Source organism: Paenibacillus sp. FSL R5-0701 (assembly GCF_037973995.1).
GTDB lineage: Bacteria > Bacillota > Bacilli > Paenibacillales > Paenibacillaceae > Paenibacillus.
In genome coordinates, this window is sequence record NZ_CP150230.1 from 5649578 (window position 1) to 5707248 (window position 57671).

42 protein-coding genes (2 of these 42 running past the window's edge) are annotated in these 57671 nt (G+C 48.2%); 12 read left to right on the plus strand and 30 right to left on the minus strand.

What is annotated here, in order from left to right; all coding sequences use genetic code 11:
• The 5 genes in view from MKZ13_RS24985 to MKZ13_RS25005 are tightly spaced (at most 41 nt apart) and all read right to left on the minus strand, a layout consistent with a single transcriptional unit that may run on beyond the window.
• Positions 1-254, minus strand: partial view of a GT-D fold domain-containing glycosyltransferase gene (locus MKZ13_RS24985; RefSeq protein WP_339179063.1) — the 5' end (the start) only. Its footprint begins 1288 nt before the window's first position; the window shows 254 of its 1542 coding nt (coding positions 1-254); it begins with the start codon at positions 252-254; its stop codon lies beyond the left edge, outside the window.
• Between the two features lie 5 nt (positions 255-259).
• A complete protein-coding gene (locus tag MKZ13_RS24990) occupies positions 260-991 on the minus strand; it encodes a sugar phosphate nucleotidyltransferase (protein WP_133387054.1) in 732 nt (243 codons plus the stop codon).
• Positions 988-1761 (minus strand): glycosyltransferase family 2 protein, encoded by a 774-nt coding sequence (locus tag MKZ13_RS24995; protein WP_221820979.1) that lies wholly within the window; start codon positions 1759-1761, stop codon positions 988-990. The genes MKZ13_RS24990 and MKZ13_RS24995 overlap by 4 nt, the downstream gene beginning before the upstream one ends.
• Complete coding sequence (locus tag MKZ13_RS25000) at positions 1761-2873, minus strand: glycosyltransferase family A protein (RefSeq protein WP_221820982.1); 1113 nt, start codon at positions 2871-2873, stop codon at positions 1761-1763. Before MKZ13_RS25000 ends, MKZ13_RS24995 begins: the two co-directional genes overlap by 1 nt.
• A gap of 41 nt (positions 2874-2914) precedes the next feature.
• Positions 2915-3871 (minus strand): glycosyltransferase, encoded by a 957-nt coding sequence (locus tag MKZ13_RS25005; protein ID WP_221820984.1) that lies wholly within the window; start codon positions 3869-3871, stop codon positions 2915-2917.
• Positions 3872-4341: 470 nt separating this feature from the next.
• Here MKZ13_RS25005 and MKZ13_RS25010 point away from each other — a divergent pair, with 470 nt between their 5' ends.
• Positions 4342-4596 (plus strand): hypothetical protein, encoded by a 255-nt coding sequence (locus tag MKZ13_RS25010; RefSeq protein WP_221820985.1) that lies wholly within the window; start codon positions 4342-4344, stop codon positions 4594-4596.
• A 45-nt stretch (positions 4597-4641) separates the two neighbouring features.
• Positions 4642-6207, plus strand: a complete 1566-nt coding sequence (locus MKZ13_RS25015; protein WP_221820987.1) for a M4 family metallopeptidase — start codon at positions 4642-4644, stop codon at positions 6205-6207.
• A 170-nt stretch (positions 6208-6377) separates the two neighbouring features.
• On the opposite strand, the gene MKZ13_RS25020 is transcribed toward MKZ13_RS25015, so the two are convergent.
• Complete coding sequence (locus MKZ13_RS25020; RefSeq protein WP_221820990.1) at positions 6378-11570, minus strand: WIAG-tail domain; 5193 nt, start codon at positions 11568-11570, stop codon at positions 6378-6380.
• A gap of 295 nt (positions 11571-11865) precedes the next feature.
• On the opposite strand from MKZ13_RS25020, the gene MKZ13_RS25025 reads away from it, so the two are divergent.
• Positions 11866-13077, plus strand: a complete 1212-nt coding sequence (locus tag MKZ13_RS25025) for a YheC/YheD family protein (RefSeq protein WP_339179072.1) — start codon at positions 11866-11868, stop codon at positions 13075-13077.
• An 85-nt stretch (positions 13078-13162) separates the two neighbouring features.
• Positions 13163-13954, plus strand: a complete 792-nt coding sequence (gene asd, locus MKZ13_RS25030; RefSeq protein WP_047841263.1) for an archaetidylserine decarboxylase — start codon at positions 13163-13165, stop codon at positions 13952-13954.
• Positions 13955-14301: 347 nt separating this feature from the next.
• Here asd and MKZ13_RS25035 read toward each other — a convergent pair whose 3' ends face one another.
• Positions 14302-15087, minus strand: coding sequence for an AraC family transcriptional regulator (locus MKZ13_RS25035; RefSeq protein WP_036605807.1), 786 nt, complete (start codon positions 15085-15087; stop codon positions 14302-14304).
• A gap of 369 nt (positions 15088-15456) precedes the next feature.
• Positions 15457-16917, minus strand: a complete 1461-nt coding sequence (locus MKZ13_RS25040; protein WP_313771448.1) for a PLP-dependent aminotransferase family protein — start codon at positions 16915-16917, stop codon at positions 15457-15459.
• A gap of 154 nt (positions 16918-17071) precedes the next feature.
• Here MKZ13_RS25040 and MKZ13_RS25045 point away from each other — a divergent pair, with 154 nt between their 5' ends.
• From MKZ13_RS25045 to MKZ13_RS25055, 3 genes are all read left to right on the plus strand, one after another.
• Complete coding sequence (locus tag MKZ13_RS25045) at positions 17072-17689, plus strand: pyridoxamine 5'-phosphate oxidase family protein (protein ID WP_221820993.1); 618 nt, start codon at positions 17072-17074, stop codon at positions 17687-17689.
• Between the two features lie 178 nt (positions 17690-17867).
• Positions 17868-19166 carry an aminotransferase class I/II-fold pyridoxal phosphate-dependent enzyme gene (locus tag MKZ13_RS25050; RefSeq protein ID WP_221820994.1) on the plus strand — a complete coding sequence of 433 codons (1299 nt, stop codon included), beginning with the start codon at positions 17868-17870 and terminating at the stop codon, positions 19164-19166.
• Positions 19167-19383: 217 nt separating this feature from the next.
• The gene (locus MKZ13_RS25055; RefSeq protein ID WP_206759599.1) at positions 19384-19509 is read left to right on the plus strand and encodes a YjcZ family sporulation protein; all 126 of its coding nucleotides are present in this window, start codon (positions 19384-19386) and stop codon (positions 19507-19509) included.
• Between the two features lie 169 nt (positions 19510-19678).
• Here MKZ13_RS25055 and MKZ13_RS25060 read toward each other — a convergent pair whose 3' ends face one another.
• The 5 genes from MKZ13_RS25060 to MKZ13_RS25080 all read right to left on the minus strand — a co-directional run bounded on the left by MKZ13_RS25060 (position 19679) and on the right by MKZ13_RS25080 (position 24737).
• On the minus strand, positions 19679-20896 hold the full coding sequence (locus MKZ13_RS25060; RefSeq protein WP_221820995.1) for an ABC transporter permease: 1218 nt from the start codon (positions 20894-20896) through the stop codon (positions 19679-19681).
• A 2-nt stretch (positions 20897-20898) separates the two neighbouring features.
• Positions 20899-21651 carry an ABC transporter ATP-binding protein gene (locus tag MKZ13_RS25065; RefSeq protein ID WP_036605802.1) on the minus strand — a complete coding sequence of 251 codons (753 nt, stop codon included), beginning with the start codon at positions 21649-21651 and terminating at the stop codon, positions 20899-20901.
• Positions 21652-21678: 27 nt separating this feature from the next.
• Positions 21679-23052, minus strand: a complete 1374-nt coding sequence (locus MKZ13_RS25070) for a DEAD/DEAH box helicase (protein WP_221820996.1) — start codon at positions 23050-23052, stop codon at positions 21679-21681.
• 396 nt (positions 23053-23448) lie between these two features.
• Positions 23449-24222, minus strand: coding sequence for an SDR family oxidoreductase (locus tag MKZ13_RS25075; protein WP_221820997.1), 774 nt, complete (start codon positions 24220-24222; stop codon positions 23449-23451).
• Positions 24223-24278: 56 nt separating this feature from the next.
• Positions 24279-24737, minus strand: coding sequence for a chemotaxis protein CheX (locus MKZ13_RS25080; protein WP_211082998.1), 459 nt, complete (start codon positions 24735-24737; stop codon positions 24279-24281).
• A 457-nt stretch (positions 24738-25194) separates the two neighbouring features.
• Between MKZ13_RS25080 and MKZ13_RS25085 the strand changes: the two genes are divergently transcribed.
• Together MKZ13_RS25085 and MKZ13_RS25090 are read left to right on the plus strand one after the other, a co-directional pair.
• The gene (locus MKZ13_RS25085; protein WP_036605798.1) at positions 25195-26097 is read left to right on the plus strand and encodes a LysR family transcriptional regulator; all 903 of its coding nucleotides are present in this window, start codon (positions 25195-25197) and stop codon (positions 26095-26097) included.
• Between the two features lie 30 nt (positions 26098-26127).
• On the plus strand, positions 26128-26937 hold the full coding sequence (locus MKZ13_RS25090) for a histidinol-phosphatase (RefSeq protein ID WP_221820998.1): 810 nt from the start codon (positions 26128-26130) through the stop codon (positions 26935-26937).
• Positions 26938-27420: 483 nt separating this feature from the next.
• Here MKZ13_RS25090 and MKZ13_RS25095 read toward each other — a convergent pair whose 3' ends face one another.
• The 6 genes from MKZ13_RS25095 to MKZ13_RS25120 all read right to left on the minus strand — a co-directional run bounded on the left by MKZ13_RS25095 (position 27421) and on the right by MKZ13_RS25120 (position 33838).
• On the minus strand, positions 27421-28053 hold the full coding sequence (locus MKZ13_RS25095; protein ID WP_221820999.1) for a GNAT family N-acetyltransferase: 633 nt from the start codon (positions 28051-28053) through the stop codon (positions 27421-27423).
• Between the two features lie 168 nt (positions 28054-28221).
• Positions 28222-28953: a metallophosphoesterase family protein gene (locus MKZ13_RS25100; RefSeq protein ID WP_221821000.1), complete on the minus strand. Its 732-nt coding sequence runs from the start codon at positions 28951-28953 to the stop codon at positions 28222-28224.
• Between the two features lie 57 nt (positions 28954-29010).
• Positions 29011-29985: a metallophosphoesterase gene (locus tag MKZ13_RS25105; protein WP_221821001.1), complete on the minus strand. Its 975-nt coding sequence runs from the start codon at positions 29983-29985 to the stop codon at positions 29011-29013.
• A gap of 175 nt (positions 29986-30160) precedes the next feature.
• Positions 30161-30925 carry a succinate dehydrogenase iron-sulfur subunit gene (gene sdhB, locus MKZ13_RS25110; protein WP_036605794.1) on the minus strand — a complete coding sequence of 255 codons (765 nt, stop codon included), beginning with the start codon at positions 30923-30925 and terminating at the stop codon, positions 30161-30163.
• 458 nt (positions 30926-31383) lie between these two features.
• Entirely contained in the window at positions 31384-33126 is a 1743-nt protein-coding gene (sdhA, locus tag MKZ13_RS25115; protein ID WP_221821002.1) for a succinate dehydrogenase flavoprotein subunit, read from the minus strand.
• A 43-nt stretch (positions 33127-33169) separates the two neighbouring features.
• Entirely contained in the window at positions 33170-33838 is a 669-nt protein-coding gene (locus tag MKZ13_RS25120; RefSeq protein WP_036605792.1) for a succinate dehydrogenase cytochrome b558 subunit, read from the minus strand.
• A gap of 295 nt (positions 33839-34133) precedes the next feature.
• Here MKZ13_RS25120 and MKZ13_RS25125 point away from each other — a divergent pair, with 295 nt between their 5' ends.
• A complete protein-coding gene (locus tag MKZ13_RS25125; RefSeq protein ID WP_221821003.1) occupies positions 34134-35057 on the plus strand; it encodes a LysR family transcriptional regulator in 924 nt (307 codons plus the stop codon).
• Positions 35058-35118: 61 nt separating this feature from the next.
• Here the strand turns inward: MKZ13_RS25125 and MKZ13_RS25130 are convergent, their stop codons facing one another.
• Both MKZ13_RS25130 and MKZ13_RS25135 read right to left on the minus strand, forming a co-directional pair.
• Positions 35119-35790, minus strand: coding sequence for a TrkA family potassium uptake protein (locus MKZ13_RS25130; protein ID WP_017692455.1), 672 nt, complete (start codon positions 35788-35790; stop codon positions 35119-35121).
• Between the two features lie 54 nt (positions 35791-35844).
• Positions 35845-37185 (minus strand): TrkH family potassium uptake protein, encoded by a 1341-nt coding sequence (locus MKZ13_RS25135; protein WP_339179093.1) that lies wholly within the window; start codon positions 37183-37185, stop codon positions 35845-35847.
• 424 nt (positions 37186-37609) lie between these two features.
• Here MKZ13_RS25135 and MKZ13_RS25140 point away from each other — a divergent pair, with 424 nt between their 5' ends.
• Positions 37610-39307, plus strand: coding sequence for a type II CAAX endopeptidase family protein (locus MKZ13_RS25140; RefSeq protein WP_221821004.1), 1698 nt, complete (start codon positions 37610-37612; stop codon positions 39305-39307).
• Here the strand turns inward: MKZ13_RS25140 and uvrC are convergent.
• Both uvrC and trxA read right to left on the minus strand, forming a co-directional pair.
• Positions 39276-41363 (minus strand): excinuclease ABC subunit UvrC, encoded by a 2088-nt coding sequence (gene uvrC, locus MKZ13_RS25145; RefSeq protein ID WP_221821005.1) that lies wholly within the window; start codon positions 41361-41363, stop codon positions 39276-39278. The genes MKZ13_RS25140 and uvrC overlap by 32 nt on opposite strands.
• Positions 41364-41835: 472 nt before the next feature.
• Positions 41836-42153, minus strand: a complete 318-nt coding sequence (trxA, locus tag MKZ13_RS25150; protein WP_017692451.1) for a thioredoxin — start codon at positions 42151-42153, stop codon at positions 41836-41838.
• A gap of 262 nt (positions 42154-42415) precedes the next feature.
• Between trxA and MKZ13_RS25155 the strand changes: the two genes are divergently transcribed.
• Positions 42416-42571, plus strand: a complete 156-nt coding sequence (locus MKZ13_RS25155; RefSeq protein WP_017692450.1) for a hypothetical protein — start codon at positions 42416-42418, stop codon at positions 42569-42571.
• Positions 42572-42699: 128 nt separating this feature from the next.
• Here the strand turns inward: MKZ13_RS25155 and dnaI are convergent, their stop codons facing one another.
• The 7 genes from dnaI to MKZ13_RS25190 form a co-directional block, all read right to left on the minus strand.
• Positions 42700-43650 (minus strand): primosomal protein DnaI, encoded by a 951-nt coding sequence (gene dnaI, locus MKZ13_RS25160; RefSeq protein WP_076319793.1) that lies wholly within the window; start codon positions 43648-43650, stop codon positions 42700-42702.
• A 264-nt stretch (positions 43651-43914) separates the two neighbouring features.
• Positions 43915-46710, minus strand: coding sequence for an alpha-mannosidase (locus tag MKZ13_RS25165; RefSeq protein WP_339179098.1), 2796 nt, complete (start codon positions 46708-46710; stop codon positions 43915-43917).
• Positions 46707-49886, minus strand: a complete 3180-nt coding sequence (locus MKZ13_RS25170; RefSeq protein ID WP_339179101.1) for a beta-galactosidase — start codon at positions 49884-49886, stop codon at positions 46707-46709. Before MKZ13_RS25170 ends, MKZ13_RS25165 begins: the two co-directional genes overlap by 4 nt.
• Entirely contained in the window at positions 49883-51202 is a 1320-nt protein-coding gene (locus MKZ13_RS25175; protein WP_339179104.1) for a glycoside hydrolase family 125 protein, read from the minus strand. Before MKZ13_RS25175 ends, MKZ13_RS25170 begins: the two co-directional genes overlap by 4 nt.
• Positions 51203-51457: 255 nt before the next feature.
• The gene (locus tag MKZ13_RS25180) at positions 51458-54673 is read right to left on the minus strand and encodes an alpha-mannosidase (protein ID WP_221821008.1); all 3216 of its coding nucleotides are present in this window, start codon (positions 54671-54673) and stop codon (positions 51458-51460) included.
• A gap of 4 nt (positions 54674-54677) precedes the next feature.
• Entirely contained in the window at positions 54678-57032 is a 2355-nt protein-coding gene (locus MKZ13_RS25185; protein ID WP_221821043.1) for a glycoside hydrolase family 3 N-terminal domain-containing protein, read from the minus strand.
• A 36-nt stretch (positions 57033-57068) separates the two neighbouring features.
• On the minus strand, positions 57069-57671 hold the 3' portion of the coding sequence (locus MKZ13_RS25190) for a carbohydrate ABC transporter permease (protein ID WP_221821009.1). Its footprint extends 318 nt past the window's final position; only the last 603 of its 921 coding nucleotides appear in the window; the start codon falls outside the window, past its right edge; its stop codon occupies positions 57069-57071.

Sequence of the window (57671 nt, forward strand, 5' to 3'; positions counted from 1 at the left end):
CCTTTGACTCCAGCAGAACCTGTACCTGCTGCTGCCGGAGTGCCACTGCCCATAAATACGGCCGGGTGGATGCCCCGGGGTTTACCCGACACGGAGACCCTAGCGGCCCCGGTGCGTGTCACTACTCTCACGCCATTCCCTCCTTTGGCATGCACGAGGATTGTCGCTGCGCAAAGCGCCGGAGCATCCTTCCAGCTCCGGCGCAGAATGTTCTGCTCCCATGGGGCACCGCACAGCGGCAGCATTAGTCGCATATATTTTAGGGCAATTGTCCTTTCATACGGACAGCTGCTTCCTGGAGCGAATCAAATGTACCTGCATCACTCCAGTATTTCTGCAAAATGTCGTATTCCAGTCCGCCAGCAGATGCGTAGTGATTATTCACATCCGTAATTTCAAGTTCTCCGCGCGCAGACGGAGCAATGTTGCGAATCAGGTTAAATACATGATCGTCATACATGTATATGCCAGTCACACAATAAGAGGTTTTCGGCTGGCTTGGCTTCTCCTCAATGTAAGAGATTCGCTCTGGATGCTTTGGATCAAAAACAGGCACCCCGTAACGTCGTGCATCATCCACCTCTTTGAGCAGAACTCGCGCTGTACCAGCAGGTTGCTGCATGTAACGGTCCACATAAGGCTTCAGATCATCGCTGAAGAGATTATCACCGAGAAGCACAACGAATTTTTCGCCAGGAAGAATAAAGGAAGTTGCCAGGTCCAATGCTTCCGCAATCCCGCCTGCCTTTTCCTGAATGCGATAAGTCAACTTCACCCCATGATCCGCTCCGCCACCAAGATACTCTGTATATAACCCGGCGGAATGTTTGTTGATCACAATCAATAGTTCATCAATGCCTGCCTGGCGGAGCCTGTCGATGCCATACATAATCATCGGATGTTTACCGACTGGAAGCAGATGTTTGTTAATGAGCCGGGTCAGCGGATACAGTCTAGTTCCTGTTCCGCCGGCAAGAATTACACCTTTCATTCCACGTTCCCTCCTTCATCGGATATGTCCATATATTCAAGCGGATCGACATGCCATTTGTTCATAAAAATCGAACGATTACGCTCAAGCAGCTGTTTCCATGCTACCGGATCTGTCTTCTGGAAGCTGGCACTTCCCTGATGATGCACGAGAACATCTCCACATACCAGCAGGCGATATCCCTGCAATCTTGCTCTATAACAATAATCGTCATCCTCATAGTGTCCCGGAGAATATGCCTCGTCAAGCAGTCCAACCGATTCCACGACATCTCGTTTCATCAGCATGCACAGACCGACAATCCGACGTACTTCCCTCCACCTTGAAGAATCCGCAACATTATTGGAATGGGCCAACTCCTGAAAATGTTCCATGTCCCGAAACGCCAATTCAATCTGCTGGATGCCGCTTGCATAATTCGTAACAGGACCCGTGATCCCAATGCTTGCGTCACTGTACAGCGCCGTTCGCAGGTTCTCCAGCCAACGGGGCGTGACCGTAACATCATTGTTCAACAGCAACAGCTCATCCCCGCAGGCTGCACGAAGTCCAGCGTTACACGCTGCCGGAAACCCCCGATTGTCCGGGAACCTTACAAATCGAATTCGCTCCAGCGCACAATATTCAGCCGTTCCATCCGTCGAACCGTTATCTACCACGATAATTTCATATGACGCAGGATCGCCCGAGTATTGACGTATGGCATCGATGCAGGGCCTGATCAGATCCAGACCATTGTACGTTGGGATAATCATACTCGTCAGTGTCATTAGGCGTTCCTCCTGTAAGCCACTTCTACACGGGAGAGTGTATGTGCCTGGGCTGGATTCCAACCTGTACCCAGCAATGTAGCCAGTGCCTCCAGATGATCTCCGATGATCAATTTGGCGACGTCATTCCCACTTCCCGTGTTACCAGGACGCAACCGATTGGAACGAATAACATCCACCTGACTTGGTGCCGAGACGTTCATTCCATGCTGAATAGCTAGACTTTGTGCCTTAGGTGGAACGGCCAGTGATGCTGGTTTCACGGTCTGAATCATACGACGAGACAATGCATGGGGCACGGCTGTCATGGAATTGGAACCCAGATCTGCCCTGCCTAATGTTCGGTTCAGATATGCTTTGATCCGGCTTACCTCATCCTGCCCTGCAAACGCAGGAAGCAAAGACGTCAGATTATTCAACGCCACATCCTGTCCCCGATCAACTGCGAACAGAAAGGGTGCAAGCTGTTCAGCCGAGACGACCATATCTCCATCCACAAAAAGTACCGTCTCCGCATCCGTCATCTTGGCTCCAAGTGCCCTGCCGACATCATGTCCTGCCCGATCAGGTTCATAGATTACTGTAAGTCCCGACTGCCTTAGTACCTGCTTCAAACTGTCATCTGTCGTTCCATTCAGTACCACAATAATATCCGTCAGAGGCAACCGCTTGAGTTGCAATAACACCTGCCCCAGTGTGTGTTCTTCATTACAGGCACAGACAATGGCAGCAGCCGAATGACGAAGAGGTAGCGGCACGATCTGGAATGAATGTCCCGAGGCCTGAGCATAACCCTGCATAAATGCCTTACCTGCCTTCAGAGCTAGCTCGAAATTGCTTAGCTCCGCAACGTTCGCCGCGTGTGCATTCCATTCGAGACGTGCGTGTTTTTCTGATACTGTGTTGTTCGCCTTTGCCTCGCTTCCTGCAACTTGCCCCGCTTTCCACATCAAGTGCAGATCTACTTGGCCCGACTTTGCTCGGCTTCTTCTTTTTTTTTGAATATCTACATGCTTCTTGTTCCTAAGACGCTTGTTCATTACTGTTCTTTCTGCTGTCGTTTGTCTATTTGTTGTCCGCCTGCGGCGGACAACCCCTGAACGTCCCTTCATTTCCTCACCTCCAGCATGCTGCATCATCCGATGCGACATGCTTACCTCGCCAGGTTGCGAACACGTTTCAGATCGGTATAACCTCCGCGGGGACCGAGCGTATCCGTAATCCACTTGATCGCTGCCATATGATCATTCAGTACCACTTGACTTAGCGGATCAGGTCCGCTTCGCTTCTTGTTTCGAACTGCATTCATTCTACCCACAGGTACGTGATGAACAGCGCGTACCCGAAGACCACCGATCACGGCCTTGGCTTGTGCGAGTGGCGGAACTTCCAGTGAGGATATGCCCATGACCTCAAGTCCTTTTCGGCTTATTGCATGTGGAATAGCTGTCATGGATGCCCCCCGGAGATCGGATCTTGCGAGTATGCTGTTCAACATGTGTTTGGCCTCCACTACCGGATGAACGGGATGATGAGTGACCGGCCCATGGTAGTCGTTAAGCGCCACATCCGTTCCCTTCAGCACAGCCTTCACGTAAGGCGCAAGGTGCTCTGCGGGAATTGCGATATCTGCATCAGTAAATAGCAACACCTGACCATAGGCCGCTGCCGCGCCTACTTTTCGTCCTCCATCATGCCCCAGCGCTTCTGCATATGTGAGCACTCGTGCTCCAGCCCGTTTGGCTGCGTTAGCCGTACCGTCTGTTGAACCATTCACAACGACCAGCACTTCAGCATCACGGCATATCCTCCGCGCTTCACGGACAACTGCACCAATCCTTTTCTCCTCATTCATGGCAGGAATAATGACCGAGAGCATCGGTCGCCGAGAAACATCCCTGTGTGAAGGAGCATCACTCATGCCATTTTCCGCTCCATTCTCTACTCCATCCTCAGCCTGTGACATCAGCTGTTTGGATGGAATAACGAACGTATAGGCCTTTGTACCCTTTTTGTGTCCAGACTTCCATTTTCGTTTCTTCAGTACTGTTTTTCTTCGTGTCACATTGGATCGACTTGCATAACGTGCTGTGGCACGGGTTTTACGCAACAGTTTCACCTCCCGCATTCGATCATCGGCATGCCAAGGGAGTACACGTTATTCTATGTATTCGTGGAGCAGTGGAAACGGCGTTTGTCCTTGCACTAAGCAGGTTCTCCCTGTGAACACGAGGGTACAGGCCTTGCTTTTAGACAAAATACGTCAAAATATGTGGAAAACGCTACCTCTCCCCTACTTCAGACACAATTTTAACAAAAATCTAAAATTGTATCTTTTCCAAAGTTTTACATTGTGATAATATACGTTCCAAGCAGTTTTATTTACAAAAATAACCTTATGGTGAACATAAGTTCCCCTATATTTTTTAAATCAATTTATTGACCTTAGGTTGATTAGATGATGACCTCATTCACAGAACCTGTTAAGCAGATACATTTTACTCTTGAGAGGAGTGATGCCGTTCAGAACACACTGCATTTGTCATTTACGCAAACCCGGATTGAACACCCCAGTTTTCCGTGAACGTATCTTCTACCTGCGCAATTGGACAACCCCCGGCTTTGCTGAAAGAGGAACACAATAGACGATTAAACCTTCGGGTTGAACTGAATAAACGGTTATCCTTTTTGTTTGGTGTCGTGCCTAACACTTCCCGAGCTAAGGCCAAGCCGATTTTGTTCCAATCGTTTCTTGTCTCATTCCACGCTTCAGGTCTAGCCCCACGCTCCGCGCTGCCCAAGTTGCAGACGGAATTCCAACCGAGACTGGCATGAACATTTTCCAACCAAAAAATAAGTATAAGAATGGGAGAGTTTACTATGAAATTCGCCAAAGTTATGCCAACAATTCTTGGAGGAGCTCTTTTGCTCGCTTCCGTATCCTCTGCTACTGCAGCTCCAGTGTCTGATCAATCCATTCCACTTCAGGCCCCTTATGCCTCTGAGGAGGGTATTCCATTGAACAGTGGAACAGATGATACCATCTTTAATTATCTTGGACAGCAGGAACAATTCCTGAATTCCGATGTGAAATCCCAGCTCAAAATTGTCAAAAGAAACACAGACACATCAGGCGTAAGACACTTCCGCCTGAAACAGTATATTAAAGGTATCCCGGTTTATGGTGCCGAACAGACAGTCCACCTGGATAAAACCGGAGCCGTGAGCTCCGCACTTGGCGATCTTCCACCGATTGAAGAGCAGGCCATTCCGAATGATGGTGTAGCCGAGATCAGCGGAGAAGACGCGATCCGTATTGCAACCGAAGAAGCAACCTCCCGGATCGGAGAGCTTGGTGCAGCGGAAATCACACCTCAAGCTGAATTGAACATCTACCATCATGAAGAAGATGGTCAGACGTATCTGGTTTACATTACGGAAGTAAACGTACTGGAACCTGCCCCTCTACGGACCAAATATTTCATTAACGCAGTGGATGGCAGTATCGTATCCCAGTTTGACCTCATTAACTTTGCCACTGGAACAGGTACAGGTGTGCTTGGAGATACCAAAACCCTGACAACCACCCAATCCGGCAGCACCTTCCAACTGAAAGACACCACTCGCGGCAATGGCATCCAAACGTACACGGCGAACAATGGCTCCTCACTGCCTGGTAGCTTGCTCACGGATTCGGATAATGTATGGACCGATCGTGCAGGTGTAGATGCTCATGCTCATGCTGCTGCTACGTATGATTTCTACAAAAACAAATTCAACCGTAACGGTATTAATGGTAACGGATTGTTGATCAGATCAACCGTGCACTACGGCTCCAATTACAATAACGCCTTCTGGAACGGGGCACAGATTGTCTTTGGTGACGGAGATGGAACGACGTTCCGATCCCTGTCTGGTGACCTTGATGTTGTGGGTCATGAATTGACGCATGGTGTCATTGAATATACAGCCAATCTGGAATATCGCAATGAACCAGGTGCACTCAATGAAGCTTTTGCCGATATTTTCGGTAATACGATCCAAAGCAAAAACTGGCTGCTCGGTGATGATATCTACACACCTAACACTCCAGGAGATGCGCTGCGCTCCCTCTCCAACCCTACATTGTACGGTCAACCTGACAAATACAGCGATCGCTACACAGGCTCACAGGACAACGGCGGTGTCCATATCAACAGTGGTATCATCAATAAAGCCTATTTCCTTGCTGCTCAAGGCGGAACACATAATGGTGTGACTGTTACCGGAATCGGTCGGGATAAAGCGATCCAGATTTTCTACAGCACACTGGTGAACTACCTGACACCAACGTCCAAATTTGCCGCTGCCAAAACAGCTACCATTCAAGCAGCCAAAGATCTGTACGGAGCAACTTCCGCTGAAGCTACTGCCATTACCAAAGCGTATCAAGCTGTAGGCCTGTAAAATCTTATTTTATTGTGGTTGAACTTATAATGTACTCATCATAATGGTAACAAAACGTTCAGACACCCCTCACCGTCCGAACGGATTAAGCTTAGATCAACCAAAAGCGGTGTCCCGGACAACTCTGGACACCGCTTTTGTCATTTGTTTATTACGGATACAATCCTGCACTATCCTTGCGAAGGTCCCGCAGCAATCCATGACAACAACCCGTACGTATGCTTGCAATCTGCTGTACGTGACACTTCAAGTACCGCTTCATCCTCACTCTGCGACAGCAGGGAAATCTGGAATCCCCGATCATTACTCATGCCCACAATCACATAATGTTCTGAAGCAAATGATTCTTCAAAAACAACAGTTACCTCTGTGGATGCTTCACTCTCTGGCAGTACAAAAGCTTCCATCCCGAATTGTTGTACAACCGGTTGTTTGCTTACGCTGCGAACGGGCTGGAAGGCCAGATGTTTGGCTTGAACTGCCCCCGATTGCAACTGGCTGCTGCCCACGGCATCATCACACAGATGCTCCTGTGTAATCGATTGTTCACTTAACATAAACTCCGTAGTTCCAGCGATCTCCTGTGACCGTTCAAGCTGTGGTTGCTGAGCCTGATCTGCCTGCTCCGTCGTGAACAAAGCTGCCGATGGTTCGCCAAGCTGATCTGTTTGGGATATCAGCTCTTGTTGTTGATCCTGACCAGCAATTGGTAATGCCTCGACAATGACCTGCTGTTGCTGTACACCTTTATTTTCTGGTTGAAGCAATCCCTCTTGTCTTTTGATAGCTGCCAGTTGCTCCAGCGTTTCTCCACTGAACTGACGAATCGCATTCCATATCTCTTCGCTCAAATGCGCCGGACCTACAATCCCCACATTCAAGTGATTAGAGGTAATACTCTGCTCACTCAGTTTGCTGCCGTTCACGCTGCCATCGGCCAATTTGGCACTTGTGACGGACCCATTTTGCAGATGAACCCCGCTTACTGATTCCTCTTCCAGATGAGTTGTGCGAATACTGCGTTCTTGAATATGATCAGCAAGAATGGTTCCATCCTGAATATGACGAGATTGCACACTTTTGTCTGCTATGTGAATAGCCGATACCGCACCTTCAAGCAATTTATTACCGTTCACACTGCCGTCAGCCATTTTGGCACTTGTTATGGAACCATTGTGCAGGTGAATCGCACTTACCGATTCCGCTTTGAGGTGGGAGATCCCAATGCTTCGCTCTTGAATATGGTCAGCATGTATGGCTCTCTCTTGGATATGACGGGATTGCACACTTCCATTGGCAATATGAACATCCGACACCGCATCTTCAAGCAGTTTGCTGCTGCTCACACTGCCATCCGCCAGTTTGGCACCCGTTACGGATTCATTTTGCAGATGAACCGCACTTATTGCTTCCTCCTCCAGATGGGACGTACCAATGCTATGCTCCTGAATATGATCAGCAAGGATCGCTCCTGTCTGGATATGGTGAGTTTGCACACTTTCCGATGCGATATGGCTCCCCAATACAGCATCTTCGAGCAATTTGCTGCCGCTAATGCTACCATCAGCCAATTTGGCACTTGTGACGGACCCATTTTGCAGATGAACCGCACTTACTGATTCCTCTTCCAGATGGGCGGTGCCGATGCTTCGTTCCTGAATATGACCAGCATGAATAGCTCCTGCCTGAATATGCCCGGATTGCACACTTTCCGATGCGATATGAATCCCGGATACCATACCTTCGAGTAACTTGCTGCCAGTTATACTGCCATCCGCCAGTTTGGCACTCGTTACAGATCCATTTTGCAAATGAATGGCACTTACCGACTCCTCTTCCAAATGTGCTGTGCCGATGCTCCGCTCTTGAATATGATCAGCAAGGATTGTTCCCTCTTGAATATGACGGGATTGCACACTATCGTCTGCAATGTGGATATCTGATACTGCTCCTTCAAGCAACTTGCTGCCGGTTACACTGCCGTCGGCCAACTTGGTACTTGTTACAGATCCATTTTGCAGATGAATGGCACTTACTGCTTCCTGTTCCAAGTGAAGCATGCCGATGCTGTGCTCCTGAATGTGATCAGCAAGGATTACTCCTGCCTGGATATGGCGGGATTGCACACTTTCCGAGGCGATATGGATTCCTGACACCGCATCTTCGATCAACTTACTGCCGGTTACACTGCCGTCGGCCAGTTTGGCACTGATGACAGACCCATTTTGCAGGTGAATCGCACTTACTGCTTCCTCCTCCAGATGGGTTGTGCCGATGCTCCGCTCCTGAATATGGTCAGCATGAATGGCCCCTGCCTGAATATGCCCGGTTTGCACACTTTCGGACGCAATATGAACCCCCGATACGGCTCCTTCAAGCAATTTGTTGCCGTTTATACTGCCATCCGCCAGTTTGGCACTTGTTACAGATCTATTTTGCAAATGAACCGAACTTACAGACTCCTCATCCAGATGAACTGAGCCAATACTGCACTCTTGAATATGATCAGCAAGGATTGCGCCTTCTTGGATATGACGGGTTTGCACACTTTCATTGGCAATGTGAGTAGCCGATACGGTTCCTGCAGCTAATTTGCTGCCATCCACACTACCCGTTGCTAATTTGGAGCGTGTTACAGATTCATCCTGCAAAATAATCGTACTTACCGCTTCTTCTTCCAGATGAGATGTTCCGATGCTGCGTTCATGGATATGATGAGGAAGAATCTCACCATCTTGAATATGACGGGAATGCACAGCTCCTTGCTGCAGATGAACAGCACTTGTCGACTCTGCCTGAAGATGCAAACCACTGATCAAACCTGGCTGAAGGTGAGCTGCTGTAATGGATAAAGGTGCCAGATGGTCTGTTTCGACAGATCCGGGTGCCAAGTGATGCGATGTAACCACCTGTTCAGCAATATGCTCCTCATGAATAATGTCTGGCTTCAGATGCTGTGAGCTCACTACTTGAGTCCCCAAATGATCAGACTTCACGCTGCCTTCAGCCAGATGAACGGATTGTACAACGGATGGCTGCAAGTGCTCGCTACCTACAGCAGCCTGTTGCAGTTCTGTCCCGGATACCGAGTCTGCTGTCAAATGGTCCGCACTTATGCAGCCATGCCGAAGTTTGTTGCCGGTAATACTGCCATCAGCAAATAATTCCGGTGAGCGTATTTCTTCCGATAAATGTTCCAGGGATACGGAATGCTGCTTCAGGTGATAGCCGCGTATGGTTCCTGCTGGAATATGTTTGGCATTTATGCTTTCAGCCATGATCTTGGAAGAAGTCACGCTGCCGTCGGCCAGTTTGGCTGACGTGACAGCAAAATCCGCCAGTTTATCCGTGGCCACACTCTCTGGTGAGAGCTTGGGGGAGGTAACCGCATGATCCGTCAGATGAGGCGGAAAAACGGACCCGCCCGCCAGTTGGGTTGATGTTACACTACCAGGAGCCAATTTGTCTGTTGTGACCGCCGCCCGTGCAATCGCATCTGTTTCAACACTGCCCGGCTGAAGATGAGGTACACCTACGGCATGTTCTGTCAGATGCTCCGATTTCACGGCATAAGGTCTCAGGGCCTCGGACCCCACGCTGCCTGGAGCCAGATGCGTACCCGTAACACCACCACCCGCAAGATGCGAGGATGCGACACTTCCCGGAGCGAGTGCTCTGCTACTTACCGATGCCGTTCCAAGTTTTTCTTCTGTCACACTTCCGTCTGCGAGCTTGACGTCTGTCACTGCAGCATCCTGTAACTCAAACGTACCCACCGCCGCCTCAGCCAGATGCCGCTCGGATACTACGCCATCCGCAAGCGCTTCTCCGGATACACTACCGGTTGACAGATGTGTTGCATCGATGCTTCCACTTGCAATGTGAATGGAGTGAATTGCAGCATTGTCTACATGTACCGGCGTAATTCCCCGATTGACAATATGTTCCGCACGAATGGATCCTTTGGCAAGATGTTTCCCCTGCACAGCTTCATCTGCAATTTTGGAAGAAATGACGCTCTGATCAGAAATCTTGGAGGCCGTAATGGACTGTTCCAGCAATTTTGCTGTTCCCACAGACTGGTCTGCCAGTTTGCTGCTGGTTACTGCACCTTCCATCAAATGTTCACTGCCCACTTCTCCATTGCCGATCTGCTCCTTGCCAACTGCATGAGCGCGAATCTGGCTTGAGCCGATTGAACCGTCCAGTAGATGTCTTCCAGTTAGCGAACCCTCGGCTAAATGTCTTGTTTGTATGGATCCATCCTCAATTTGGTCACTTCCAATACTGCCATTAGATAGTTGTGAACGACCGACGGCCCCTTCTGCCAGATGTGTCTGTTTAACAGCACCTGCCTGAATATGGTGAGACTCGATGGATTGTTCTTCGATTTTGCTGCCTGAGACAGCACCTTCACGAATTTTGGATGTAGTCACCGCATCGTCGGCCAATTTGGACGTGTGCACAGCCCCTCCCGTGAGATGCCGTGTATCCACGCCGCTAATCGCAATTTTGTCTCCGGTCACGGCATGATTCTGAATTAAATCTTCCGTGACCAGCATGCGGCTGAGATGCCTTGTGCCGATGGAACCGTCGGCAATTTTGGATGAATCGATTACCTGGTTGCCCAGCTTCTGCGAGGTAATGCTGCCATCTCTGATTTTCTCACCAGCAATAGAAGCGTTGCGTAATTTATGACCGGACACGGAGCCGTCAATGAGATGCTCATCGGATACAGACGCTTCTGCCAGTTTGGCAGAAACAATTGCCCCATCTGCAATGTGAATGCTGGTCACTGCATAATCCTGCAATGCTTCACTACCAACCGCATCCGGTTTCAGCTTGGAGGCATCCACAGAGAAAGGAGCCAACTTGCTCTCCGTAACAGCAAATTCACTCAAATCGTCCGTGTAGATGTATTGTCCGGTATGACCCGGCATCTGGTTTTGGTTCAGGATCTGCAGCCGGTCCTTGCTTGTTATCTCCTGTTTGTTGATATCCTGCTCTTCTTCCAGAGCAAGCGGAGCCAGGCTGCTAACCTGAATCTGCTTTTCCGAGCTATCTTGTGTCTCGACTTCCTTGCGATCAGACTCTACGGGTTCCGGCTTGATTTTGGCTTCGATCCCTAGCTCTTCCAGCTCGTTTGTTGAAGCAGGTAGCTCCGTTGATTCGAATAGGAGTTCTTCCGACTCCTGAACAGCTCTCGAATCCCTTTTATTCATATTCAAGCGTTCTTCCCTATTCACAGTGAAACCTGAGTTCATCTTGTCTGCCCGGCGATCAGTCAGTTCCAATTCCTTAAATTTCGGGCTCACATGCCGCAGTTTCGGCGTTGGAACCTTTTTTTTGCCATTTTTACTCATGCAGCTTGCTCCTTCCTCTAACGTTCATCTCCGGCATCATATGCTCCCATATGGGCATCTGCCACTTCATTTATGACTTTTGCGGATCCCAGAGCACGAATGATACAGGCGTCAAGACAGGAAGGTTCGATGATCTTCGTGGAAATAGGCGTGTCAGGACAGCAGAGGAAAGGCGGCTGTCCACGCCCCCGTCCCAGTCATGTCATAGGATATTATGTCTAGGTCATGTCTGAAAACGCGCTGAGCAAGCACCAGTGCATGGCTATGCATATATACACCGGTCTGCGTTATCGCGATGTCTGAGCCATGCGGTGACAGGCCGGCATTCCATGAATGGACGATCCATGGTCGCGATAACATCGAAGGAGGAACGGTCATGCTCCAAGAAACGATCGGCATTATGTTCGATTCACGCATGTACCGGGGGATACCGGCCGGAAGGACCGGTCAGGAATCACTCGCGAATTATGAACAGGCAGCGGCCAGTTATGGATTAACCCCCTGCTTTTTGAGGCTGGAAGATATCGACTCGGATCAAAAAACATGTCTTGCCTATGTAAAAAAAGAAGGCAGATATGTTCGCGAGCGCATGCCACTGCCCTCCGTCATTCATAACCGATCACTCCAGCTTCGCCGGACGGAACAGCATCAGATTACCAAGCTGATGTTGCAGGGTATTCAGGTATTTAACGTTCGCAACCGGTACCGTAAAGATCACATTCATGACATGCTTCATCAGGACCTCGCCTTGCGAGAACACCTGCCCCATGCAGTTAAAGCTACGCCAGAATCTCTGGCCTATATGATGGAACAATATGATGACCTCGTCATCAAACCATGCAGCGGTAGCATCGGTCATGGTATTATGCGAGTCTTCGAGCGAGATGGACAGTGGAAATTAACCTGTGAGACGAAGGCTTCACGCAAAGGGTGGGCTACCTTCCGATTGAGCAAAGGACAGCTTCCTTCCGCCACCCTAAGGCGGATCTTTCGCCATGCCTACCTCATTGAAGAGCGTATCCCACTGGTACGTTATGAGGGCAGGCCGGTCGATTTGCGGGTATCTGTACAACGTGGCAGCGATGGTCTTTGGGGAATAACAGGCATGTTTGCCAAAGCGGCTCCTGCCCATACGTTTGTCAGCAATATCGCACAGGGCGGTAAAGTCATGAAGCTCGCAGAGGCCCTTGGATTAGGAGAACCTGGCTTCGACCTGGCTCGACTGGAATACAGAATCGGACTTGTTGCACTTCGAATTGCCCAGAACCTGGCGGCCAGTCTGCCACATCTGGCTGATCTGGGCCTTGATCTCGGAATAACGCGCAGCGGCCAGATCTATTTTATTGAATGCAATGGACGGGATCAGCGTTACGGTTTTCGCAGGGCGGGAATGTCGGAACACTGGAAGGCCACGTATAGCAAACCAATGGCTTATGGGCGTCTGCTGCTGGAACAGAATTCGAGGATTCCGAGACAACCGCAGACATACGATAGGAGACTATATTGATTTCGTGTGCATTCTGTGTCAATATTATGCAGAACGGCCGGTCTTGCCGGCCTTGAAGTTCGCATTAACCCTAAGGGGGATATTCATGGCAAAAACGCTGTTGCGATTAATGACCGAGCTTTCTTCGCGCAAATGGATCTCCCGGACTGTGGGAGCCTTCTCCAAAAGCCGGGGAAGTAAGGCATTTATCCCTTATTTTGTCCGGACCTACGACATCCCTGTTCAGGAGGCCGAGAAAGACTGGAAGGAATACCGTTCACTGAACGATTTCTTTACCCGCAAATTAAAGCCGGGCATGCGCCCGTTGGAACTTTCAGAGCATGCACTGATCAGCCCGGTAGATGCCAAGATTACGGCAGCCGGTCCAATATCTGCAGGGACACTCCTGAATGTTAAGGGACAAAATTATACACTTGCTGAATTATTAAACCATTCTCCCCATCTGGAGAAGTACAAGCACGGGTACGGGTTCGTCCTCTATCTCAGCCCTCGCGACTATCACCGCATTCATGCACCAGTCAGCGGCCGCAAAATAGAGAGCGAACACATCAAGGGCAAAGTTTATCCCGTGAATGACTTTGGCCTGACCCATATGAGATCCGTGCTTAGTCGAAACGAACGGCTCATTACGTATATCGCACATGATTACGGTGAAGTGGCGGTTGTCAAAGTAGGTGCGATGAACGTGAGTAGCATACAGTATGCTGATACGGACACAAGTACCTGGGCACAAGGCGATGATCTGGCCTATTTTGAATTCGGTTCCACCGTTGTTCTGCTGACGCAGAGTGGCACATTCGAACCAAACCCGGGCTTACAGCCAGGCGATTCGGTCAAAATGGGCGCATTGCTTGGTCGTTTGAAACCGAAGAACTAATGAGTCCATACGCAAATAAAGAGGATGGCGCAGCACCTGTAACCAGGTATTGCGCCATCCTCTTTATGCATTCATATTCATCCATGTATACATGCAATACGAAGCTTCGCTCCGTCGTTATTGGTCTGCTGAGTTCTCCTCAAAACCACACATCTTGCAAGTCCTCTGCCGGTTTGAAGCGACGCAGACGGTTCCGGAAAATATTGCATCCCTTCGTAGAGCATCCCCGGTTGCGGACCCGACGTTTTCCGTTCATCACAAGTTCCCCCTTTTGGTCATCTGGAATGCTAGATCATTACCCTTGCGTTCCAGACTTGAAACGGTTTCCTGTTATTCTCATCAGAATTTCAACGAATCTCAGACGGGCTTTTGCCGGTATACTGCTTGAACTGACGACTGAAGAAGAAAATATCCCGGTAGCCCAGAGCATCCGCCACTTCGGTCACATTCATGCCGGTATGCACCAGCAGATGTTCCGCCCGTTCAATACGCATGCGGATAATATAAGATTGCACCGATGATCCCACCAGTTCCTTGAACTTGATCGAGAAGTATCGGGGCGATAAGCCAGCCCGCGCAGCCAGATCTTCCACCCGATGCGTAATCCCCGGATGCTGACGCACATAATTGGCGACCTCCTGGATCACATCGGACAACTGGTTGCTCACCTTTTTCTCCACAGGTTCTTCCGTATCGGCGCGCAGCAAATGAATCATCAATTGTTTCAGAATCAATCGGCTCTCTTCATCACGTCCGTACACATCCGATAAGAACAGTCTTACATAACGTGCCAGCAGGTGCTCAAACTCCACCGTTTCCTGTACCTCGCGATAGGACTGGGGAACATCAGCAACAGGCACGTCCACATCAAAATGAATATACGTAAGTACCAGCGGTTTTTGCTTATTATGTGTTGCAGTAGGATGATCTCCTGGCCTGAACAGAAAACAACTCCCCTTGCCAACTTCATACGACTGGTCATTCAGTACAAGCGTTCCTTCACCACTCCATACATAAAATAAATCATAGTTTTGCATCGGTTTTTCGCGCTTCTGCCACTTCCAGCCCGGTTCACAGACAATTTTGGCGACAGCGGGCAAAATAACAAATGATGACGGCGATGCCTGCAGCATGTCGCCACTCCCCCTTGATAGTTAATCTCTCTGCATATGGCATCATTCTGATCTGAATCTCACTTCTTCAATCCAGGCCATATGTATTTCAGTATCTATAGAAATTGAACTAAAGAACATTTACACTTGCCACTTCGATGACAGAACAACCTTCCGATCGCTGTTATCCCCAGATTTTTTGATTCACTTTTACAAAGGTGAAAATCTGACGATAAAGGCGAACGCTCCGCTTCTTCAGGTTATTTCTGCCCTCTACGTTTTCGTGTAAATAATTAGTTCAACTTGTATAGCATGATTAAATACAACTTGCTCATATATGATCTCTGCTCCTACAGGAGCGAAATGTCTTATCCCATTATACAGCGGAATTCACCGAAACGAAAATGTGCACTTCTCCCAGGCTAGCCGCATTCGCCGGATTCCCTCTGTCATCTCTTCTTTCTCCAGATGTGCAAAAGCAAAACAGGCCGCCGGATGACCTGAAGTCAGCCGATATCGCTCTGCATCACGAAACAGTATGCCATCCTCCTCAGCAAGCTTTTTAAACCGCTGATAACTGTCCACATCACCATTCCAGGTAGCGTAGATATGCAGTCCTGCATCACCAAGCTGCATCTTGAATGCCTCCGGCAACTGTAGCTGCATCTCTCGGACAAAAAAATCATGCCGTTCCCCGTATAATCGGGTTAACCGCCGTAAGTGCCTCAGGTAACCCCCTCTGGTCATAAATTTTGCCAGTGCACGCTGCTCTAACAGCGCCGGAGGTACCGGTTCATACAACGCCTTGGCGGCAAGGAGAGGTTCTACCAGACCAGGTGGCAGTACGGCATAGCCAAGTCGGAACGAAGCAACCATCGTTTGTGAGAATGAACCGACATAGATGACGCGCTGTTCACGATCAAGCACTTTGAGGGGTTCAATCGGCCTTCCACCCCATCGGAATTCACTGTCATAATCATCTTCAATGATGACTGCATTCCGCTTTGAGGCCCACGCAAGCAAGGCACGTCTTCTATCCAATCCCAATACGGCCCCTGTTGGAAACTGCCGGGTAGGGGTGACAAATAACGTCTGTGCCTCCCAAGGCAGAGGAATAATGCCTGCGGCATCCACCTCTGCCGGGATGATATGCCCACCACAGGACTTGACGGCATGGGCGATGCCCGGATAACCCGGATTCTCCAATACAACTGCTGTATTCTCCGTAATCAGCAATTGAGATAACAAGGTGATGCCTTGCATTGAACCACTGAACAATACAATCTGAGATGGTTCAGCCTGGATACCACGTGTCCATCTGAGATGGGAGGCGATGGCCTCACGCAGTTCCGGATCACCGGCTGCACCGCTCGATTCTCGCCAACCACTACGATGAACCGCTGCGAGTGCACTCTTCCACTCCCCTAACGGGAAATGTTCTGCAGGCATGCGCTGCATTTGAAAATTAATGACGGATGGCTTCGGTGAAAACATCTGAGTCCGCAGGACTTCATGTTGCGTATTCAACATCTGTACTCGTTCGCCCCAGGCAGACAGCTTGAGAACGGCTTCCTGTTTCTCATTTTCCTGATTGGATAATGTTTCGGTGACAAATGTACCTCTTCCCCGATGTGCATGGACATAACCATCCGCAAGCAGCATGTCGTATACCTGAGCTACCGAACCACGTGACATCTCATATTGCTTTGCCAACTCACGGGTGGAAGGAAGCCGCGTGCCTCCCACCAATGTGCCTGCATGAATGGCATCACGTAACGCATGGTACAGTGCCTCATACTTGTATCGATGCTGAAGTTCATAGGTATCCATCGGCAGCCACAATTCCATCATGCACCTCTCCTCATTTGTCTTCATTATGTGATCCCCGACTAATTGGCCTACTAAAGTGAATGTAAATTGGATCTATTTCATTGTCAATGTATGAATTATTGTTATCCATAAGATATGGCGTTCTATTATACATTTCAATAATGGGGGAATACACATGAGACGGAAAGAATTCACAGTAGATGAAGAACAGGAAATTACCGCATTTCTGGATCAGTGCTCCTTCGGGTTTCTGGGGACGGTCAGTCCGGACGGACAACCACGGGTTACACCGCTGAATTTCGTATATATGGACGGTTGCTTTTATTTTCACGGCAGTCTGGCTGGTGAGAAGATGAAACAGATCAAGCAGGATTCGTCGGTCAGTTTCACGGTAGCTGAAGAGTTCTCCCTGATTCCATCTTATTTCAGTGATCCTGAGCTGGCTTGTCCGGCGACTTCTTTCTTCAAAAGTGTTATGGCCTTTGGTCAGGCTGAACCGGTTAAAGATCTGGACATCAAAGGTAAGGTACTGCAACGATTCATGGAGAAACTCCAGCCGCAAGGCGGATATGTACCCATTGACGCTACTGACTCGCGTTACACAGGAAACCTCAAAGCTGTAGCCGTAGTGCGAATTAGTCCTGAACGGATCAGCGCCAAGTTTAAATTTGGACAAAACCTCTCGAGTGAACGATTCGATCATATCAGTGGTGAACTGGAACAGCGCAATGAAGGAAGAGATGCCGAAACTGCTGAAATGATGCGGAAATACTGTCCATTTCATCAGCAATAAGTTTCATTTCTTGAGGATTACTCCAAGGTCGAATACAACGATAACCCACCCCAAAACCCTCTGCAACAACGCGGTAAAGTGATATAACTGTCATATTGCGTAATTTCCGTGACGGGGGCATGTCAAGGTGATATAATGTTAGGCAGTTGAATCACAAAGACTTGGAAGGATGAAAAGAATGAATCCACTGGCTGAACAGTTGAACGAAAGTATTCAGACAGGCAGCAGTCACGTCTACTCCATGCTGTCACAGCTTGGCAAAGAAATTTATTTTCCTAAAGAGGGGATTTTGAGTCAATCTGCTGAAGCAGCAAGCTTGGCCAAGACCCATAATGCCACGATTGGTATCGCCCTGGAGGGTGGTGTGCCGATGCATCTTCAGGTTATTCAGGAGAAGCTGTCTGCATTCCAACCAAAGGATCTGTATCCTTACGCTCCACCTGCAGGCAAACCTGAATTGCGGACCGTTTGGAGAGACAAGATGCTGAAGGAAACGCCTTCTCTAGAAGGCAAAACGTTTGGCAATCCGATTGTAACCAATGCATTAACCCATGGACTTAGTATCGTAGCCGACCTGTTCGCCGATGAAGGGGACGCTGTCATATATCCAGATAAAAACTGGGAAAATTACGAGCTGACCTTCGGAATTCGTCGTCATGGCCAGTTGGTTCATTATCCCCTGTTCGATGATCAGTTGAACTTCAACAGTGATGGTCTGCTTCAGGCTTTGCTTGATCAAAAGGACAAAGGTAAAGCCATCGTTCTGCTCAACTTCCCGAATAACCCTACAGGTTATACGCCTGGAGCCGAAGAAGCAGATGCCATTGTTAACACGATTCTTCAGGCAGCTGAAGCCGGTGTTAACGTGGTTGCTGTAACAGATGATGCCTACTTTGGACTGTTCTTCGAAGATTCCATTCATGAATCCCTGTTTGGCAAACTTGCCAACATTCATCCACGTGTGTTGACCGTAAAAGTGGATGGTGCAACCAAGGAAGAATTCGTATGGGGCTTCCGCGTTGGATTCATTACGTATGCTCATGAAGATGCAGCCGTTCTGCATGCATTGGAACAAAAAACACTCGGTATTATCCGGGCAACGATCTCCAGTGGCCCGCATCCTTCCCAGACTTTTGTACTGGATGCGCTCAAAGCACCGGAGTTTGAAGCACAGAAACAGGAGAAGTTCGAGATTATGAAAGGCCGCGCCAACAAGGTAAAAGCCATTCTCGATAGCGGCAAGTATGGAGATGCATGGGACTATTATCCGTTCAACTCCGGTTACTTCATGTGCCTGAAGCTGAAAGAAGTTGGCGCTGAAGAACTTCGAAGCCATTTGCTGCACCAATATGGTGTGGGTACAATCGCGCTGGGTGAATCGGATCTGCGAATCGCCTTCTCCTGTATTGAAGAATCCGGATTGGAAGATCTGTATGAAACCATCTATCGTGGAGTTCAGGATCTGCGGACGACTTAGTTAACACAGACCTGTACCCTGAATGATATAAGAACCCTTTGTATAACGGCGACGCTTCATGTCACTAAACATACGAAGGGTTCTTTTGTGTTTTATCTGCCCAAAAGCTTTAATTTCTGGCTTTACCGGGCATCGGCCCAATCAGCCTACCCCCACGGCACATAATATACGATGTACGCAAGGGCGTGCCAAACAACCACTTGAAAGGGGAATGACCATGTCTGGAGTTGAAGATACAAGAGGCGGTTATGGATGCGGCGGTTACGGAGGATTTACTAACACAGGTGCCATTCTCGTTCTGTTCATCTTGCTCGTAATTATCACTAAATCGTTCCTCTGTTAGTACCAATACACACTTGCGCAAGAACCAAGTGATCTGATTGCATGATTCCATTACAGCACAAAGAAGGGTATACCGGGATACAGCCCGGCATACCCTTCTTTTGTTATCTTTTGTACCTCTCACTGATGAACCCAATGTAATAATCCGAGTTGGTCAGGTGTCCGATCGTTTACTCGTCCTCTTCTTCCTTCAACCACTTGTTACCTTGCGAACGCCGCATGATCACAATCACCAGTATACCCAAAATAAGTGCTACTCCTGTGACAGTCAGTCCGCTTGCTCCGGCAGCCAGCATAGGCAACCACATGAGTAATGCAACCAGTGCATGTAGATGGAATATGAATCCCAACACCTGAGAACGACGACTCTCACCCGAGATTGGATAGATCATAATCCAGAACGATTCACTATGACTGCGACGCAGTGCACCAAGCTGTACACCTGCAAGCAACAGGAAGAACAGATACACCCCGACACCAAAGTAGCTGCCTGCTGTCCACCAGGATAGTAACACGCCCAGTACAACTAGGCGTAACACGATTGAGAACACTTCGGTTCGAACAAACGTTTTGGTGATCAAGTAACGGTAAGCTTTCCCTGCATTCCAGGGAAGACCACTCCCCAATTTGCTAAGCCAGCGACGCGAACTTACTTTCTGTCCGGATGAAGGTACATCCACAAACCAGCCAAGCGTCCGCATAACCCTGCCAGCCTGACCCTGCTCTACCTGAATCAGTCGTTCCCACGCTACACGATGTTTCACCGGTATACGCAGGGCGACGATGTAGACAACAGCCAGCAACAGCAGGAACCAGACGCTGCGCTGCGGTTGTTGCCATAACCAGGCGCCAACCGCCAGCACTGCCAGAGCCCATCGCAAGAGACGATATCCTCTTGCTGCCCCAACCTGAACCATTCTTAGCTCTTGCCATGCTCCATAACTGGACAACCCTTTCCACAGCAGCAGGAATACGATGAACCAGCCAAATGGCCGTGCATCCAGATCTGCTCTGACATAGAGCGGCCACAGTGTAACAAACACAAGCAGCAATCCCAGAGTTTTATAGATGATGCCCCGGGCAAAGCTGTTCTTCAAATATTCCTGCATCCGGTATTCCTGTGGTCGCAGGAACACGATATCTGCCGGAAGCAGATATGTACGATAACTGCTAAACAACACTAGTGGTGCCAGCAGCAGCAATGCAATCCAGCGAATCGGAAATTCCGCGGGAATGTTCTGGACAAATGATGTATACCAGGCGGAGAACGCAATGACGAGAAATAAAAAGACCATAGCTACACCGCTCTGGATCACATAACCCAGATAAGGAAGAATTCCGTTCCAGAATCCTGTGCGTCTTTGCTTCCATAGCAGCTTGAGATCCATGCTCAATCCCTGCCTTGTACGAGGGAATAGAACATGTGCTCCAGCGTGGCATCCGATTCCCCGAATTGGGAGCGCAGTTCATTCAGCGTCCCTTGAGCAATAACCTGCCCACGGTGCAGAACGATAAAACGGTCACAGTAATTTTCAATCGTGGACAGAATGTGTGAACTGAGTAGAATGGATGATCCCGAAGCTTTCATCTCAAGCATAAAATCAAGCAAGGAGCGGATTCCCAGCGGGTCCAACCCCAGGAAAGGCTCATCAATGATGTACAGTGGTGGTCCTGCCACAAAAGCACACATGATCATGACCTTTTGCCTCATCCCCTTAGACAGGTGAGTCGACAGACTTGTACTTTTCTCATTCATACGGAACAGTTCCAGCAGTTTCTCCGTACGTTGTTTGAAATCAGCCTCCGACACATTGTACGCTCTTGCCGTAAACTCCAGGTGCTCCATCACCGTCATCTCATCATACAGTTCGGGTGATTCCGGTACAAATGCCATAGCCGATTGGTAGATCTGCGCATCCTCGTCCCGTTTCTTGCCCATCACTCGCACTTCGCCCTGTTGAGGTGTCATCAAGCCGAGGATGTGTTTCATGGTTGTGCTTTTGCCAGCACCGTTTAAGCCGATTAGTCCGACCATCTCTCCACGTCCAACTTCCAGATCGATGCCGTGAAGGACTGGCCGTTTGGCACTATAACCTCCGCTTAACCCGCTAATTTGCAGAACAGGCGATTGAACGTTTTCCATCTATCCCTGCACCCCTTTCGTCAGATTCTATTCTTCGGAGCGTGGCGTTTTGTCTTTACTCCACTTGGGTGCTCCTTTGTTTTTACGATCCTGGTCGCGCTCCGTGCGGCCTGTATTACTCGTTGGTTTGTTACCTGCTGGACGCGAATTGGAGATTGTAGCTCTAGTTCCCCCATCACGATTGCCCTGCCCTGGTTTGCGATCTCTGGATTGTCCTGGTTTTCTGGAGAACGAATGTCCCTCAGGCCGCGTGTCCGGACGCGGGTCAGCCTCCAGTACTTTACCACCAAAGAGTACACGTTCTGACAGTTCAATTCCGAGTTCGCGTGCGAATTTACGCATAATAAAGATCTGTGTTTCATCCACAATGGACAAAACGATACCCGAACGTCCCATCCGGCCTGTACGACCTGCACGGTGAACATAGTGCTCCGAGTCAAAGGCAGGGTCATAGTTAATGACCATTGGCAAGCCTTCGATATCCAGTCCTCTGGCAGCGACTTCGCTGGCAATCAGCAACTGGAGTTTTCCATTACGGAAGGCAGACAATACGTTACTGCGGGTCACTTTGTCAGCATCCCCATACAGCGCAGCAGCGGACAAGCCCAGATGATTCATTTTTGCTTCAACTTCACCAATATCTTCGGTTGCATTCACAAATACGATTGCCCGATCCGGATTGTACTGTCTAACCAGACGACGCAGCATGTCAATTTTGTTCCGGTTTTCTTCTACAAAATAATAATGCTCAAGGCCCGCAGCCGTAGCTCGATCCGGTTCAATTCCGATCTGAACAGGCTCTTTCATCTCACGCTTGGCGAGTCCAGCCGTATGCTCATCAATGGTTGCTGACAGGAAGATCAACTGACGGTCCCGCAATGCGCTCTTGAGTACAAAGTTTACGTCACTTACGCCGCCAAGTTGGAACACTTGGTCCGCTTCATCGATAACAATGGTGGAAACATTGTGCATTTTCAGTTTTTTGAGTGTAATCAATTCCTTCAGTCGTCCCGGTGTACCCACAACCAATTGTGGATGCTCACGCAGCTTCTCGATCTGACGTTTAGCCGCTGCACCACCAATTAGACCCAATACACCGATCTTACGTTCTTCCGCATAACGCTGCGCTTCACGTACAATTTGCATCGCCAGCTCTTGCGTAGGTGCAATAATGAGTTTCTGCGTACCTTTGATATCCATTTTGATGGATTGTAACAGTGGCAGCAGATATGCCAGCGTTTTTCCTGTTCCCGTCTGGGATTTGGATACGACATCACGGCCTTCCAAAATAACCGGGATCGTCTGAGCCTGTACAGGTGAAGGTTCGTTAATGCCATGTTTCGCCAAAATGGCCTCCAGATCCTGTTCCACGCCAATTGAAGCAAATGTTTGATTCGTCATGTATGTCCATCCTTTTAATTTATTCATTTTGATGTTATATAAGTTCAACTAATGAGTAATTACACTGACACTACGAGGACAGAACAACCTTCCGATCACTGTTATCCCCAGATTTCTTTGATTCCTTTTTTCCAAAAGGAAAAATCCGGGGATAAAGGTGCACGCTTCACTTCTTCAGGTTATTTCTGTCCTCTCCGCTATTGTGTAAAAAGTTTAGTTGAACATATAAGTTGCTTGTATAAAACCGAAGCCTGTCATCACATTACCTTTCATTATATGCGAAAAAAGCCCGTGTACCAAATCTTATTCCAGAATTGTATATATACACGCCAAAAAAAAGAAAAGCCCCTCGGCGGAGCCTTTCTTTCATTCCGTATATGATGCCTCGTATCACATTTACTTCTGATTCATTACACCGTGCGACAATCGATCTGCAAGACGAGGAAATAGCTGGTACAGCCATATGCCAGCAGAAGCAAGTCTTGGCAGGTTCACTTCTTCCTTGCGTTTTTTCATCGCCCGAATCATATGACCCGCAACGTCTTCCGGTTTCAACATCATCCAGCGTACATTATTCACATAATTGCCAGAAGGGTCAGCCCGATGGAAAAATGGTGTATCAATCGGACCTGGATTAATCGTTGTCACCATGACGCCAGTCTTGCGAAGCTCTTGACGCAGCGCATTACTAAATCCGAGTACAGCATGTTTCGTAGCTGTATAGGAAGCGGATTTGGCGGTACCAATTTTGCCAGCCATGGAGGCCACGTTCACAATCTGACCTTTGCCACGTTCCAGCATTTGTGGAAGCACTGCTTTGGTGCAGCGGACAATGCCCATGTAATTAACGTTCATCATCTCATCGAATTCCTGTACAGACATCTCAGTCATCGCTGCGAATTTCCCGTAACCTGCGTTGTTCAGCAAAATGTCGATTCGTCCGTATTTATGCAATATCGCATCCACAGCTGCCTGAACCTGCTCACTATCCGTAACATCAAGTGTGAGTAATTCATGCTGCCCTTTCAGCGAGGCACCAATCTCTTCCAGCTTGTCCCGTGAACGGGCAGCCAGAATTGGGATGGCTCCTTCTTCTATCAGCATCTGCGCACACAGCGCACCGATACCACTCGATGCACCTGTGATAAACACTACCTTATCTTTCAGCATCCGTGATGTCCTCCCGTATTGAACACATATTGCCTTTTGAGGCGTATGGTTCTATTCTACGAGATCATGACCTGAATATCCATCTCACCAATGCCGTCCATCAGCAAAGGAATGCTCAGTGCTTTCGTTGCACTAAATGCAGTCAGGTGTTCGGACTTCATTACTTGTGGAGGTGTAATATCGACCACAACCCCCTGATTCGACAGGATGGTGCTGGCATTACCACTGATCATATTACCCAGTTCGGAAATCGCACTTTTGCTCATTTCATCCATTTCTGTAATGACAAAACCACCCATCATCGCAGATACAATTTTCAATGCAACTTGTTCATTGATTCCAAATACAATGTTTCCGCTAAGTTGTCCGGTCATTCCGATCACGATCCAGACATGGTCTGCAATGTACTCTACGTTTTTCACGCCAAGACTCCCGGTGGAAGGCGAAACCTGGATGAGCTGTTCGAATACGTTCCGTGCCGATTCCAGGAAAGGATTAATCACTTCCGCTTTCACTGTCTATGTCCCCCTCACACTGGGTTATTGGTCACACACCAAAAGTCCCATATTCATTAAATTTATTATACTTTATCACGTACAAGAATTCATTAAGAATTCGTTAAACCATGTGTACTATAATTTATCGTCATCCGTGGGGCAAATGTTTATAGCTGATTCTAGCGAATAAACAGAGCTTTTTACTTCTTTTGAAGAAAGATTTTCGTTCATTGTGCGTGGTAAAAGGCATTTAGGACTTTATTACTGTTTTCTCACAACTGTTAAAAAAATCAAATTCTTGTATTCGCGTTTTTTTCACAGTCTCTTGAACTACTTTTGATCCTGAGAATTACCTTCATTGCTCTGCTGTCCTGAATCACCTATAATTTAAGATAACGGAACAATAACCAGTTACGGGATTACATCGCACCAAACACTACATAATCAAGTTATTTTGCCTGCAAGGAGGTCACCTATGAACATAAGCCAACTGGAGACACTAATTACCATTTCCAAAACGATGAGCTTTCGCAAAGCGGGAGAACTTCTGAACCTGACCCAGCCTGCCGTCTCAGCCCAGATCAAAAGTCTGGAGGACGAATTCAGCACCGTTCTTGTAGATCGGAACCAACCCGTTACCCTGACAGACCGTGGACAGGTATTCCTGGAGCACGCTGAACGGATGCTCGACATCGTTGATGAGTTGAAACAAAAATTGTCCGATCTCGATGAAACGCCTCAGGGACGTATCGTATTAGGCACAACAACTTCCATTGCGATTCAGATCTTGCCAAGGGTGTTATCCTATTTCCAAGATCAATTCCCGCTGATCAAAACCAGTATCCAATCCCTTCCTTCATCACAGATCTATACCCAGGTCGAGAATGGTCTGGTTGATATTGGTATCGGTTATCTCACGGAGCGTAATCCCAACCTGAATACATCTGTGCTGTACTATGACACATTTGAACTCGTTGTATCGCCTTCCCATCCGCTGGCGAAGAAAAAACATGCTGCAGTGGATGTGCTCCGCAGTACACCATTGATTCTGCTGTCCCCTGACACAGTAGGCCGACGGTTTACGGAAACCATCTTCAAGAAACATAACATTGAACCTAATATTGTAATGGAGTTGTCTAGCAGCGAAGAAGTGAAACGGATGGTCGAGATTGATCTCGGAGCAGCTGTCATCTCCAAACAATCTGTTGCGCATGAGTTGCGTCAAGGTACATTGCGAATGATACCCTTAAGTGAGTTGGAGGTCAGTCATCCTGTTGGTGTCATCTATAAGTCCAGTCGGTACCTTAATTCAGCGATGCAGCAATTCATAAGTGACCTCAAAGGTATGCCGGAAACTCAATTCATCAGTTCAGAATGACTATGAGCCATGAGAAAGGAAGGATTCCATATGAAATTTGATCTTCATACACATCATTTTCGTTGTGGTCACGCAGACGGCAACATCCGCGATTATATAGAGGCAGGTATTAAGGCAGGACTTCAGGCCATCGGTATCTCGGATCATACGCCATACTTTGGCAGTGAGCTTGAGCAGGCATTTCCCCGGATCGCAATGGGCAAGTCGGAATTGCAGCATTATGTGGAAGAAGTCCTTGCTTTGAAAGAAGAGTACGCTGGTAAAATCGATGTACTGCTCGGCATTGAATCCGACTACTTCCCTGCTTATGCAGAATTGTACCGTACCACACTGGGACAGTATCCTTTTGACTATATTATCGGTTCAGTTCATCATACCGAGGATGTGAGTATCTTCAACAAAACCCGGTGGAAAGGACTGAGCGATGCTCGCAAAGTTGAAGTGAAAGAGAGTTATTATTCATTGATCCGGCAATCGGCTCAGAGTGGTATGTTCCAGATTCTTGGACACATTGATGCAATGAAAGGAAATTATCCACCTTTCTCCGAAATTATCGCTGATCAGGCTATTGATGAAACGTTGCAGGTCATTGCAGAATCCAACGTAGCGATCGAGATTAACACATCTGGCAAAACCAAACTCAGCGGAGGCTGGTACCCTTCAGATGCCATTTTGGAACGCGCCCATCATTATGGAGTGAAGGTGACATTTGGATCGGACGCTCATAAACCACAGCGCGTTGCAGACGAGCTGGATGACGTTCGTACACGTCTCAAGGAGATCGGATTCACCGACTGGGTATACTTCAAGCAGAAACAGATGCAGGTTGTATCACTGTAAAATATAGGACCACATAGAAACCCCCACAGCGTTAACAAGCGCAGTGGGGGTTTTGGGTTTAATTCTAAATAAAAAATATTATATAAAGTTAAACTACATATTTACACGATAACGGAGAGGACAGAAATAACCAGAAGAAACGAAGTGTTCGCCTAAAAGCTTTCTGAAAGAAAGCTGCATCGGAAGCATACGCTATCAACGGATTTTCCCTTTTCAAAAGGGAATCAAAGAATCTGGGGATAACAGCGATCGAAGGGTTATTCTGTCATCGGAGTGGCCAGTGTAAATACTTCACAGTTAACTTATATGGGCAAAAAAAATGAACCCGCTCGCGCGGGTCCCAACAGCATTATCTATTATCAAAAAGGGGGTCATGAGATAAGTTTACCCCCTGTCTGTTAGAGTTCAATTGCAGCTATATTTCAATTGTGTAACAAATGATTGAAGTTCGATTCATTCACGTTTGACTACTCTTACTCTATGTCATTGCGGCTTGTCAGATACCAGGGTTTGCAGGTCTTTTTCCTGAAGAGGGCGGGCGTATTGTTCCCGGTACATACTGTACACTTTAACATCCATCAGGGATTCTGATCCTTCGTCATCCTCATCATGCAGTCCAAACGAGGGAAGAGACCGCTCATAAGACATCCCTATTTTGCTTAGCACCCGTTGTGAAGATACATTGGCCTCATAACAACGTGCTTCCACCCTCCCCAGATGAAGATCGTCAAATCCAAACTGCAGCAGCCGCTGTACCGCCTCGGTAGCCACACCCTTGCCCCAACAGGACCTGTTCAGGATATAACCAATCTGTGCGGTACCATTCTGATCATTCCAGTGCTGGAATGAGGTGATCCCAATCACCTGTTCCTTGCCTCTCCAGCAGATCCCATAATGTAACGAATCCAGCTTGGCACTACTGCTCCGTATCTGGTTCAATAACCGTCTCGCCCTGATTGGCGTGGGCTGGCTTCCCCTATTCACATATCTTATGACCTGAGGATCGGAAAAGAGTTCCGATAATGTGCTGTAATCACTTTGACGTAATGATCGCAGGACAAGACGCTCTGTCCACAAAACCGGCAGACCTTGAACCAGCATTTTTCGGGTAAGCATGACAATCGCTCCTTTTGCCTAAACGGGCTCTAGTCCGGTAAGACAAGCATGCTCTGAAGATGATCCGGCGTAATACCATTTGAACTGATCCACGAACTTTAGTATTCGCATTTTAGTATTAATATATTGCATCATTCAATTTCTCACGCTAAAAGGTCCAGATGCTGACTACTCCTGCAGCCCACGATAGATACCCGTACGAATCTCACGAATATAGAAATCCAATGCAGGAACATTCGCCGACTGCGCAACCTGTACTTCTCGCTCAATATCATAAGGCACCCGCACAAATTGAACATTGAATGGGGTGTTGTTATCGTTGCAGTCTTCACCCTCCAGAATACAGTAGGAAGCTTGGGGAAGATCGAGTGGATTACCAACACTGCCTGCATTAAACAGTAACTTGCCGTTCATATACTGCAAGTATGCGTTATGCACATCCCCATAACCTACAACATCTGCAACACCTTGCTCAGGCTCATCAGCCGGAGGATCAAACATTGCCAACCTCTTTTCCATCGCGTCCCACGGCTGTACACGATGGTATACACTTTGAGGTGAAGCATGAACCAGACGGATGGTGCGACCACTCAGTTGAAATTGATGACTGAAGGGTAGGCCCGCCAAGTAAGCCAATCGTTCCTCACCCAGCCGCTCTGCTTGCCACGTAAAGTTCTCGTTGTCTTGGTTAACCGCAACCAGTTCATCCCAATTGCCACGGATAACAAGTTCACACGTCGCTCTCACCTGATCCACAACCTGTACTGGTTCTGGCCCCTTGCCCACGAGGTCACCAAGACAAAAGATTCGCTCCACGCCACGACTTCGGATATCTCCTAACACTGCTTCCCAGGCAGTCATGTTGCCATGAATGTCGGATACAATCGCAATTCGTTCCATCTGGATAACCTCCATTCATGTTAAATCCTTTATGTTTTACATTCATCTTATATTCTTTTATGTGGTTAATCCTTTAAGCTCAAACACCGTTAATTCTGGTCTGCACAGAAAACGAATGGGCAGTTGAGTCATGCCAAAACCACGATTCACATACACTGGCATCTGTGTCTGGGTGGTGTAATATACCCCCTGAACATCCGTGTAATACAACCCTTGAACATACTTGTGTGAACCTCGCGGAGTTGTCAGTGCCCCGATCCAGGGGAAACGTACCTGTCCACCATGACTATGACCGGAAAGTTGTAATCCGAAACCATAGGGAGTGGCAATATCGGCATAATCCGGTTCATGCATAAGTAACAATTTCCACACATCATGATCCAATCCCTTGATGGCTTGCGCAGGATCAGGCCTGCCTGTAAGTGCGTCATCCAGACCAGCTATGGCCAGACGTTCGCCCCCTTGTTTAATCACCACATGTTCGTTCCGTAACAAAGTGAATCCGGCTTCACGAAACATGGTTGTCACTTCATTCTGCTGTCCGCCCCGATAATCATGATTCCCCAAAACAGCAAATTTGCCATACTTGGCTTGCATGGAGGCGAGTATCGGAATACATTCACGCATCGGCTCTGCTTCCCTCTCGACGATGTCTCCGGTAAAACAAATCAAGTCTGGTTGCAACTGCTCCATCGTTGCTGCCAGCTTCTTCATCTCTTTCACCCCAGTATGAAAACCAAGATGAGCATCACTGAACTGAACTACACGCAAACCGTCAAATGCCTTTGGAAACTTCGGAAGTTTCAGTTCCACTTGCTTGATTTCCAGACGACGCGGCTCCCAAAGCCAGGCATAACCTCCTGTGAGCAAACTGGCACCTGCTGTCATCAAAACCATACGCAATAAGAAACTTCGGCGAGAGGGATCATGATCCTTTTCTTCTCCAGGAAACACAGACTCTTCTGCACCTGGTGCTTTGTGCGAGCGCTGGGACGGCGAGTTGTTGCTGCCCTGACGCGGTGTCTCTGCCATATCTCCCCCTCCTTCTACGCTCTTAATCCATCCCCTTAGTATACCATATTCTGCATGGATAGCCCGGTTCCTCTGCTTCATCACAAAAAGAAGCCGGGATCTCCGGCATGTTGCTGCACGGGATCACGACTTCTTCTAAGTTGCAGATTACACTTCTGCACATGTTATGACGAGATTAAACTCCCAACCAGCGTTTGAACATATGCTTGGTCGTTTGTTTGTTCATTTCGGCAATGGAGGTTGTCAGTGGAATGCCTTTTGGACAGGATTGCACGCAGTTCTGTGAGTTACCACAGCCCTCAATGCCTCCGTCTTCCATCAATGCTTCCAGACGATCGTCGGCGTTCATCTCTCCTGTAGGGTGAGCATTGAACAGACGCACTTGGGACAGTGCTGCTGGACCGATAAAGTCTGTTTTCTCATTGACGTTCGGACATGCTTCCAGACATACACCACATGTCATGCATTTGGACAGCTCGTATGCCCACTGACGCTTCTTCTCAGGCATCCGTGGACCTGGACCAAGGTCATAGGTACCATCGATCGGAATCCATGCTTTTACGCGTTTCAGGGCGCTAAACATCCGGCTACGGTCGATGACCAAGTCACGAACCACCGGGAATGTCTTCATCGGTTCGATACGAACGGGCTGTTCGAGCTTGTCGATCAAGGCTGCACATGCTTGACGTGGCTTGCCGTTGATGACCATAGAGCAGGCACCGCAGACTTCTTCGAGACAGTTGGAATCCCAGCACACGGGAGCAATGGATTTGCCATCTGTATTGACGGGGTTCCGCTGAATCTCCATCAGGGCGCTGATCACATTCATGTTGGGACGGTACGGAAGCTCAAATTCTTCGTTGTACGAAGATGACTCCGGGCTATCCTGACGGGTGATGATAAACTTGACGGTTTTGTTGGCTGTAGCTTGTTCCGCCATATCGTTGTCCCCTCCTCTGGTGACGATGATTGGTGTTGCTGATGCGCAAAGTTACTGGTTTGGTGCCCGGGAGACGCTTCGTCAGCGGAATGCCCCTCTGATCGCTGTTATCCCCGGATTTTTTTGATCAACCCTTCCCAGGGTTAAAATCCGGTGATAAAGGCGAAGAGTATGCTTTCGAAGTAGCTTTCTTTCAGAAAGCTTTCAGCTTCGCTTCTTCTGGGCATTTCCGCTTCCTCCGCTACGTCGTGCATACAGGGTCACTTTGCTGGAAACTGCTCTCCAATTCATTGTGGATGGCAGTATTGAAGTTCTGAACCATCGCTAAGCGCTTGCTTCTTCTGGGCATTTCCCTCACGTTGATGGCAGTAACTTTGAAAAAGCTCTGCTTCTTCAAAGTTCTCCTGCCTCTCCGTTCAGGTGTTTAACTATTCATTACATGAATAGTGTGATACTTCTTAATCCTTGGAGTAATCCCGGATACGTGGTGGGATCAGAGATACGTCTACTTCCTCGTACGAGATTTTCGGGCCTTCCTTCGACCAGCTCGCAATTGTCGTTTTCAGGAACTCTTCGTCATTACGTTCCGTGAATTCCGGTTTGTAATGCGCGCCGCGGCTTTCATTACGCAGCAGTGCGCCGAGAGTCATTGCTTCTGCCAATTCAATCATGTTCCACAGTTGGCGAGTGAATGCTGCGCTCGGGTTATTCCAACCGGAGCTGTCATACATGTTGATTTTGCCATAACGCTCTTTCAATTCCTTGATCTTGCCAATCGTGGCTTCAAGCTTGTCGTTGTAACGTACAACCGTCATGTTGGCTGTCATCCACTCGCCAAGCTCTTTATGAATGACATAGGCATTCTCCGTGCCCTGCATTTTCAAGATGCCTTCGTATTTGTCGCTTTGTTGTTTGGTGTGTTTCTCAAATACGGAAGATGGGATATCGGCGGACGATTTTTTGAGTCCTTTGATATATTCAGCCGCTTTTGGTCCTGCCACCATACCACCATAGATCGCAGATACCAGTGAGTTTGCACCCAGACGGTTCGCACCATGGTATTGATATTCACATTCACCAGCTGCGAACAGCCCCGGAATGTTAGTCATTTGGTTGTAATCTACCCACATACCGCCCATGGAATAGTGGACTGCCGGGAAAATTTTCATTGGGATTTTACGCGGGTCATCACCCATGAACTTCTCATAGATCTCAATGATTCCGCCGAGTTTAACATCCAGTTCCTTCGGATCTTTGTGCGACAGATCGAGATAAACCATGTTCTCACCGTTCACACCCAGACCCATGTCTACGCAGACACTGAAGATTTCACGAGTCGCGATATCACGTGGAACCAGGTTACCGTAGGATGGATATTTTTCTTCAAGGAAGTACCAAGGTTTGCCGTCTTTGTACGTCCAGATCCGTCCACCTTCACCACGCGCGGATTCAGACATGAGACGTAGCTTGTCATCCCCTGGAATGGCTGTTGGGTGAATCTGAATGAACTCCCCGTTGGCGTAGTTTACACCTTGCTGATACACCGCACTTGCCGCTGTACCTGTGTTAATTACAGAGTTGGTCGTTTTACCGAAGATGATACCCGGACCACCACTCGCCAGAATAACCGCTTCTGCCGGGAAGGTCTGTACCTTCATCGTTTTCAGATCCTGAGCCACGATCCCGCGACATACGCCTTCATCATCCAAAACCGCCTGCAGGAACTCCCAGTTCTCATATTTCGTAACCAGTCCGGCTGCTTCCCAGCGACGTACCTGCTCGTCTAATGCATAGAGCAATTGTTGTCCTGTTGTCGCTCCGGCAAACGCCGTACGGTGATGCTTCGTTCCCCCGAAACGACGGAAATCAAGCAAACCTTCTGGTGTTCGGTTGAACATTACGCCCATACGGTCCATCAAGTGAATGATGCCAGGTGCTGCTTCGCACATCGCTTTAACAGGAGGTTGGTTCGCAAGGAAGTCACCGCCGTATACCGTATCGTCAAAGTGTACCCATGGGGAGTCACCCTCACCCTTAGTATTTACCGCTCCGTTAATGCCGCCTTGTGCGCATACAGAGTGGGATCGTTTAACAGGAACCAGTGAAAATAAATGAACATGGACTCCGGCTTCAGCCGATTTGATCGCCGCCATCAAGCCTGCGAGACCGCCGCCCACAATAATTACATTCGTTGATGCCATTGCTGTTCACTCCCTTATAAGTCAGCATTTATACGCTAAATGCTTAAATTAGAACTGTTTTTACTGCGTCAATCATCGAAGTAGCTGTCTGGAAATCAATGCTCCGGAAAGCAAATAGTGAAGCAATAAACATGATGGAAACAATAGCGAACAAGCTCATACATACGTAAGAGGATACACGCTGCGCACGCGGACCAACTGTGATTCCCCAGCTAACGAGGAACGACCACAGACCATTGGCAAAGTGATATGACGCCGCAACCACACTGATCATATATATCGCAAAGGTTATCGGATTCGTTACCGCATCATGTATAACGCCGCCAATCTCTTCATGGGATACATTACCCAGCGCAATCTGTACTCGCGTCTCCCATACGTGCCAGATGACAAATACAAACGTAATAATACCGCTTACCCTCTGTAACGTGTAGCGCCAGTTGCGCTCATTACCGTAACGCCCAACGTTAGGCTTGGCCTGATAGGCAATGTAAAGACCATAAACACCGTGATAGAACAACGGCAGCCAGATAAGTAATGCCTCAATTACAATAACAAGAGGCAAACCGTTCAGAAATGCAACGGCACCGTAAAAAGCTTCTTTGCCGCCTTCAACTGCCGTGAAGTTCGTCACCAAATGCTCAACAAAAAACAGACTGAGCGGAATGACGCCAAGCAAGGAGTGCAGCTTTCTGGAGTAAAACCCTTTCATAAAATGTCGATCCCCTTTCGCTAAATACAACGTTTTCATAAATGATTTCACTTATCATGACACGAATCCTTTTCCCTGAAAAGGTTCGACAAATTGTTCCGTTTTCCCCAGGTGTGAACAACTTGTGTCACGGTTCATGTTACTCCTTTTTTTCTTATAATGGAATTGCAATATAATTATTAAATGTTATAACCTATAGGTATAAGCAGTGAAACATTGGGTTTACAGGCCATACAACATGGAAAACGATTAAACAAGGGCAAGAATCACATTCATGGAAAAGAGGTTATTGTTCATGTTTGAGGAGTTAAATGCATTTGCAGCGGTCGTGGAGCAGTCCAGCCTGAACCGTGCATCCAAGTTACTGAACTTGTCCCAACCCGCACTCTCACGTAAAATTGCCAAATTGGAGGATGAACTCGGGGTTGCACTGTTCCACCGCCGTGGCAAACGGCTGGAGTTAACGAGTGTGGGCCAGTTCACCTATACCTACGCTGTAGAACAGAAGCAGCAGCAACAGAAGTTCCTCACCATGCTGGCCCAGTATAAAGACGAAGAACAGAGCGCCATTACACTCGGAGCCAGTCTGACGACGCTTCAAACTACGTTACCACCTCTCGTCAATGCCTTTATGGAGAAACATCCAAATGCCGAACTGAAACTGTTGACGGGTAAAACACATGAGATTGTCTCGTTTGTGCGTGACAAAAAAGCCGATGTGGGCATTGTCGCCTCCTCCATCAGCGAAGTGGGGCTGAACTGCGTACCGCTATTTGATGATCATCTGGAGCTGGTTGTACCGCTCACGCACCCCTTATCCGGCAAGGAAGCCGGGATGGAGCATTTGCAGGATCTGCCGATGATCACGTTCTCCAAAGGTACCTGGTACCGCAAATTAACGGACGATCTCTTCCAGCGCTGTGCCGTGATGCCGGATATTCGCATGGAGATTGATTCCTTTGAAGCGATCATCCGACTTCTGCCTTCCGCCAAAGCAGCTGCTCTATTGCCCAAGTCATATCTTCGTCCACAATTGCTCGCGGACAATGATCTGGTTTCTGTTCATTTGCCTCAATTACAGCAGACCCGCAGAACAACTTGCATGATATATGGGGAAAAAGAGGACCTCAGCGAGACCTCCAGACAATGGGTCAAGGAGACGGCTGCACTCTTTACAGCTAAGGCGCCATTGCCCTCACGGAGGACTACGACGCCTTAGCTTTGATCTGAATCAGCCAGGCTCTAACGCCTGGCTCTTCCATTTTAACTTATGATAATTATCAGCTCTCCTGGCTGATAACCTCTTCTTCAAATCGGTCGATATCTGCATTATTACCAATGATGACCATGATATCCCCCATTTGAAGCGAGTCCAATGCCGTCGGAGCGATAATGACCCCGGCTTCTTTCTGTAACGCCACAATGCTGCAACCAAAACGTACGCGTGCATTCAGGGTTGAAAGGGTTTTGTTGTGCAGACAGGCGGGAACCTTCATCTCAACAATACTGTAATCATTGGATAATTCAATGTAATCCAGCAAGTTCGGGGTAACCAGCTGGTGGGCAACCCGAATGCCCATATCCCGCTCAGGATAAACGACACGATCGATGCCCAGCTTGTCGAGTGCCCGTCCGTGAAGAACGGAGATCGCCTTGGCAACGACCGTCTTGACACCCAGCTCTTTCAGCAGGATGGCAGTGAGAATGCTCGTCTGAATATCATCCCCGATGGCTACGATGCAACAGTCGAAATTTCGAATACCCAGGGAGCGCAGCACTTCCTCATCTGTGGCATCAGCTACAACGGCATGGGTGACCAGTTCACTTATGTCTTCGACGACTTCTTCATTTTTATCGATCCCGAGCACCTCGTAGCCGAGTTCCATTAATTCCTGCGCCAGACTGGAGCCAAACCGCCCAAGCCCAATCACCGCAAACTGCTGTGTTTTCATTGTTCTTCACGAACCCCTTATCCAGATCAATTTCATAACTCACTAATAATAGATTTATCCAATAATCATTTTGCCTTCCGGATACCTGTATAACTCTTTACCCTTTTTCTGCCCAAGTGCATACGCTAATGTGATCGGTCCAAGCCTTCCTGCAAACATCGTAAAACAGATCAGAAGTTTGCCCAAAGTAGTCAGCTTCAGCGTCAGTCCGAGCGATAATCCGACAGTACCAAAAGCTGATGTCGTTTCAAATAAGATCATCATAAAACTGGCGTCTTCTGTGGTACTCAGTGCCATCGTTACAGCTATGATGAACAAAAGCGCCAGCAATGTAATGGTAAGCGCCTTGAAAATCCGTTCCTGTACGAGCCGATAGCGGAAAAACACGATATCTTCACGTCCACGCATCATGGCGATGACCGCTCCAGCCATAATCATAAATGTCGTTGTTTTGATCCCGCCTCCGGTAGAACCCGGCGAAGCACCAATGAACATCAGAATGATCATAAAGAACTGTGTTGCCTGTCTCAGCCCCGCAATATCTACCGTATTGGCTCCTGCTGTTCGCGGCGTAATGGATTGGAAGAATGAACCGAGAATTTTGCCACCCCAGTTCAGGCCACCCAATGTCCGTGGATTGCTGAATTCAAATACGAAAATGACAAGTGCACCAAACACAATCAACAATCCAGTTGTTAACAGTACAACTTTGGAGTGCAGAGACAGCTTTCGCGTTTTGCGGTAATCTACCAGGTCTGACAACACCACAAAACCGATACCGCCAGAGACAATGAGGAACATTGCTGTAAAATTAACCAACGGGTCATACACATAACCGGTCAGACTGCGGAAATCGCCAAACATATCAAAGCCCGCATTGTTGAACATGGAGATCGCATGCCAATAGCCATAATAGATCGCCTGTCCGACCGGCATGTCGAACGACCAGCGGATGGCAAACAGTGTGCCACATATGCCTTCAATAATGAGTGAGTAGATCACAACTTTCCGAATCAGCCGGACGATGCCCTCCATCGTGCTCTGATTCATCGCTTCCTGTAGAATCAACCGTTCTCTAAGCGAAATCCGCCGTTTGAACGCAATGGCAACCAATGTGGACATTGTCATGAAGCCCAGTCCACCAATCTGAATCAGAATCGCAATCACAACCTGACCCAGCATCGAGAAATGAGTCCCTGTATCCACCACTACCAAACCGGTGACACAAACAGCCGAAGTTGCTGTAAAGAGCGCATCAATAAATGCAAGACTGTCACCGTTACGGTTGGATGCCGGAAGCATTAACAATAGTGTACCTACCAATATGATGCCAGCAAATCCTAACACAAGAATACGGGGTGGCGATAATCGCATCCATTGAACATTCAGTTTCACTTGAGTATCTTCCACCTCTTCTAAAATGAAAATAACTCCACACCCGTGGAGCCTTCTTCATTTGAAATGCTGTTGCCAAACGTTAAACAAGTATGATTCAGATTAATACGACATATATAATGAAGTTGGAATATATTCTATTCGTTCCCTTGTTGGGCGAAAGACATGCGAATCATTGCACATTTGCTTCAAAATTATAAGCGCTGCGACGTTTGTAGACAAAACGTTTTTTGTGTAAATAGCATCGAATTCCGCCAAAAAGGGAAGAACTCAGATATGGCGACGGATGGATCAGATTCTTTCGGTCCTTTTCATTCATTTTCAAGGATTTACACCTGTTTTCGTTACATCATTGGCATTCGGTGCTTGCCCTGTGCTATGTTAACTTTAATATCCATATTAGATTAAGGAGGAACACCATTACATGAATCCCTTAGGGCAGCCTTTGCTACTCAAGGCTAACTTCAAGCGGCTGGGGTTGCTTGCGGCGATTGGCCTGATTCTATTTTTTGTATTTCAGATCTTTCCAGCTACCTCATCACAAACGACAGAAATTCCGTCCACCTCCTTCATAACCAAGGAGCAGGCGAAGCAATCCGCACGATCATTCGCAGCTTCTGTGAATGACTATTCACTGCCAAATGATGATGAAAAAACTCTGGTAACCTACCAGACACATTCCGATATCTACGGGTATATGGCCAAAACCAAACAACTTGATACCTATAACCAGAAATGGGAAACTAGCTATCCTTACGATGTATTCCGCGTTCGTTTGCCTGATCAACACAAAGGCGGTTATCTTAATGTTGACGTACATATGAAAACAGGAAAAGTAGTCGGCTTCAAACGGGAACTGCCTTCTTCCCTCTATACCGCCATTGAGGCGGAGCAGGTTAGTGGACGAGTGACCACATCGCAAGTACTTGCTGAAGGCAATATATCTCTGGACGAGAAACAACAGCTCGCGGCTGGCGTTCTGACCGAATTCGGTTATGAAGTGCCTACACTTCAACTGGAGACTCGCGATGGTGAAGCGGGACTGAAGTATACAGATTCTGCAAAAGCCATCGGAGACTCCAAGCTTGAACTGAACTTTACGTTTGAAGAGGGTGCGGTACGATCGTTCGATCCTGGCTTCTCGGTCCCTGAATCCCATACCGATTATGTGAAAGATCAAACACGTCAGGCCAATTGGATGACTTATGGCGGCTATGCATTCCTGACCTTTGTTCTGGGCGTGCTGGCAATCATCTATAGCATTCTGACCCGAGCACATACATCTTTCAAACGCGGAATCATTCTCTCGCTGGTGTATTTCGCAGCTTCAGTAATTGGTACACTGAACATGATTCCACTCTTTCAGGCACAAGGACTTTCCAGCTTCATGTTAGCGTTCCTGATGTTAATGCAGGCAGGAATTACACTGGTTATGAGTGCAACCATCTATCTGTCTCTCGTTGCTGGTGACGGCATGTGGCGTAAAATAGGTCTGAACCCATGGCCTCGTGCCAAGGAACCCGGATATGGAAAATATGTACTTCACAGCATGGTTGCTGGTTACCTGTGGGCGTTCATTCTACTGGGTGTTCAATCCATCCTGTTCTTCATTCTGGAGCGAAGCATCGGCACATGGTCAACGACGTCAGCAGATCAATCTACATTTAATATGACCTATGCCTGGCTCTTCCCGATCATGGCCTGGATGGCCGGTATTGGTGAAGAAACTGTTTATCGACTGTTCGGCATTCGCATGATGCAAAAGATTGTGCGTAACACGTTTATTGCCTGTCTGATCCCAACCATCATTTGGGCACTTGGACACACATTGTATCCGATCTATCCAGTAATCACTCGTCCCATTGAACTGATGGTGATTGGATTGCTGTTCAGTCTGATCATGCTGCGTCACGGCTTCATTGCCGTTGTATTTGCCCATGTGATCTTCGACAGCTTGCTGATGGGACTCAGCTTGGTCTTTATGGGCGATGCCCTGAATATGGCTGCCGGACTCTTCTGGATTGTACTGCCGGCCATCGTTGGATATGTGGTCTACAAATTCAATCCAAAACAAAAAGAGAAGCCGTATGTTACGACTCCTCATCACGAAGTGCTGCAATAATCTGATTTGCCAGTTTGTCACCAATAGATAGAGGCCGGAAGTCTTCGACGCTGGCCTCTTTTATTTTGCGCAAAGAGCCAAAATGCTTCAACAGCAACTTACGCCGCTTCTCTCCAATACCCGGAATGGCATCCAAACGTGATGTCACCATCGATTTGCCACGTTGTTCCCGGTGGAACGAGATCGCAAAACGGTGGACCTCTTCCTGTATCCGCTGCAACAGGTAGAATTCCTGGCTATCCCGAGGCAGGGAGATCACTTCTGGTGGATTACCGATCATCAACTGTGAAGTCTTATGCTTCGCATCCTTCACCAGACCACATACCGGAATAAACAGCCCCAGCTCATTTTCCAAAATATCGACCGCAGCCGAGATCTGTCCTTTACCACCATCAACCACAATCAGGTCAGGCTGGGTCAGGTTTTCTTTCAATACTCGCTCGTAACGGCGACGGATGACCTCTCTCATCGTTTCATAATCATCCGGCCCTTCAACCGAACGAACCTTGTACTTCCGATATTCCTTCTTATCCGGTTTACCATCGGTAAATACAATCATGGCAGATACCGGGTTTGTACCCTGGATGTTCGAGTTATCAAACGCTTCAATACGGTGAAGCTGATCCAATCCAATAAAACGTCCCAGCCCTTCGGCAGCTTTGGATGTCCGTTCTTCATTTCGCTCAATCAAACGGAACTTTTCTTCCAATGCCACACGTGCGTTATCCACGGCCATGGTGATCATCTGGCGTTTCAATCCACGTTGCGGGATGAGCACTTTGATCTCCAACCACTCCTGTAAAGCAGCAGCAACCTGAGTTGGGTCTTCCAGTCCTGATGGAAGCTTTTCAGTAGAAGCAGTTGTATCCGTTATTGGAGCATCCTCTTGCATACTGTCAGGTTGTTCACCTTCTGCCTCAGCGGAACCTCCGTAAGCTGCACGAGTCTCAGCAACCAGTGGCTGGGAAGCGTAACTGTGCTCCACTTGTCCCGTCTGATCGAACTCCACCGTAACTGCGGCAGGTACCGATCCATCAGCATCAGAACCCGTATCCAAACTGTCGTTATCCGTTGCAAGATCCTTGGGCATTTCCGGCAACAAAATTTCTTGTGGCAATGCCGGATTATCGCTGTAATACTGTGTTACATAGGACATGAAATCACTGTACGCCTCACCGTAAAACGGGAAGGTTGATACGTGACGTTCAATCATTTTACCCTGACGCATATATAGAATCTGGACACACATCCAGCCTTTATCAATGGCAAAACCAAATACATCACGGTCTCTGGCATCGGCCATCGTAATTTTCTGTTTTTCCATCATCGCATCGATGGCGATTACCTGGTCGCGCAGTTCCTTGGCCCGTTCAAAATAAAGATCCTCCGCAGCCTCTTGCATCTTACGCTGCAGATCCTTCTTAATCTCTTCGTGACCGCCGCTCAGAAATGAACCAATTTCTTGTGAAATCTGGTCGTACTGCTCCTTCTCCACTTCCTTCACACAAGGGGCAAGACACTGTCCCATGTGATAGTACAGGCACACTTCTTTGGGCATTACACCACATTTGCGCAGTGGATACATGCGGTCGAGCAATTTTTTCGTTTGGTGTGCCGCATACGAGTTCGGATAAGGTCCGAAGTATTTGGCTTTATCTTTCAGCACACGCCGGGTTACTTCCAGACGGGGGTGCTTTTCATTTGTAATTTTAAGATATGGGAATGTCTTATCATCCTTGAGCAACACGTTATACCGCGGCATATGTTTTTTGATCAGGTTACACTCCAGAATGAGTGCTTCCATGTTACTGCCCGTCACGATATATTCAAAATCACGGATTTCAGACACCAGACGCTGAGTCTTTCCATTATGACTGCCGATAAAATAAGAGCGTACGCGGTTCTTCAGCACTTTGGCCTTACCTACGTAGATAATGGTGCCTTCACTGTTCTTCATCAGGTAACAACCAGACATGTCTGGCAGCAAAGCGAGCTTGTGGCGAATCTGCTCCAATGCCTTCTCCTGATCCTGCAAATCATTCATGAATTGATCCATAATTCGGTGAATCCTCCTTCCCGAAAAAAGTATAAATAAAAGGTTACACTAAGCCATTCTGATTACAGTACCGTCTTCCAATCCGTTATCGTATTGTCTCTGAGTCACCTTTTTCTATAAGAAGAAACTAAAGATAATTCACACTGACACTACGATGACAGAACAACCTTCCAATCCCTGTTATCCCCAGATTTTTTTCATTCCCTTTTCTCAAGGGAAAAATCTGTTGATAAAGGGGAACGCTTCGCTTCTTCGGGTTTTTTCTGTCCTCTCCGTTACTGTGTAAATACATAGTTCCAACTATATCAGAGATGAATCCGGGATAAACGCGAGCACTTCGCTTCTCCAGATCGGTTCTGTACTCTACATTCAAGTATAAAAAATATTTTTACTTTATATTGCCCTATATAAAGGTATTCGACGCAAAACGCCCCCGGCATGTAAACCGGAGGCGTATGTGTAAGCCTGTAAATTATTGGTGTTTTGCGATAATTCCTTTGAGCGCATCTTTCGAGTTCAGACCAACCACTTTATCTACCGGTTGACCGTCTTTGAAGAAGATCAAAGTTGGAATGCTCATTACGCCAAAGCGGGAAGCAGATTCCGGATTTTCATCCACGTTAACTTTAGCAATTTTCACTGCATCGCCAACTTCTGTGGACAGCTCTTCCAGGATTGGAGCGAGCATTTTACAAGGACCACACCAAGGCGCCCAGAAATCAACAAGAACCGTTCCTTCGCCTTCTACTTCAGCGTTGAAGGATTGATCGGATACGTTAACAATAGCCATGAAATTGTCCTCCTTATATATACTTACGGTTTATTTTAACCTGTAACGTCGTGAACGACACTTCCAGTATAACACAGGTACGTCAAACTTGTGAATTGAACGCTGCAATGTTCATCTTCCCAACATCAAATCTTCACAATTAGAGGATATGGCATACCAACTGCAAAATCTTTACAAACGCTTTCTTTTCCAAGTATACTAAAATTACTCCGGGTTTCAGCCCCCATAAGGGCAAGCTGTTTCCCCATAAGGAGGCAATAACATGGATGCAAATGTGCGGATCAGCGACCCGCGTGAACATGTGAACGAGGAACCCCGGAACGATCTATTTGATCTGATCGCGGGTGTTGCCGGCATGGCCGGTCTCATGACAGTGATTTTTTTCGGTATGGTTATCTTCAAATTCCTCACCGAATAGGACACTCACAGGTCTCACGCAGGACCAGAAAAGCCCGGTTTTCGCAACAATGCGAAAGCCAGGCTTTTTTTGGGACTACTTATCGTTTAAGAAGAACATTTTGTAAATCAGACCAAAAGCTAACCGGTTTAACGTTTGCCACGCTGATTCTCACCCCGAACGGAGATGACATCCACGAATGGACGAATCCGGTCCATCAAACGTTGACCTTTATTCATTTCCTCGCCATCCCGATTGGTGAAACTCAGGTGTTTTTCAAGCCCATCCAGATTGTAATTGGACGTATAGAACGTTGGTTTGCGATTCATCCGATAGTTCAGAATGGACCCCATCACATGATCCCGAACCCAAGGGTTCAGATTCTCTGCCCCAATATCATCAAAAATGAGCAGATCACAGCTTTTCAAAATATCCGTCATTTCCTTCAGCTTCTGCCCTTCACTAATCATGGATTTCAGATCCTCCACAAAGTCAGGCATATAGATAATGACACCCGTGTGCCCTGCAACCGCCAGTTCATGCAGCAGATAACACATCAGGAACGTCTTACCCGTCCCGAAAGTTCCCTCAAGAAACAGTCCTTGCGGAGATAATCCGTTCTCCTTGGTCTCCCTAATATACCGAAGCACCTGATTCACTGCCGGAGCACGCATCCGATCCTTGCCCATAATCTCCACGTCGTTGTATCCAGCACTGAGCGCACGCTCGTCCACATAGAAACTGCGAATGCGTTGCTTAATGATATGTTCATTTTGCCGGGCGATATGTTTGGAACAAGGCGCTTTTATATCTATGATTTCGGGTTTACCGTTAAAATGTTCTACTTCCAGTTTGCAAAAGTGGCCCTGAAAATCGTTAGGACAGTTGTCGAGTCCCGGACAATTCGCACAGTTCTTAGAGTCTTTGGCGTACTGAAACAGCTTGCTCAGATCGGTCATGAGCTGTGCATCTTGCAGTTCAGGATGACCTGCGCGGAATTCGCGTACGTACGGATTTTCCATCAATTCCGCCGCAATCCGCCGCGATTGCTCACGAAAGGCAGGGTTCAGCTGCTGAAGCAGTCCTCCCAAGGATTCCATGGCTTCAAGCCCCCTTAATGTTTCAATATAGAATGAACAATTGAAGTGTACCCATGGCCATCTTGATGGCATAGGAACTTTCGATCATTAGCAATTCTACTGTTCATTCTATAGAAAAACAACCAATAACTCAACAGATACATCTGGTAAATAGCGTAACCCTTCCACCACCGTACGTAATGCCTAGTTTAGAGCACACTTGCAGTCCGGTACCTTTTAGTGCGTGGTCAAAAGTCTGTTTTTCGGCCTTTTGAACAACCTTTATTAGAGCCGTAAGCCAACAGTGATGATCTCGCATGAACCTGTCTGTATGTTCCATTCCTTGCTGGCAAATGATAATGTCGATGCCTCTTCTATGCTGTGAGAATGGAGCATTTTGCCCTCTTCCTCCAAGATGTTGCTCTTGTATGCCGTTTCGAATGGCTGTGGATTCGCCTGTGATGCAGCAAGATTTAACGTGGCAGAGTTGGTGGTCATATTGAACCAGCGTAGCATCACATCACCGGAATCCTCATTTACCTTGAGTGAAGAAAACGCCAATCCGTCTCCTTGCCATGCAAATGGTGTGTTACTAGGTGTCAGATAACCCGGGTGTACTTCGGTTTGTGCCAGCGTCCAAGGAACCTGGAACTGATAGGCCTCGATATATGCACCTGATGCTGCACCATTTCCATCATGCGGAATGATCTCGATCTGAAATGTATGTTCACCAAGGCATTGTGCTTCCGGTGTAGGGAACAAACCCCAGTCTCCGAGTTCGCCAACCGCACGAAGCAGCGTTACGGCAACCGTGTTACGTCCATCTTGAAGGACTTCATATTCATTCAGGCCCAGATTGGCAACGACCAATCCGACGTCTTGTTCACTTACATCTACAAAATTCTGTTGATGCTGTGTATTGCTTGGATTTTGCCACTCCGGTGCAGGCTTGTTATCACGTGTTGCAATTTCGAACATGGAATCCACATGATGAACAGCAGATACAAGATCCGTTGGGAAAAGAGCACGCACCCGATGATCCTTCGCCTGATTGTTGAAGGTTGTCTCCACCTGGACACCTTTTCCACTACGACTAAGCGATATCACTGTACGGATCTGAAGTGGAGTCATTTTCGCTGAACGCTGGGCTTTGCGATGTGGATAATAAATCAGTTCTCGCTGTTCCTGATCCAGCATCTCATCCGCAGACTCCGGTATTTCCCAATGATGAATTACTTCGAATGAGGCCAAGTATGATGTATTCTCAAGGACCCGAATCTCTGCCTGAAGCTCGCGTGTTGTTCGCGCCACTTCGTTCTCTGGCTGCTTGAACATGTATTCATTGCCGATATCGCCCACATTTTCGTACACGCCGAGCTCTTTAAAAGTCCGACCTGTTCGTTTATCTGTGAGTGTGAATGAACCATTGTCTGCAATCGTGACGATCATATGTTGATTTTCCATGCCACGTTCACCACGCAACAGCATATTCGTTTTCGACGGAGTACCACTCTTAGCATGATCCACTGAGTTCACCAAAGCATACGTCTTCAGGCCAAATGCAGCTACATTCTCTGTTTCAAAACGAATACGAACGCGCCGACAGCTATACGGCTGACGGAAGCGATCATCTGGCAGATCATAGCCAAATTGCAGACCCAGATCCTCCACCGTACATGGAATGTGATTACCATCTTCATCTACCAGTATGCGATCTGACAGGTCAACGGCTTTCATCTGTGCCGCCATTTCCTCCAATGTATATCCATCCCGGAAATACATTCGAGCCGCGTCCAGTTCCATCTGAACTACACCGCTGCGTTCCCAACCCGTTGTATTAAACACCACAACAGGTCGGGCACCTTCGCCGTAACGCTCAAATATGGAGGTATCGACAGCTGTAGCAATCTGGCTGGTGCTCTCTTCAATTAAAGCCTCTGCTACATGACGGCTCTTATCAAACCGTGTCACCATCTCACGGTGCACCTCATCCACACTGCATCCACAGATGCTGTCATGCGGGTGATTTTGCATCAGCGTTTTCCAGGCATAGGTCAGTTGATCATGTGGATAGGCATGTCCAAGCAGATGAGCGTAGGATGCCAGGGGTTCAGCCACTTTTTCCAGCATGGTCTGGCCCAGCTGGTTCATCTGTTTCAGATACACACGAGCCGAGGCGGTATTCACCAGAGTTCCCCAGCCATCGGTACGTTGGCTGCGCAGTTCGCCTTTGACCGTGGACAGCTCATGTTCAGCCGATGCTCTCAAAGCTTCCAGATAATCCGGAAAATTCGAGTGAACAAACTCGATATCGGGATATAATTGCTCAGCCATACGAATCGCTTCTGGCAGGTCTCGCTGAATCGGTTGGTGATCACATCCGTTCATGTACAACAACTCATTCGTTGATGCATATTTCTCGGCATCTGCAAGCTTGGTTTCCCAGAACTTGCGGGCCGATTCCTCGTCTACTGGAACTTCATTTCCGTTGGAGTACCAGTTGGCAAACAATACGCCGAGCACTTTCGATCCGTCTGGCCCTTCCCACATCAGCTCCGAGAAGCTTGATTCATATCCGGCATCCGATACCGTATTATTAAATCCCGTAGGCTTCACACCACGACCAAAAAACACATTATCAATGCCTGATTGTTGCATCAGCTGCGGAGTCTGTCCGACCAATCCAAATGTATCTGGAAAGTAACCAATTTTCGAAGGTGTACCGTAACGTTTGGCATCTTTATGACCAACCTGCATGTTGCGCACATTGGCTTCTCCGCTCGTCAGAAAAGCATCCTGCAAAATGTACCATGGCCCAATCACAATCCGCCCATTGCGGATATGCTTCTCCAGTCGTTCCTTCTGTTCCGGGCGAACCTGAAGATAATCTTCGATGATAATCGTTTGTCCATCCAAATAAAAGCTTTTGTAGTCCGATCCCTCATCAAGCTGATCCAACAGTGAATCGACGAGTTGAATAAGACGCATATGATGCTTCTCATACGGCAAGTACCATTCCCGATCCCAGTGGGTATGCGAAATAATATGTGCTCTTTTCGACTTGTTTGTCCGTTTGGTCATCGTGTTATCCCACCTCTTTCGTCTTGTTGTACAATCTCAACCTCATCAGGGCGATACACCGCAGTCAGCTTTCCGGAAGCATCTGTCGCAAACAGCACCGAACGATTTTTCTCCAATTGGAACGAGTACGATACACCTGTACGTTGATCTCTCACGTGAACTTCATGGTTCAAGGCAAATTCCGATACAAATACATACAGATTCCCTTTTGGAAAACTCAGCTTCCGGCCATAGATCCCTGCGATATCTCCGCCAGATATCCATTCCAACTCCTGTTCGATGCCCGAAATCTCGGTTGCATAACGATACAATTCAGCAAGTGGTTCATCCCGTCCGTTTAACTCCACTGGCAGTGGAGTCCAGATTAATTTCCCTTTGCCCAAAGGCAGAACGTGTACTTCATCTGGTGTACCATTATCCCCATGAAGCAAAGTCTCCTTTGCCACCTCGGCGATACGACGCCGTCCATAGGTCACCCGGTGATTCACTCCGTTAATATTCAGCAGTTCTTCCCGGTGTACGTTACCAAGACTGCGTTTGCCTACGATATGATCGGCCCGGTCAGTTGCCTTCCAGTATGCGTCCAGTCCCAGCGGCCCTGTAATGAGCAGACTTGTACCTTCCTTCTCCGCAAACGTGAGCAATTGTTGAAGTGCCTCGCTGTCCATATTGTGCGGACTCGGCACGATAATCAGCTTCGGCGGCTGCTGCTCCAACGCTTCCAGATGATATTCGGATAACGCACGGAATGGCAGTTTCAGATCATAGGACATCACACGAGTAAGCTTCGTAGTGGCATCATAGGCCAGGGAACGGTTGGAGAAGTCATTGGAATACGGGAAAACCACTGCAATATCCTCCAGCTCACGGTCTTCAAAGAGATCACGAATGCCATGCATGAATCGGCCAAAATCATAAGATACATCCGCCTCCGGTTTCTCCGTACCATCTGCACGCAAGGCTCCGATATGAGACTCATTGGCATTATCCATATAGAAGTTGGTGTTCCAGATCCATTGCACCGCTCCTGCGCCGCCTGTTGAGAACGCATAGGCGTACTTGCGTTCGAGAATGCCACGAAGCTCTTCTTCCGTACGTTTGGCTCGTCCATCCGGGGTTTCCACATACATGATGCCCGTCTCCTGAATGAGATTTGGCTTATGTGGCGTTTTAGCGAAAATGCCATCCCAGATCAGATCATCGTTTAACCACCAGGAATGCACCGTTGTATAGTCCACTTCACGTTCATAGAAGAATGGTGAAGGACGCTGCGCACCAAGGGCTTCGTCCTGTCCCACGGTGACCAGATGATTCGGCACCAGATCCTTGATCGTACCTACAAGCTCTCTAGCCCATACATTGTGCATTTCCATGGAGAAAAGACAATAATCAAGCCAGCGTGTTCCTTTTTTGGCCTTGTGCATGTCCTGTACATCAAAATTAATCTCTTCCGCCTCTGGGATCACCGCGGCTGCAAAGTTGGGGAGCTGCTTCGGCGACATGTTCCATGCCTCCTGCAACGCTTCAATCGTCTCATGACGTTGCTGAAGCCACTCGACAAAAGCCTGCTGTTCATACGAATCCCTCGCCGAGCGTGGGCCAGCTGAGAAGATACGTACTGGATCAAACATCGATGGCTCGTTAATCAGATCCCAGTCCACATGCGTTGTGTGCGTGTGACGACTTACGATGCTGCGGATAAAACGTTTCTGAGCCTCGACACTCTGCGGGTCCAAATACGGATTCGTGCCTTCCCATGTCTCCGGTGTAAAGGAGAAGAAGGTGAACGTGACCTGTAAGCCGTGGCGTTTCGCCGTTAAAATAAATGCATCAATGGCACGAAGCACATCCTCTGCCATATGTCCGTCCACCTGCATCATGTTGCGATAGGCGGTCCAGATTCCCGTCCGAATCCAGTTGATGCCTGCTTTGGCCATCTGAGCCATGTCTCGATCCCAAACATCCGCATTTGGCAGAAACAGAAATTTCCTTGCCACATCGGAGGTCATGTAGGTCATGCCCACAACAGGCAGAGGACGTCCGTCTTTTACAAAATAATCTCTGCTGCGGCTAATCACTTCTCCTTCTGCCAGCAGTGCTGCATCTTGTCCCCAGAAGCCTTGACGCAAGGTCCGAACTTCCCCGTCAGGTGCCTGCGCGTGGCATATGATCCGATACAGCCCACTTTCAATGGAAACCGGGAGAAGTATGCGTTCGAAACGCTGCTCACCGGAAAGTTCCATCTCCAATCGATGGTTCCATACCTTCTCTGTCGTGCCACTTGTGCGATCTTCATGCTCGACCGTTATGTCAAACGTCCACAGCTCGGACTCGATAAGTCTATTGCCTGCTCGCTGTAAAATCTGGCCTTGCAGTGTGAGTACAGCCCGCTCATCTGGTTCGTACGAAGCATAATTTGTTTTCAGGGATAACTCGGTTACACCTTGCGCACAGAATTGCGCCCACTTCACAATCTCATCAGCGCCATCCTGCGTCCAGAATGAGGTGGTCAGCGGCAGATGCACAAACATCCAGCGTGAACCAACGAAAGTCCCGCGGGAATTCTCCCACAGAACGACCGGAGCGGCGACACTGCGTCCATCCTTACTCATGCCACGAAGTAATGGGTAAATCTGCGTACTCATCGGGCCGGATGAACCCATCTGGTGAGGCAGATCACTTGTTTTGGTTGTATGTGGAACCAAATTCCATGTATCTGCCTTCTCAAACAGCCCCTCTTTCCCAGTGAGAAGCGGGATCTGTTCGGATGACGTGTACGATTGCACATTGGCAGAAGATACGTTCAGTGCCTCATGAATATAGAGTTCCTGGTGATATGCGGTCTGCTCCGACTCTACGACCCATGCCCCTTTCTTATATCGAACTGGACGTTTGAAGGGCGCACCACCAACACTAATCAGGCTCCCGCCCTGATGCAGGTAAGCTGCAATTTCCGTCCAGGCGGACTTGGGAAAATAGGGTGCATGCAGATTGACCAGACATCCTTCACCTGCTGTGGTCTTCAAAGCCTCTGCGAGTTCTTCGGCGTTTACAACGGTGATCTCTTCGACTGCTTTCCATGTATTCAGAGCCTCATGAGTTGGAGAAGCACCTTCCATCGGAAACGCAGGATCAGCGAAGATAATCAGCTTTTTATCATTAGGTTGGATACTCATAACAGGCCATCCTTCATCGATCTGTAGACCAATTGGGAGAACAGGCTGTTGGACCATGCAAACCATTTTCGTGTAAAAATCGTTGGATCATCGGCGTGGAAGCCTTCATGCATATAACCTGTATCTGCATCTGTCGCTTCAAGCATGCGAATAATCTCCAGTTTCTCCTCGGCAGACTGCGCAGTCAGTCCTTGCATGGACAATCCCATATGCCAGATGTAATCTGGTGGGGTGTGCGGACTTCCAATCCCTTTGGCAACCTTGCCCTCATAATAGAACGGGTTCTCTTTGCTCAGGGCAAAACGGCGCGTATTCTGGTAGATCGGATCATCCGCTGTGACGTAACCCAGATATGGAATGGACATGAGTCCCGGTGTACCCGCATCGTCCATGAGACAATGGTTGCCATAACCGTCCGTCTCGTATGCATAGATCGGTCCAAATTCCGGATGACGATAAATCCCGTACAACTGAATGCCGTGATCCACGTCCTGCTCCAGATCCTTCAATTCCTGCAAAAGTTCCATATCCCGGAACACCCACTCGGCAAACTCCTGCATCTGACGCAGAGCTACAACCGCGAACATGTTGCCAGGGATATTATAGTGGAAATCACACGCATCATCACTGGAACGGAAACCGGACCAGATCATCCCCGTGTAATTGACTGGCATACCTTTTCCGTGATTGCGCAGGGAATCTGTTGGGATACCGTTATTACGAGTGAAGCGATATGGAGATTGTTCCATGTGATACTGTTCGACTTTGAACAGGTCCACGATTTTACGCATCGCTGCTTTGAAGCTTGAATCGAAAATATCGGTTAGCTCGGTTTCCTTCCAATATAAATAGGCCAGGCGCACAACGAAACATAATGAATCAATCTCGAATTTGCGTTCCCACACCCAAGGTGACATCTCGGTCTCGTCCGTGGTGTTCCAGTGCCAGTCGTTGGCCGTCTCATTGAAGGCATTAGCATATGGATCGATGTGTACATACTGGATATGACGTTTGATCAGCCCGCCAATAATGCGTTGCAGGTCCTCGTCTTCTTTTGCAAACGGAATGTAATGTACCACCTGCTCCACGGAATCACGCAGCCAGGAAGCTGGAATATCTCCTGTGATCACAAAAGTCGTACCGTCCTCCATCAACTTGGTTGTTGTTTCGATAGTGTTGGGGAAGCAGTTTTTGAATAATTGAAGCAGTTTTGGTCGGTGAGCCAGTTTCTGTTCTGCTTCTTCGAGCACGGCCTGAATGGATTGTGGCAAGGCAACAGGTGGCATGGGTATTTTGGGTAATCTGAACTGTTCCATGGATGAGTGCAACTCCTTAAACAAATTGAATGGTGTAGCTATACAGGATGAAACAAAAAATTTACACGGGACCACTGCGCGGTCAGAAATATCCTCCGATCGCTGTTATCCCCAGATTTTTTTGATTCCCTTTTCTAGAGGGTAAAATCTGGGGATAAAGGCGAACGCTTCGCTTCTTCGAATTCTTTCTGTCCTCTCCGTTATCGTGTAAATTTTTAGTTGAACATGTATAGCTCAAAAATATTTCAAAAAGGTTTACCGCAGTAGCACGGTTTGTATTTCATAAGGTTTAAAAGATAGTGTAATCTGGCCATTGGTATGGGCCAGTGGTTGAACCGGTTCTTCGAGTGCGTTGGAGTGATGGGCTTGCTCAAAGGCATGTGGCCATTGCAATGTGATGTCTTCGCGTTTGCCTGAGGATTCATAGAAACGCAGCACGGTGCCTTGTCCATCCTCTGCCATTTTGACGGTATCCAGAATAACATGGTTACTATTAAAGTTAATCCAGGAGCCTGTTGCTGGACGTACAGGTGCCGCAATTGCAGTTGCATCTGCAATTGGATCAACTCCAGTCCCTGTGCTTTGCTGTACTTCTTCCCTCTGCTGTACCTGCTCTATCTGTTGCTCTTGTTGTATCTGACCCTTTTGGTTCACCTGCTGTACCGTCACCTCATGATTCAGCTCAGCTGCCTGACGTACGGTGTGTGCAGTTCTCCAGTCTCCGTCGTGCGGATATAGGGAATACGTGAATTCATGTTCTCCCAGATCGGCTGTGCGATCCGGCCATTTGGGTGCACGCAGTAGGGACAAACGAATAGTGCTTCCCTGCACGTCGTACCCGTACTTGCAGTCATTGAGGAGGCTCACGCCGTATCCATATTCGGACACATCTGCGAAGCGATGTCCACAGACTTCATACTGCGCTTGTTCCCAGCTTGTGTTGCGATGTGTTGGACGTTCCAGTGCGCCAAATGGAATTTCAAATGTGGCCTTGGAGGTCACCACATCAATCGGGAAGCCAACTTTCAGAAGTTTGTGATTTTCGTTCCAGTTCACCTGTGTTTGAAAATCAATTCGCCGTGAGTCATGATAAAAGACGATATCTTGTGTGATTTCCGATTGATGGAGATTCCAGCGGAAACGCAGGATATCCTTCGTTGTACCCGCCAGCACCAGCTTTTTCTCCAACAGTTCCACTTCGCCAGCAATCTGTTCCTCATAACGACTGTCGATATCCCATGCATCCCATAGGGTTGGACGATCGTGGAAGAAGTGAAGCTGATTGCCTCGTTCACCCGGCTTCAACATCTCACGCTCCGCGGTCTTATCCCACAGACGGGTGATCTCCCCACGTTCATTGAATTGCACATGATAAAAGGCGGTATCCCATGTATCATTAAAGGTTGGTTGTGCGGCAAGGGTCGTCATTTCCCGTACATTCGTTTCCCTTGTATTTTCCGGTACCAGCCAAATCGTCTTATATCCAAACGCCGGAATGTCTGTCACGAGAATAGACATGCTGCCATCCTCCCGATCCATCCGCAAGCGCTGACCTTCTTCATCGATGCCGTAGCGATCCAAGCTATCCTGCACAGCCAATTGAACAACTGCACTCCGTTTCCAGCCCAGGCTGTTGAATACAACATAGGCTAATGAACCTTCCGGTCCCTCTGTGTTGATACCCGTAGTCAATGCTGCAATGCCTTGATCCAGTCCGGTTCTGCCCAATTCAAATACCTGTACATATTCTTCATTCGAAGTGACGTAGGATTCCGTAATCGCCGATCCCGGAATAATATCGTGGAATTGATTCAGCAAAATTAATTTCCAGCCGTCATGCAGATTTGAACGCACTTCAGCTTCTGCATCTGCCTCCATATCTGGAAGAGCAAGTGTATTCCACAGCTCGGCTTCACGATACAGAACCTCCGCTTTCCGATTGTTACGCTTATTGCGCGCATGGGTCGTGTAGGTTCCCCGATGTAACTCCAGATACAGATCCCCATGCCACTTCGGCAGTACAGGTTGCTCCTTTTCAATCCCGGCAAAGAAAGCTCCAGCTGTGCTATATCGGCTCGCAGGCTGTCCAACCATCAGGTCTGCGCGATTCACATACTCCAGCATCTCGCGTGTTACGCCACCGCCGCCATCTCCGTGTCCGTATAGAAGCATATGCTCCGGATGAGCCGCTTTCTCACGGTAGGACTGCCAGTGATCATGAATGTCCTTCGGCAACGTATGCTCGTTAACACCATGATTGAGGTAAGACAGGATCGGTGTGCCGTCAATGCCCACCCAGTGGAAGAGATCGTATGGAAACACATTTGTGTCGTTCCATCCGAGCTTTGTTGTCATGAAATATTCCACATTGCCATGCTTCAAAATCTGTGGCAGGGAGGCACAATACCCGAATGTATCCGGCAGCCATTCAATCTGTGATGTCTTGCCAAACTCCTCCATATAGAAACGCTGACCATACAACATCTGGCGAATGAGGGACTCCCCGCTCGGGATGTTCAGATCCGGCTCAACCCACATGCCGCCCACCAGTTCCCAGCGGCCTTCTACAATCCGCTGCTTCACCCGCGCGTACAGCTCGGGATCATGCTTCTTCAGAAACGCATATAGTAAGGGTTGGCTCTGGGAATAAACATAGTCCGGATATTCATTCATGAGTGCATCTACAGTGGAGAAGGTACGGCTCGTTTTGCGTACCGTCTCACGTACAGGCCACAGCCAGGCAATATCAATATGGGACTGTCCCACCATATGCTCCAGACCTTCCGCGTTTCCGCCAATCTCACGCACATGATGCTTCAGATTATTCTCAATCTGACAAATACCCTCTCCCTGCTCAATCTCTTCTGCTGACATGCCTACAAATTGATCCATCGCACGATATACCAGTTCTAACAGGCGAACCCGCCGAAAGTCACTTTCCGGTAACAACACAGCCGAATCACGCACAATAATGACGGTATACATCAGACTACGAACCGCTTCATTGGGTCTCACCAGCAGGCTCGTAATTGATGTGATCGGTGGCTGAATAACCGCCTGTTGATTCAACGGGTCTATAGGTTCAGGTACCGGATCAAACATCTCGATCTCCAGTTCGGGATTGGTTCCAACTTTGGATGGATCAAGCGTGACGTAGGTATGATTGCGGTCCAGACCCTGATAAGAGTGCCCATTTACCCGAAGCAAGCCTTCTCCGCCTGTCTCAAATACAAGCCCATAAGTTGCTTGCTGCCATGTAGCAGGGATCTCCAAACGTGTTCTGAAAAAATAAGTCGTTCCCTGTTTGCTCGGAAAACGCTCAAAATCTTTCCCTTCGGGGTACTCACCCTGATCCTCATACTGTCCTGGCACATTATAATAAGCGCGGGTAATATCCCAGCTGCGCAGCTGTAATTGCTCCAGCCACTGATGTTCGGACAACTCGCGAATAAATCGTCTGATACGTTCCAACGTCTTACGCCTCCCTTACGGTCAGTTCGGCTATTTGCGTATCGTTAACGCTGCTGCCGATATGAATATGGAATTGTCCCGGTTCAACGACAGGCTTCAAATCACGACCAATATACTGCAGTTGCTCGGCTCCGATTCGGAATTCCACGGTCTGTGTCTCTCCTGGCTCCAGGTTCACTTTTGCAAACCCCTTCAGTTCCTTGGCCGGACGAGTTAGTGAGCTGACCACGTCAGAGATATACATCTGTACAACTTCTGCACCTGCATAACGGCCGGTGTTGGTCACATTCACCGATACCTTAACTGAATCATCAGTTGTCATGGACGAAGAACTCAGCTTCGGTTCGCTGTACTCATATGTGGTATAACTCAGTCCGTATCCAAATGCATAACGTGGCTCCAAATCCTCTTCCAAATACCTTTTGCCTCGGGACCGTTTGCCGTTATAATAGATCGGTAACTGACCGACATGCTTCGGAATGGAGATCGTCAATTTACCCGATGGATTCACATCACCGAATAAAATATCTGCAATGGCATGCCCGCCCTCTTGGCCCGGATACCACGCCTCCAGAATTGCATCGGCATGTTCATCCACCCAAGGTTCAGTGATGGGACGACCATTAATGTAAACAACGACAAGTTTTTTGCCGAGCTTGTGAATCTCCTGAATGAGTTCCAACTGTACTCCGGCAAGACCCAACGTCATCCGGTCGATCCCTTCGCCACACTCCATATCATTCCAGGAGTTATCGGACACATTGGAAGCTCCCGTTTTCAGATCGATCGTTCCTTCTCCAAAGTCACGTGCACTGGAGCCACCAACCACCATAATGACTGTATCTGCCTGGCTGGCAACTTCAAGGGCACGCTCGAATCCTTCTTTCGAATCACCTTTGATCCGGCAGCCTGGTGCATAAAGAACCTGATCTGTACTGCTGTCACCAGTCAAAGCACCAACAGAACTCTTCTCCGTTTGCCCATCCACATGATTAGCCAGCTTACTGCGAATCCCATCCAGTACCGTTGCCACTTTCGACTTCGGTTGCGGAGATGTGTAATCGCCCAGTTGATTGTAAGCCTGGTCTGCATTAGGACCAATCACGGCAATCTGGCCCACATCTGCTATCGATAGAGGTAGCGTGTCAGCCTCATTTTTGAGAAGTACAACACCTTCCGCTGCCAACTGGCGTGCCAGCTCAACATGAGTTTCACTGCCAATCACTTCTGCTGCACGATCTGCATCCACATAAGGCTGTTCGAATAAGCCCAGTCTGAACTTCAACGCCAGCACGCGAGAAGCAGCCTGATCCAGAACCTGCACATCAAGCTTGCCTTCTGCCACCGCCTGCACCAGATATTGCCCAAACATCTCACCGGACATCTCCATATCGATGCCTGCCTCAATCGCCTGTACGGAAGCTTCCATTCCATCTGCCGCGACATCATGCCCACTTGCCAGCATGTTGATCGCACCACAATCCGTAATGACCAGACCGTCAAAGCCCCAATCCTTACGCAGTACATCTTCCAGCAATTCCGTATTCACGGTGCAAGGCGTGCCATCAATTTCGTTGTACGCTGGCATGATCGACGCAGCGCCAGCTTCCACCGCTTTGCGGAATGGATAGAGATCCACTTCCAGCAGTTCGCGCCAGCCCATATGTACAGGCCCTGCATTACGTCCACCTTCCGAGCTGCCATAACCAACAAAATGTTTCAGCGTTGCCGCTACTGTATCTCCACGGTCAAGACTTTCACCCTGAAGCCCTTCTACGGAAGCAACTGCCAGCTCTCCAATGAGAAACGGATCTTCACCGAAACATTCCTCCGTACGTCCCCAGCGCGGATCACGCACAACATCCAGTACCGGAGAATAGGTGACCGCACCACCTTGAGCACGTGTCTCCCGTGCTACTGCCCGGCACATCTCCCGATACAAATCCACATTCCAGGTGCTCCCCAATAAAAGAGGAACTGGATAGACCGTTCCGTCAATAGCCATATGACCATGCGAGCACTCTTCCCCGATCAGAATGGGAATCCCCAGTCTGGAATGTTCTATTGCATAACGTTGAATCAGATTGACCGCCTCAGCACCTTCTCTGGCAGACAGTCCATTTTCCAGTGTAACGCCAGTCCAGGGATCTGCCCGAAGCGCACCGTAAAGGGAGCCGATGCCCCCATTTTCCACTTGCTGTTTAAAGGATTCGTTTAACGTGATGTTCCCTTGATCATTCGTATATGTTTGCCAGCCAAATGGCTGCGTAAGTTGGCCTACCTTTTCTTCCGTAGTCATCAGGCTAAGCAGGTGTTGTACCCGTTCCTCTACGGATTTGCTTTGGTCCTTGTAAGTCATCAATCTGCATCTCTCCAATCCTATAACGTGATCCGGTTATTCTTTGACCGCGCCCACCGTCAGACCCTGTACGAAATAACGCTGGAAGAACGGATAAGCGAATATAATCGGCAACGTAGCAAGCACAACCATCGCCATTCGGGACGTATCCTGCGGAATGGACTGCATGGCTGCCAGACTCATCGAACTGTTAGCAGAGTTCTGCTGGATAAACTGGATACTCGACTCGATCCGCATCAGCATGGATTGCAGCGGTACCAGATTCGGATTATCGATATATAATAACGCATTGAACCAATCATTCCAGTAACCGAGTGTACTGAACAACCCGATGGTTGCCAGTCCCGGCAAGGAAAGTGGAACCACGATTTTCATAAAGGTATAGAACTCACCAGCGCCATCAATTTTCGCCGATTCAATGACTGCATCCGGTACACTAGTCGAGTAGAATGTACGCAGAATCATAATATAGAAGGCATTCATCGCCAGCGGCAGAATCAGTGCCCATAACGTATCTTTCAATCCAAGCAGCTGGGATACGACCATATAGGTTGGAATCATCCCGCCGTTGAACAGCATGGTCAGAATTGCAAAGATGGAGAAAAATCTCCGATACCTGAAGCTCTTGCGGGAGATCGC

Coding starts and splice junctions, on each gene's coding strand:
- MKZ13_RS24990 (WP_133387054.1), bottom strand. CDS start 991: ATGAAAGGTGTAATTCTTGCCGGCGGAACAGGAACTAGACTGTATCCG.
- MKZ13_RS24995 (WP_221820979.1), bottom strand. CDS start 1,761: ATGACACTGACGAGTATGATTATCCCAACGTACAATGGTCTGGATCTG.
- MKZ13_RS25000 (WP_221820982.1), bottom strand. CDS start 2,873: ATGAAGGGACGTTCAGGGGTTGTCCGCCGCAGGCGGACAACAAATAGA.
- MKZ13_RS25015 (WP_221820987.1), top strand. CDS start 4,642: ATGAAATTCGCCAAAGTTATGCCAACAATTCTTGGAGGAGCTCTTTTG.
- MKZ13_RS25020 (WP_221820990.1), bottom strand. CDS start 11,570: ATGAGTAAAAATGGCAAAAAAAAGGTTCCAACGCCGAAACTGCGGCAT.
- MKZ13_RS25025 (WP_339179072.1), top strand. CDS start 11,866: ATGTCTGAGCCATGCGGTGACAGGCCGGCATTCCATGAATGGACGATC.
- asd (WP_047841263.1), top strand. CDS start 13,163: ATGGCAAAAACGCTGTTGCGATTAATGACCGAGCTTTCTTCGCGCAAA.
- MKZ13_RS25035 (WP_036605807.1), bottom strand. CDS start 15,087: ATGCTGCAGGCATCGCCGTCATCATTTGTTATTTTGCCCGCTGTCGCC.
- MKZ13_RS25040 (WP_313771448.1), bottom strand. CDS start 16,917: ATGATGGAATTGTGGCTGCCGATGGATACCTATGAACTTCAGCATCGA.
- MKZ13_RS25045 (WP_221820993.1), top strand. CDS start 17,072: ATGAGACGGAAAGAATTCACAGTAGATGAAGAACAGGAAATTACCGCA.
- MKZ13_RS25050 (WP_221820994.1), top strand. CDS start 17,868: ATGAATCCACTGGCTGAACAGTTGAACGAAAGTATTCAGACAGGCAGC.
- MKZ13_RS25055 (WP_206759599.1), top strand. CDS start 19,384: ATGTCTGGAGTTGAAGATACAAGAGGCGGTTATGGATGCGGCGGTTAC.
- MKZ13_RS25060 (WP_221820995.1), bottom strand. CDS start 20,896: ATGGATCTCAAGCTGCTATGGAAGCAAAGACGCACAGGATTCTGGAAC.
- MKZ13_RS25065 (WP_036605802.1), bottom strand. CDS start 21,651: ATGGAAAACGTTCAATCGCCTGTTCTGCAAATTAGCGGGTTAAGCGGA.
- MKZ13_RS25070 (WP_221820996.1), bottom strand. CDS start 23,052: ATGACGAATCAAACATTTGCTTCAATTGGCGTGGAACAGGATCTGGAG.
- MKZ13_RS25075 (WP_221820997.1), bottom strand. CDS start 24,222: ATGCTGAAAGATAAGGTAGTGTTTATCACAGGTGCATCGAGTGGTATC.
- MKZ13_RS25085 (WP_036605798.1), top strand. CDS start 25,195: ATGAACATAAGCCAACTGGAGACACTAATTACCATTTCCAAAACGATG.
- MKZ13_RS25090 (WP_221820998.1), top strand. CDS start 26,128: ATGAAATTTGATCTTCATACACATCATTTTCGTTGTGGTCACGCAGAC.
- MKZ13_RS25095 (WP_221820999.1), bottom strand. CDS start 28,053: ATGCTTACCCGAAAAATGCTGGTTCAAGGTCTGCCGGTTTTGTGGACA.
- MKZ13_RS25100 (WP_221821000.1), bottom strand. CDS start 28,953: ATGGAACGAATTGCGATTGTATCCGACATTCATGGCAACATGACTGCC.
- MKZ13_RS25105 (WP_221821001.1), bottom strand. CDS start 29,985: ATGGCAGAGACACCGCGTCAGGGCAGCAACAACTCGCCGTCCCAGCGC.
- sdhB (WP_036605794.1), bottom strand. CDS start 30,925: ATGGCGGAACAAGCTACAGCCAACAAAACCGTCAAGTTTATCATCACC.
- sdhA (WP_221821002.1), bottom strand. CDS start 33,126: ATGGCATCAACGAATGTAATTATTGTGGGCGGCGGTCTCGCAGGCTTG.
- MKZ13_RS25120 (WP_036605792.1), bottom strand. CDS start 33,838: ATGAAAGGGTTTTACTCCAGAAAGCTGCACTCCTTGCTTGGCGTCATT.
- MKZ13_RS25125 (WP_221821003.1), top strand. CDS start 34,134: ATGTTTGAGGAGTTAAATGCATTTGCAGCGGTCGTGGAGCAGTCCAGC.
- MKZ13_RS25130 (WP_017692455.1), bottom strand. CDS start 35,790: ATGAAAACACAGCAGTTTGCGGTGATTGGGCTTGGGCGGTTTGGCTCC.
- MKZ13_RS25140 (WP_221821004.1), top strand. CDS start 37,610: ATGAATCCCTTAGGGCAGCCTTTGCTACTCAAGGCTAACTTCAAGCGG.
- uvrC (WP_221821005.1), bottom strand. CDS start 41,363: ATGGATCAATTCATGAATGATTTGCAGGATCAGGAGAAGGCATTGGAG.
- trxA (WP_017692451.1), bottom strand. CDS start 42,153: ATGGCTATTGTTAACGTATCCGATCAATCCTTCAACGCTGAAGTAGAA.
- MKZ13_RS25155 (WP_017692450.1), top strand. CDS start 42,416: ATGGATGCAAATGTGCGGATCAGCGACCCGCGTGAACATGTGAACGAG.
- dnaI (WP_076319793.1), bottom strand. CDS start 43,650: ATGGAATCCTTGGGAGGACTGCTTCAGCAGCTGAACCCTGCCTTTCGT.
- MKZ13_RS25165 (WP_339179098.1), bottom strand. CDS start 46,710: ATGACCAAACGGACAAACAAGTCGAAAAGAGCACATATTATTTCGCAT.
- MKZ13_RS25170 (WP_339179101.1), bottom strand. CDS start 49,886: ATGAGTATCCAACCTAATGATAAAAAGCTGATTATCTTCGCTGATCCT.
- MKZ13_RS25175 (WP_339179104.1), bottom strand. CDS start 51,202: ATGGAACAGTTCAGATTACCCAAAATACCCATGCCACCTGTTGCCTTG.
- MKZ13_RS25185 (WP_221821043.1), bottom strand. CDS start 57,032: ATGACTTACAAGGACCAAAGCAAATCCGTAGAGGAACGGGTACAACAC.